45 protein-coding genes and 1 pseudogene (1 of these 46 running past the window's edge) are annotated in these 56,033 nt (G+C 73.9%); 22 read left to right on the top strand and 24 right to left on the bottom strand.

Going from position 1 to position 56,033, the window contains the following annotated elements:
• Window positions 1-701: 701 nt before the first annotated feature.
• Window positions 702-1,151 (top strand): PTS sugar transporter subunit IIA, encoded by a 450-nt coding sequence (locus ACZ60J_RS26665; protein ID WP_469685580.1) that lies wholly within the window; start codon window positions 702-704, stop codon window positions 1,149-1,151.
• Between the two features lie 74 nt (window positions 1,152-1,225).
• Complete coding sequence (ptsP, locus tag ACZ60J_RS26660; RefSeq protein WP_469685578.1) at window positions 1,226-2,896, top strand: phosphoenolpyruvate--protein phosphotransferase; 1,671 nt, start codon at window positions 1,226-1,228, stop codon at window positions 2,894-2,896.
• Between the two features lie 103 nt (window positions 2,897-2,999).
• On the opposite strand, the gene ACZ60J_RS26655 is transcribed toward ptsP, so the two are convergent.
• Window positions 3,000-3,923 carry a hypothetical protein gene (locus ACZ60J_RS26655; RefSeq protein WP_469685576.1) on the bottom strand — a complete coding sequence of 308 codons (924 nt, stop codon included), beginning with the start codon at window positions 3,921-3,923 and terminating at the stop codon, window positions 3,000-3,002.
• Window positions 3,924-3,993: 70 nt separating this feature from the next.
• Complete coding sequence (locus ACZ60J_RS26650) at window positions 3,994-5,973, bottom strand: acetoacetate--CoA ligase (RefSeq protein WP_469685574.1); 1,980 nt, start codon at window positions 5,971-5,973, stop codon at window positions 3,994-3,996.
• Between the two features lie 272 nt (window positions 5,974-6,245).
• On the opposite strand from ACZ60J_RS26650, the gene ACZ60J_RS26645 reads away from it, so the two are divergent.
• Window positions 6,246-8,747: a glycoside hydrolase family 31 protein gene (locus ACZ60J_RS26645; protein ID WP_469685572.1), complete on the top strand. Its 2,502-nt coding sequence runs from the start codon at window positions 6,246-6,248 to the stop codon at window positions 8,745-8,747.
• Window positions 8,748-8,809: 62 nt separating this feature from the next.
• Here ACZ60J_RS26645 and ACZ60J_RS26640 read toward each other — a convergent pair whose 3' ends face one another.
• Window positions 8,810-9,328, bottom strand: a complete 519-nt coding sequence (locus ACZ60J_RS26640) for an NUDIX domain-containing protein (RefSeq protein WP_469685570.1) — start codon at window positions 9,326-9,328, stop codon at window positions 8,810-8,812.
• Window positions 9,329-9,765: 437 nt separating this feature from the next.
• Here ACZ60J_RS26640 and ACZ60J_RS26635 point away from each other — a divergent pair, with 437 nt between their 5' ends.
• From ACZ60J_RS26635 to ACZ60J_RS26620, 4 genes are read left to right on the top strand one after another with little or no spacing between them, the layout of a single operon-like run.
• A complete protein-coding gene (locus ACZ60J_RS26635) occupies window positions 9,766-10,458 on the top strand; it encodes a M15 family metallopeptidase (RefSeq protein WP_469685615.1) in 693 nt (230 codons plus the stop codon).
• A gap of 13 nt (window positions 10,459-10,471) precedes the next feature.
• Window positions 10,472-10,852 carry an Mpo1-like protein gene (locus ACZ60J_RS26630; RefSeq protein WP_469685569.1) on the top strand — a complete coding sequence of 127 codons (381 nt, stop codon included), beginning with the start codon at window positions 10,472-10,474 and terminating at the stop codon, window positions 10,850-10,852.
• 43 nt (window positions 10,853-10,895) lie between these two features.
• Window positions 10,896-11,354: a Zn-ribbon domain-containing OB-fold protein gene (locus tag ACZ60J_RS26625; RefSeq protein ID WP_469685567.1), complete on the top strand. Its 459-nt coding sequence runs from the start codon at window positions 10,896-10,898 to the stop codon at window positions 11,352-11,354.
• On the top strand, window positions 11,351-12,541 hold the full coding sequence (locus ACZ60J_RS26620; protein ID WP_469685566.1) for a lipid-transfer protein: 1,191 nt from the start codon (window positions 11,351-11,353) through the stop codon (window positions 12,539-12,541). Before ACZ60J_RS26625 ends, ACZ60J_RS26620 begins: the two co-directional genes overlap by 4 nt.
• A gap of 220 nt (window positions 12,542-12,761) precedes the next feature.
• On the opposite strand, the gene ACZ60J_RS26615 is transcribed toward ACZ60J_RS26620, so the two are convergent.
• Genes ACZ60J_RS26615 through ACZ60J_RS26600 form a run of 4 tightly spaced genes read right to left on the bottom strand, consistent with a single transcriptional unit; the run spans window position 12,762 to window position 17,382 of the window.
• A complete protein-coding gene (locus tag ACZ60J_RS26615; RefSeq protein ID WP_469685564.1) occupies window positions 12,762-13,385 on the bottom strand; it encodes a GTP-binding protein in 624 nt (207 codons plus the stop codon).
• Window positions 13,366-13,800, bottom strand: a complete 435-nt coding sequence (locus ACZ60J_RS26610) for a DUF742 domain-containing protein (protein WP_469685562.1) — start codon at window positions 13,798-13,800, stop codon at window positions 13,366-13,368. The genes ACZ60J_RS26615 and ACZ60J_RS26610 overlap by 20 nt, the downstream gene beginning before the upstream one ends.
• Before the next feature lie 10 nt (window positions 13,801-13,810).
• Window positions 13,811-14,248, bottom strand: coding sequence for a roadblock/LC7 domain-containing protein (locus tag ACZ60J_RS26605; RefSeq protein WP_250751327.1), 438 nt, complete (start codon window positions 14,246-14,248; stop codon window positions 13,811-13,813).
• Window positions 14,245-17,382 carry a sensor histidine kinase gene (locus ACZ60J_RS26600; protein WP_469685560.1) on the bottom strand — a complete coding sequence of 1,046 codons (3,138 nt, stop codon included), beginning with the start codon at window positions 17,380-17,382 and terminating at the stop codon, window positions 14,245-14,247. The genes ACZ60J_RS26605 and ACZ60J_RS26600 overlap by 4 nt, the downstream gene beginning before the upstream one ends.
• A 359-nt stretch (window positions 17,383-17,741) precedes the next feature.
• Between ACZ60J_RS26600 and ACZ60J_RS26595 the strand changes: the two genes are divergently transcribed.
• Window positions 17,742-18,224 (top strand): hypothetical protein, encoded by a 483-nt coding sequence (locus ACZ60J_RS26595; RefSeq protein WP_469685559.1) that lies wholly within the window; start codon window positions 17,742-17,744, stop codon window positions 18,222-18,224.
• A 136-nt stretch (window positions 18,225-18,360) separates the two neighbouring features.
• Here the strand turns inward: ACZ60J_RS26595 and ACZ60J_RS26590 are convergent, their stop codons facing one another.
• The 3 genes from ACZ60J_RS26590 to ACZ60J_RS26580 all read right to left on the bottom strand — a co-directional run bounded on the left by ACZ60J_RS26590 (window position 18,361) and on the right by ACZ60J_RS26580 (window position 26,501).
• Entirely contained in the window at window positions 18,361-23,094 is a 4,734-nt protein-coding gene (locus tag ACZ60J_RS26590) for a hypothetical protein (protein ID WP_469685557.1), read from the bottom strand.
• 100 nt (window positions 23,095-23,194) lie between these two features.
• Entirely contained in the window at window positions 23,195-24,118 is a 924-nt protein-coding gene (locus ACZ60J_RS26585; protein ID WP_469685555.1) for a hypothetical protein, read from the bottom strand.
• A gap of 877 nt (window positions 24,119-24,995) precedes the next feature.
• Window positions 24,996-26,501 carry a hypothetical protein gene (locus ACZ60J_RS26580; protein WP_469685553.1) on the bottom strand — a complete coding sequence of 502 codons (1,506 nt, stop codon included), beginning with the start codon at window positions 26,499-26,501 and terminating at the stop codon, window positions 24,996-24,998.
• 108 nt (window positions 26,502-26,609) lie between these two features.
• On the opposite strand from ACZ60J_RS26580, the gene ACZ60J_RS26575 reads away from it, so the two are divergent.
• Genes ACZ60J_RS26575 through ACZ60J_RS26565 form a run of 3 tightly spaced genes read left to right on the top strand, consistent with a single transcriptional unit; the run spans window position 26,610 to window position 28,890 of the window.
• On the top strand, window positions 26,610-27,410 hold the full coding sequence (locus tag ACZ60J_RS26575; RefSeq protein WP_469685551.1) for a LamB/YcsF family protein: 801 nt from the start codon (window positions 26,610-26,612) through the stop codon (window positions 27,408-27,410).
• On the top strand, window positions 27,407-28,027 hold the full coding sequence (locus ACZ60J_RS26570) for a 5-oxoprolinase subunit B family protein (protein WP_469685549.1): 621 nt from the start codon (window positions 27,407-27,409) through the stop codon (window positions 28,025-28,027). Before ACZ60J_RS26575 ends, ACZ60J_RS26570 begins: the two co-directional genes overlap by 4 nt.
• On the top strand, window positions 28,024-28,890 hold the full coding sequence (locus ACZ60J_RS26565; protein WP_469685548.1) for a 5-oxoprolinase subunit C family protein: 867 nt from the start codon (window positions 28,024-28,026) through the stop codon (window positions 28,888-28,890). The genes ACZ60J_RS26570 and ACZ60J_RS26565 overlap by 4 nt, the downstream gene beginning before the upstream one ends.
• 623 nt (window positions 28,891-29,513) lie before the next feature.
• Here the strand turns inward: ACZ60J_RS26565 and ACZ60J_RS26560 are convergent.
• Together ACZ60J_RS26560 and ACZ60J_RS26555 are read right to left on the bottom strand one after the other, a co-directional pair.
• The gene (locus tag ACZ60J_RS26560) at window positions 29,514-30,911 is read right to left on the bottom strand and encodes a HEAT repeat domain-containing protein (RefSeq protein WP_469685546.1); all 1,398 of its coding nucleotides are present in this window, start codon (window positions 30,909-30,911) and stop codon (window positions 29,514-29,516) included.
• 344 nt (window positions 30,912-31,255) lie between these two features.
• A complete protein-coding gene (locus tag ACZ60J_RS26555; protein ID WP_469685545.1) occupies window positions 31,256-31,717 on the bottom strand; it encodes an ankyrin repeat domain-containing protein in 462 nt (153 codons plus the stop codon).
• 291 nt (window positions 31,718-32,008) lie between these two features.
• Between ACZ60J_RS26555 and ACZ60J_RS26550 the strand changes: the two genes are divergently transcribed.
• Together ACZ60J_RS26550 and ACZ60J_RS26545 are read left to right on the top strand one after the other, a co-directional pair.
• Window positions 32,009-32,203 (top strand): hypothetical protein, encoded by a 195-nt coding sequence (locus tag ACZ60J_RS26550; protein WP_007262923.1) that lies wholly within the window; start codon window positions 32,009-32,011, stop codon window positions 32,201-32,203.
• A 50-nt stretch (window positions 32,204-32,253) separates the two neighbouring features.
• Window positions 32,254-33,891 (top strand): P-loop NTPase family protein, encoded by a 1,638-nt coding sequence (locus ACZ60J_RS26545; protein ID WP_469685543.1) that lies wholly within the window; start codon window positions 32,254-32,256, stop codon window positions 33,889-33,891.
• Between the two features lie 87 nt (window positions 33,892-33,978).
• Here the strand turns inward: ACZ60J_RS26545 and ACZ60J_RS26540 are convergent, their stop codons facing one another.
• A complete protein-coding gene (locus tag ACZ60J_RS26540) occupies window positions 33,979-35,481 on the bottom strand; it encodes an SCO1417 family PLP biosynthesis transcription factor (protein WP_469685542.1) in 1,503 nt (500 codons plus the stop codon).
• A 301-nt stretch (window positions 35,482-35,782) separates the two neighbouring features.
• On the opposite strand from ACZ60J_RS26540, the gene ACZ60J_RS26535 reads away from it, so the two are divergent.
• From ACZ60J_RS26535 to ACZ60J_RS26525, 3 genes are all read left to right on the top strand, one after another.
• Window positions 35,783-36,553, top strand: a complete 771-nt coding sequence (locus ACZ60J_RS26535) for a glycerophosphodiester phosphodiesterase (protein ID WP_469685541.1) — start codon at window positions 35,783-35,785, stop codon at window positions 36,551-36,553.
• Between the two features lie 70 nt (window positions 36,554-36,623).
• Complete coding sequence (locus ACZ60J_RS26530; protein ID WP_469685540.1) at window positions 36,624-38,000, top strand: MFS transporter; 1,377 nt, start codon at window positions 36,624-36,626, stop codon at window positions 37,998-38,000.
• A 320-nt stretch (window positions 38,001-38,320) separates the two neighbouring features.
• A complete protein-coding gene (locus ACZ60J_RS26525) occupies window positions 38,321-38,695 on the top strand; it encodes an RNA polymerase-binding protein RbpA (RefSeq protein ID WP_007262928.1) in 375 nt (124 codons plus the stop codon).
• Between the two features lie 108 nt (window positions 38,696-38,803).
• On the opposite strand, the gene fxsA is transcribed toward ACZ60J_RS26525, so the two are convergent.
• From fxsA to ACZ60J_RS26505, 4 genes are all read right to left on the bottom strand, one after another.
• The gene (gene fxsA, locus ACZ60J_RS26520) at window positions 38,804-39,397 is read right to left on the bottom strand and encodes an FxsA family membrane protein (RefSeq protein ID WP_469685538.1); all 594 of its coding nucleotides are present in this window, start codon (window positions 39,395-39,397) and stop codon (window positions 38,804-38,806) included.
• 114 nt (window positions 39,398-39,511) lie between these two features.
• Complete coding sequence (locus ACZ60J_RS26515; protein ID WP_469685537.1) at window positions 39,512-40,306, bottom strand: polyprenol monophosphomannose synthase; 795 nt, start codon at window positions 40,304-40,306, stop codon at window positions 39,512-39,514.
• A 336-nt stretch (window positions 40,307-40,642) separates the two neighbouring features.
• Window positions 40,643-42,292: an amidohydrolase gene (locus ACZ60J_RS26510; RefSeq protein WP_469685536.1), complete on the bottom strand. Its 1,650-nt coding sequence runs from the start codon at window positions 42,290-42,292 to the stop codon at window positions 40,643-40,645.
• Between the two features lie 204 nt (window positions 42,293-42,496).
• Window positions 42,497-42,937, bottom strand: coding sequence for an Lrp/AsnC family transcriptional regulator (locus tag ACZ60J_RS26505; protein WP_030240692.1), 441 nt, complete (start codon window positions 42,935-42,937; stop codon window positions 42,497-42,499).
• A gap of 218 nt (window positions 42,938-43,155) precedes the next feature.
• Between ACZ60J_RS26505 and ACZ60J_RS26500 the strand changes: the two genes are divergently transcribed.
• A complete protein-coding gene (locus ACZ60J_RS26500; RefSeq protein ID WP_469685534.1) occupies window positions 43,156-43,605 on the top strand; it encodes a hypothetical protein in 450 nt (149 codons plus the stop codon).
• Window positions 43,606-43,632: 27 nt separating this feature from the next.
• Here the strand turns inward: ACZ60J_RS26500 and ACZ60J_RS26495 are convergent, their stop codons facing one another.
• The 3 genes from ACZ60J_RS26495 to ACZ60J_RS26485 all read right to left on the bottom strand — a co-directional run bounded on the left by ACZ60J_RS26495 (window position 43,633) and on the right by ACZ60J_RS26485 (window position 47,427).
• Window positions 43,633-44,736, bottom strand: a complete 1,104-nt coding sequence (locus tag ACZ60J_RS26495) for a phosphotransferase family protein (RefSeq protein ID WP_469685532.1) — start codon at window positions 44,734-44,736, stop codon at window positions 43,633-43,635.
• Window positions 44,737-44,816: 80 nt separating this feature from the next.
• Window positions 44,817-45,950: an Rv3169 family protein gene (locus tag ACZ60J_RS26490; protein ID WP_469685531.1), complete on the bottom strand. Its 1,134-nt coding sequence runs from the start codon at window positions 45,948-45,950 to the stop codon at window positions 44,817-44,819.
• 745 nt (window positions 45,951-46,695) lie between these two features.
• Window positions 46,696-47,427 (bottom strand): TetR/AcrR family transcriptional regulator C-terminal domain-containing protein, encoded by a 732-nt coding sequence (locus ACZ60J_RS26485; protein ID WP_469685530.1) that lies wholly within the window; start codon window positions 47,425-47,427, stop codon window positions 46,696-46,698.
• A gap of 92 nt (window positions 47,428-47,519) precedes the next feature.
• Here ACZ60J_RS26485 and ACZ60J_RS26480 point away from each other — a divergent pair, with 92 nt between their 5' ends.
• Window positions 47,520-49,226 carry a CocE/NonD family hydrolase gene (locus ACZ60J_RS26480; RefSeq protein ID WP_469685528.1) on the top strand — a complete coding sequence of 569 codons (1,707 nt, stop codon included), beginning with the start codon at window positions 47,520-47,522 and terminating at the stop codon, window positions 49,224-49,226.
• 117 nt (window positions 49,227-49,343) lie between these two features.
• Window positions 49,344-50,213, top strand: a complete 870-nt coding sequence (locus ACZ60J_RS26475; protein ID WP_469685527.1) for an AraC family transcriptional regulator — start codon at window positions 49,344-49,346, stop codon at window positions 50,211-50,213.
• A 358-nt stretch (window positions 50,214-50,571) separates the two neighbouring features.
• Here ACZ60J_RS26475 and ACZ60J_RS26470 read toward each other — a convergent pair whose 3' ends face one another.
• Window positions 50,572-51,741, bottom strand: coding sequence for an acyl-CoA dehydrogenase family protein (locus ACZ60J_RS26470; RefSeq protein ID WP_469685525.1), 1,170 nt, complete (start codon window positions 51,739-51,741; stop codon window positions 50,572-50,574).
• A 386-nt stretch (window positions 51,742-52,127) separates the two neighbouring features.
• Window positions 52,128-52,649 (bottom strand): annotated as a pseudogene (locus ACZ60J_RS26465) (TetR/AcrR family transcriptional regulator); the annotation flags it as partial.
• Window positions 52,650-52,759: 110 nt separating this feature from the next.
• Here ACZ60J_RS26465 and ACZ60J_RS26460 point away from each other — a divergent pair.
• Genes ACZ60J_RS26460 through ACZ60J_RS26450 form a run of 3 tightly spaced genes read left to right on the top strand, consistent with a single transcriptional unit; the run spans window position 52,760 to window position 55,268 of the window.
• The gene (locus tag ACZ60J_RS26460; protein WP_469685524.1) at window positions 52,760-53,398 is read left to right on the top strand and encodes a DUF6230 family protein; all 639 of its coding nucleotides are present in this window, start codon (window positions 52,760-52,762) and stop codon (window positions 53,396-53,398) included.
• Window positions 53,389-54,354, top strand: coding sequence for a DUF6114 domain-containing protein (locus ACZ60J_RS26455; protein WP_469685523.1), 966 nt, complete (start codon window positions 53,389-53,391; stop codon window positions 54,352-54,354). Before ACZ60J_RS26460 ends, ACZ60J_RS26455 begins: the two co-directional genes overlap by 10 nt.
• Window positions 54,351-55,268 (top strand): hypothetical protein, encoded by a 918-nt coding sequence (locus ACZ60J_RS26450; protein WP_469685522.1) that lies wholly within the window; start codon window positions 54,351-54,353, stop codon window positions 55,266-55,268. The genes ACZ60J_RS26455 and ACZ60J_RS26450 overlap by 4 nt, the downstream gene beginning before the upstream one ends.
• A 98-nt stretch (window positions 55,269-55,366) precedes the next feature.
• On the opposite strand, the gene ACZ60J_RS26445 is transcribed toward ACZ60J_RS26450, so the two are convergent.
• Window positions 55,367-55,525: an SCO1431 family membrane protein gene (locus ACZ60J_RS26445; RefSeq protein ID WP_469685520.1), complete on the bottom strand. Its 159-nt coding sequence runs from the start codon at window positions 55,523-55,525 to the stop codon at window positions 55,367-55,369.
• A 119-nt stretch (window positions 55,526-55,644) separates the two neighbouring features.
• Window positions 55,645-56,033, bottom strand: partial view of an SPW repeat protein gene (locus ACZ60J_RS26440; RefSeq protein ID WP_469685518.1) — the 3' portion only. It continues 37 nt past the right edge of the window; only the last 389 of its 426 coding nucleotides appear in the window; its start codon lies off the right edge, out of view; its stop codon occupies window positions 55,645-55,647.

The raw sequence follows: 56,033 nt of genomic DNA, 5'->3' as shown, positions 1-56,033 counted from the left end.
AGTCATGTCGGAATATGACCGACCGTCCACTGCGTCCTCGCTGTGTTGTCGCCTGCAAGCACCACAGCCGAAGCTGCGACCTCACAGGTCTTTTTTCAAAGGAACCTCATCCACCGAAGTGGACGGGGTATCAACTTTTTGGCGTTGATTTTTGGCACGCTGTTGAGTTCTCAAGGAACGGACGCTTCCTTTGTACTCACCCTCTCGGGCTTTCCTCCGGGCTTTCGTTCTGTTTTGTTCTTGCGTTTCAGACTCTATCAGAGTCCGTCTCGCTTGTTTCCCGCCTTCCAGGTCATCCGCGTTTCTGCGGTTTCCCTTTCCGGCGAGTCCGACTCTATCAGTCCTTTTCCGTCTCTCTGACCACTCACCGTTTTGCCGAATAGGCATGCGGAAAGGAGTAGAGATCAAGATCAGTACTGGAGAGGAGGAGTCCCGTCCATCAGCCGTTCGCGAAATGTTCACGCGGGGCTTCCTGGCGGGAGTCACGACAGTACAGGTCGGGCAGGGCCCAAGCAAATCGATTCAGGCGTATGGTCTAGTCCACCGGTCTAGTCCACTAGTCTCCGTGCCGAAGGACCAGTCCAGTTCGGGACCAACATCGGGCGAACCCGAACATCTTGTGACTTATCCTTCTGGAGAGTACGCCGTTCGCGACAGGTAGTGACGGCGACACGACGAAGCCCCACCCCTGGGAGGCCCCCATGACCAGCGTGACGTCCCCACTTGCCGGGACCGCCATCGGACTCGCGGCAGTGCCCGATCCGGTGTTCTCCGGCGCGATGGTGGGACCTGGTACCGCCATCGATCCCGTGCGCGAGCCTTCGGCGGCTGTGTCCCCCGTGGACGGTGTAGTGGTCTCCCTGCACCCGCACGCGTACGTGGTCGTCGACAGTGAAGGCCACGGTGTGCTCACGCACCTGGGCATCGACACCGTTCAGCTCAACGGCGAGGGCTTCGAGCTGCTCGTCAACAAGGGCGACAACGTGACCCGCGGCCAGGAGGTCATTCGCTGGAACCCCGCGGCCGTCGAGGCTGCCGGCAAGTCCCCCATCTGCCCCGTCGTGGCGCTGGAAGCGACTGCCGACTCCCTCACGGACGTCGTCGAGGCCGGAGACATGAAGGCCGGAGACGTTCTCTTCGGCTGGCAGTGACGTATCCGCCTGCTCGGGCGAACTGCACATCCAACGCGGCGGGTGGACCCGCCGCTCAATCGGAGACGGGTGAAATGGAGACAACGCTGCGAGGCGTCGGCGTGAGCCACGGTGTGGCGATCGGCGAGGTTCGGCACATGGGCACGGCGGTTCTCGAACCGCCGGCGAAGCAGATCACCGCGGACGAGGCGGAGCGCGAGCAGGGGCGCGCCCGTCAGGCCGTGGAAGCCGTGTCGGCCGACCTGATCGCCCGGGGCCAGCTGGCCGGTGGCGAGGCCCAGCACGTGCTCGAGGCCCAGGCGATGATCGCCACGGACCCCGAGCTCATGGCGGACGTCGACCGGCGCATCGCCGTCGGCAGCACCGCCGAGCGCGGTGTGTACGACGCGTTCGCCGCCTACCGCGACCTGCTCGCCGGTGCGGGCGAGTACATGGCCGGCCGCGTGGCCGACCTGGACGACGTGCGCAACCGCATCGTCGCGCGCCTGCTCGGCGTTCCGATGCCGGGTGTGCCCGACAGCGACGAGCCGTACGTGCTGATCGCGCGGGACCTGGCTCCCGCCGACACCGCTCTGCTCGACCCGGCGCTGGTCCTCGGTTTCGTGACCGAGGAAGGCGGCCCGACCAGCCACAGCGCGATCCTCGCGCGGGCGCTGGGTGTGCCGGCCATCGTGGCGCTGCCGGGTGCCGGTGAGATCGCCGAGGGCACGGTCATCGCCGTGGACGGCAGCACCGGCGACCTGTTCGTGGAGCCGAGCGCCGAGAAGCGGGCCGAGCTGGAGGCCGCGGCGGCCGAGCGCAAGGCCGCTCTCTCCGCTTCTTCCGGTCCGGGTGCGACCTCCGACGGTCACAAGGTTCCGCTGCTCGCCAACATCGGCGGTCCCGCGGACGTGCCGGCGGCCGTCGATGCCGGGGCCGAGGGTGTGGGCCTGTTCCGCACCGAGTTCCTCTTCCTGGACGACAGCAAGAAGGCGCCGACCGAGGAGAAGCAGGTCGAGTCGTACCGCAAGGTCCTCGAAGCCTTCCCCGAGGGTCGTGTCGTCGTACGCGTCCTGGATGCCGGCGCCGACAAGCCGCTGGACTTCCTGACCCCGGCCGACGAGCCGAACCCGGCTCTGGGTGTCCGTGGTCTGCGTTCGCTGCTGGACCACCCGGACGTGCTGCGTACGCAGCTGACCGCGCTGGCCAAGGCCTCCGAGGGGCTGCCGGTCTACCTCGAGGTCATGGCCCCGATGGTGGCCGACCGCACCGACGCCAAGGCGTTCGCGGACGCGTGCCGCGAGGCCGGTCTGAAGGCGAAGTTCGGTGCGATGGTGGAGATCCCCTCCGCCGCGCTGCGGGCGCGCTCGATCCTCCAGGAGGTCGAGTTCCTCTCGCTGGGCACCAACGACCTGGCCCAGTACGCCTTCGCCGCCGACCGTCAGGTCGGTGCCGTATCGCGGCTGCAGGACCCGTGGCAGCCCGCGCTGCTCGACCTGATCGCCATGTCGGCCGAAGCCGCCAAGGCCGAGGGCAAGAGCTGCGGCGTCTGTGGCGAGGCGGCCTCCGACCCGCTGCTGGCCTGTGTGCTGACGGGTCTGGGTGTCACCTCCCTTTCGATGGGTGCCGCTTCGATTCCCTACGTGCGGGCGACGCTGGCCAAGTACACCCTCGCCCAGTGCGAGCGTGCGGCTGCCGCCGCGCGTGCCTCGGACACCGCCGAGGAGGCCCGGGTGGCTGCCCAGGCAGTGCTGTCCGGCGAGTAGCAAGAGGAAGTACCGCGCCGGTTGGCGCGGAGTGACGTTCGAGGGGCCTTCGCCGGTGGCGGGGGCCCCTCGGCCGTTGCCGGGCGGCCGGAGTGCGTCCGGATCAGTGGTGCGGGCCCGGTTCGTCCACCTCGTAGCCGGGGCAGTACTCGACGCCGGGCTCGGGGCCCACGGGCTCCCCGGTGTCGGCGTCGGTGCAGTAGGCGTTGAAGACCGCCGCCGCCGAGAGGGGTACGAGGCGGCCGCGGTCCAGGCGCCAGCCGTGGACGCGGTCCCGGTCCCCCTCGGTGGTGGTGCGCAGGACCAGTCCCCCGGGTCCGCCGAGGGCCAGGCCCGCGGCGAGGACGGTCACGAAGTCGAGGCCGTCGCGACCGCCGACCCGGGGCCGGCCGGCGGGGCCGGTGTCGGTGTCGGCGTGCAGGACCGCCACGAGCTGTTCCGCCGGGGCCGGGACGCTGCACACCAGGTGGTGGTGGCCCGGACCGGCCCGGTCCACGAGGCGCCGGAGCGCCTCGGCGGCGCGCTCGAAGGAGGCGGTCCCGATGTCCTCCCCGCAGTCGGCGCAGCGGCCCACCTCGGCCAGGAGCGAGCTCGCGTACTCCCAGGTGGCCTGCCGGACGGCCGAATCCACGAGGAGCGGGACCAGCTCGTCGATGGGCTGGCCGGCATAGGGGATGCCGCCGGTGGCGCCGCCCAGTTCGGCGGTGAAGCGGGTGCGGGAGCCGGGGGTGTCCGGGTCCAGTCCGTGGTCCGCGCAGAAGTCGGCGTATTCCACGGGGTCGAACAGGGCGACCGTGGTGTGGATGCCCTGGGCCGCGAGGGAGCGGAGCAGCCGGTCCACGTGGTCCAGGTAGTCGCGGTGGTCGTCGAAGGCGAAGCTTCGGTACCCCCGCATGGCCGCGAAGTCCCCGGGGTCGGCCAGGAGGCCGACCGTGCTGGGGACTTCGCGGCGCAGGGTGCGGTACCTGCCGGTGCGGGCGGGGCGCGGTGTGGTGGTGCCGGTTCCGGTGTCGTTCGAGCGGCGCATGGTTCCCCCTGAGTGGCGCGATCACTTGCTCACTCAGAGTAATCACGGCCACTGACAGTGGCCGCCGCCGTCAGCCGCGGGTGCGGGCGAGGGCCTCGTAGAAGTGCAGGAGGTCGAGGTTGTCGACCGAGCCGGGGTTGACCGCCTTGGCCATGGGGGCGCCCTGGAGGAGGCGCTTGACCGGGACCTCGATGCGCTTGCCGGTGAGGGTGTGGGGGATGCCGGGGACCTCGATAATCTCGTCGGGGACGTGGCGCGGGGAGAGTTCCTCCCGGATCGTGGCCTTGATCCGGGAACGGAGGGCGTCGTCGAGGACGGCGCCTGGCACGAGGTGGACGAACAGCGGCATCCAGTACCCGCCGTTCGGCTCCTCCAGGCCGATGACCAGGGATTCCTTGATCTCGGGCAGGCGCTCCACGGCCTCGTAGATGTCGGCGGAGCCCATCCGGACGCCCTGCCGGTTCAGGGTGGAGTCGGAGCGGCCGTGGATGACGACGGAGCCGTGGTCGGTGATCGTGATCCAGTCCCCGTGACGCCAGGTGCCGGGGAACATCTCGAAGTAGCTGTCGCGGTAGCGGCTGCCGTCCGGGTCGTTCCAGAAGCGGATCGGCATGGACGGCATGGGGTTGGTGACGACGAGCTCCCCGACCTCCCCGACGACGGGCTTGCCGGAGGGGTCCCAGGCCTGGAGGTCCGTGCCCAGGCAGGCGGCCTGGAGCTCGCCGATGTGGACGGGGAGGGTGGGGACGGCGCCGGCGAAGCAGCTGCAGACGTCGGTGCCGCCGCTGACTGAGGCGATCCAGAGGTCCTCGGCCACCTCGTCGTGGAGCCAGCGGAAGCCGTCGGGCGGCAGCGGGGATCCGGTGGTGGCCACGCACTTGACCGCGGAGAGGTCGAAGTCGCGGGAGGGGTGGACCTCCGCCTTGCGGCAGGCCATCACGTAGGCGGCGGAGGTCCCGTAGAGCGTGGCACCGGTCCGCTCCGCGATGCGCCACTGGGCACCGGTGTCGGGGAAGCCCGGGCTGCCGTCGTAGAGCACGACGGTGGTTCCGGTGAGCAGGCCGGAGACGAGGAAGTTCCACATCATCCAGCCGGTGGAGGTGTACCAGAAGAAGCGGTCCTCGGGGCCCAGGTCACAGTGGAGGCCGAGCTGCTTGAGGTGTTCGAGGAGGATGCCGCCCTGCGACTGGACGATGGCCTTGGGCAGGCCGGTGGTGCCCGAGGAGTAGAGGACCCAGAGCGGGTGGTCGAAGGGGACCGGTTCGAAGACCGGCTCGGTGTCGGCTGCGGTGAGCGCCGACCATGCGAGGGCGCCCTCGGGGGCCGGCGTACCGAGGAGCGGGATGTGGACGACGGCGCGCAGCGAGGGGAGCTCGGCGCGCAGTTCGGCGACGGTGTCGCGGCGGTCGTGTTCCTTGCCGCCGTAGCGGTAGCCGTCGACGGTGAAGAGGACCACCGGCTCCACCTGCTGGAAGCGGTCCAGGACGCTACGCGCGCCGAAATCGGGGGCGCAGGAGGTCCAGACGGCGCCTACGGCGGCGGTGGCGAGGAGTGCGGTGACGGCCTCGGGGATGTTGGGGAGGTAGCCGCTGACCCGGTCGCCGGGGCGCACGCCGAGGGCGCGCAGTTCGGCGGCGAGCGAGCCGACCTGGCGGCGGAGCTCGGCCCAGGTGACGGGGGTGGGCTCGTGGGTCTCGTCCACGTGGAGCAGCGCGGCGTCGGCGGCGCGGGCCGGGTCCTCGGCGGCGCGCAGGGCGTGCTCGGCGTAGTTGAGGGTGGCGCCCTTGAACCAGACGGCGCCCGGCATGGAGCGGTCCGCGAGGACGGACTCGTACGGGGTGGTGAACCGTACGTCGAACCACTCGGCGACGGCCTGCCAGAAGGTGTCCAGCGCGTCGACGGACCAGCTGTGCAGGGCCGGGTAGCCGCCGTCCGCGGGGGCGCCGTGGTGTTCGGCGGCCCAGGACTGGAAGGCGGTGATCCGGGCCGCGGCGATCCGGTCGGGGCCCGGGGACCAGAGGGGCTCGGAGGAGGTGGCTGCTGCGGTCATGCGTCGGCTCCCGGTCACGTCTGCGGTTCGCGCTTCGTGGGCGTGTCGTGGTCTGGCGTGTGGTCTGACATGTGCGGTGACATGTGCAGTGACAGTGGTGTTCGTACGGTGCCATCGCGCGCGGGGTGTGCGCACGGGGGCTCACAGGGACGATGCCATGTGATCGACATCCGCACCAGAGCCGTCATCGGCGGTCGGCCGTGATCCTTTTGCGGGTGAACGGCAGTTGAACGGCGCCTTCTGGGCCGGGTCCCGGTGGCAGGGTGGGCGCCATGGACGGTCGTGGGCTGGTGCGTGCGGTGAAGGACCTCGGCGGCGAGCGGGGGCGACGCGCGTGGCGCTCCGCGTGGCGCAACCGGCGCGTGGATGCGGCGGGGCTCGCGCCCCGGGGTGCGGAGCGGGCGCGGGTGCCGGGTCTGCTGACCGGTACCGAGGCCCGGCCGGGCGGCGGAGTGCTCCGGTTCACCCGTTCGGAGCTGCTGATCCGGGTCACCGTGGGCGGGGCGGTGTTCTGGGGCTGGGACGGTGCCGTGCCGGCGCCCTCGTACGCGGTGGTGGGCAGCGGTCCGGAGCCGGATCCGCGCGCCGAGCTGGAGCCGGACACCGACGGCGGCTGGCGGGTGGTGTCCGAGCGCGTGACGGTGGCGGTGTCCCGGCACGGGGCGGTGGAGGTGCGCACCCCCGGCGGGACGGTGCTGCGGCGGGATCTGCCGCCGCGGTGGTGGGACCCGGTACCGGGGGGCTCCGCCGGGTCCGAGGGTGGTGCGATGGGCTCCGCAACCGGCGGTGGCGGGGCGGGCGGCAGCGGCGACGGGGTTGGCGGTGGCGGGGGAACCGGCAGCGAAGCCGGTGCCGGCGGAGACGGGGGGACGGACAGTGGCGTAGGGGTGGGCGCGCGGGGTGGGCGGTGGCTGTTGCGGAGCGAGGTGGCGGCGGACGCGCGGGTGTTCGGGCTGGGCGGGCGGGCGGTGGGGCCGCGGCTCAGGGACGGGAGCTACCGGCTGTGGAACACCGATCCCGAGGGCGGGTTCGGGTCCGGGCCCGGCGACGACGCCCTGTACATCACGATGCCGGTGCAGCTGGTGGTCGCGGACGCGGGTACGCACCTGGTGTTCCACGACAACTCCTGGGACGGGCGGGTGGTGTTGCGGGAGGGCGAGGAGGGCGCAGGCTCGGGGGCGGACCGGCCCGGCTCCTGTGAACTGCGCATGGAAGGCGGCCCCTTGCGGTGCTGGGTGCTGGTGGGGCCGCCCGGGCGCGTGTTGCAGGGCTGGTCCGGACTGACGGGCGGGGCCGCCGTGCCTCCGGACTGGGCGCTCGGATACCAGCACTCCCGCTGGGGGTTCGGGAGCGCCGCCGAGGTCCGCCGGGTCGTGGCGGGGTACGCCGAGCGGGGGCTGCCGTTGTCGGCCCTCCATCTGGACATCGACCACTACGACGGCCATCGGGCCTTCACCGTGGACCGCGAACGGTTCCCCGATCTGCCGGGGCTGGCAAAGGAGTTGGCGGACGGCGGCGTCCGGCTGGTCTCCATCGTCGACCCGGCGGTGAAGGCCGGCGATCCGGTGCACACCGCGGGGCTCGCGGTCGGCGCGCACGGGGCCTTCGTACGGGACGGGGCGGGCCGGGAGGTCAGGGGCGAGGTGTGGCCGGGCGAGTGCGCGTACCCGGACTTCACGGATCCGGCGGTGCGGCGGTGGTGGGGCGGACTGTACGAGGAGCGGCTCGCGCAGGGCTTCGCGGGGGTCTGGCACGACATGAACGAGCCGGTCTCCTTCGCCCCCTTCGGGGAGCGGACGCTCCCCCGGTCGGCCCGGCACGCGCTGGAGGGGGCCGGCGGGGACCACCGCGAGGCGCACAACGTGTACGCCCTCGCGATGGCGCGCGCCGGCTGGGAGGGACTCGTACGGCTGCGGCCGGCCGAGCGGCCGTTCCTCTTCTCCCGGTCGGGGTGGGCGGGGATGCAGCGGTACGGGGGCACGTGGTCGGGTGACGTGGCGAGCAGCTGGGACGGGCTGCGGGCCTCGCTGGCCCTGGTGCTGGGCCTCGGACTGTGCGGGGTGCCGTACTCGGGGCCGGACGTCGGCGGCTTCTGGGGTTCGCCCTCGCCCGAGTTGTACCTGCGGTGGCTGCAACTGGGCTCGTACCTGCCGCTGTTCCGTACCCACTCGGCGATCTTCGCCGGCCGTCGGGAGCCGTGGGAGTTCGGGGAGGAGACCACCCGGGCCGCGCGGGCCGTCCTGGCGGAACGGGAGCGGTTGCGGCCGTACTTCGTGACGCTGGCCCATTTGGCGCGGCGGACCGGGGCGCCGTACGTGCGGCCGTTGTGGTGGGGGGCGCCGGAGGACCGGGCGCTGCGGGACTGCGAGGACGCGTTCCTGCTCGGCGACGCCCTGCTGGTGGCTCCGGTGCTGGAGTGCGGGTCGGACCGGCGGGCGGTGCGGTTGCCGCGCGGGCGCTGGTACGACACGGCGACGGGCCGGGCGTACGAGGGGCCGGGCCAGATCCTGCTGGACGCCCCGGCGGACCGGATCCCGGTGTTGGCGCGGGCGGGCGCGCTGCTGCCGGTGCGGGCGGCCGACGGGTCGGTGGCCCTGGAGGCGTGGGCTCCGGCGCGGGGGCGCACGGGCGGCGGGGTGGTGATCCGGGACCCGGGGCCGGGCTTCGAGCCGGGCGAGGTGGAACGGTACGTGGTCCGGTGGTCCGGGGACGCGGTGGTCGTGGAGGACGAGGCCGGGGAACGGGTGGACGGGGTGGTGCTGCGGGGGCTTTGAGGGGGCGGGTGGGTGGGGTGGCCGGGGTCGTGGCCACCCCCCTTGCATGCCCTGTCTGGCTGCTATGCCTTGTCCGCGTACCGGCCCTCGAACCAGGCTCCGGCGGCCTGCGTGTGGAGCGGGAACGCCAGCTGCTCCGGGGCGCGCAGGATGTGCCAGCCGGTGGTTTCGTCCGTCGGGGCCGACGCCGGGAGGGAGGCGGCCGGGCGGACGGGCAGGAGGCCGAAGACCAGCAGGTGGCCCGCCGGGGAGCTGTGGGTGTCGGCGAGGGCGACCTCGGAGGCGGGGGCGTGGATGCCGGTCTCCTCGCGGAGTTCGCGGACGACCGACTCGCGCCAGTCCTCGCCGAAGTCCATGAACCCGCCGGGCAGGGCGGTGCCGCCGCGGGCGGGCTCGATGGTGCGGGTGATGACCACCAGGCCGGTACCGAGCTCGTCCTCGACGGGGAGCAGGGCGACGGCTACCGGGAGGGGATTGCGGTAGGCGACGGAGCCGCACGAGGGGCAGGTACGGGGCCAGTCGGCCGAGTCGAACAGGGCTCCGCAGGCGGAGCAGTGCGAGTCCTTCAGGTGCGCCGGCATGCGGCGATGGTATGCCAAGGGGCATGCGGATGGCTGTCGTTGCGGGATGGACGGGTGTGCTGGGGCTGCTGGCGGCGGTCACACCGGGCGCGGTGGCTGCGCCGGGAGCGGAGGCTGCGCCGGGAACGGTGATCCGGCCTGGAGCACACGTGCCCGGAACGGGGTCCGGGGCGATGGCTGCGGTGGGTCCGGCCGACAGGCCGGGCAGGGTGCGTACGCCGAAGGCGGTGGCTGTGCCGGGCACGCCCGTGGTGCCGGGCATGACGGGAGTCGCGGTCCCGGGCGGGGCCGTGGGCACGGCTCGGGCCGGCTCGGGCGTCGCGCCCGGCACGGCAGGCGCGGCGGGAGTCACGGCCCCGGACGGACTGGCGGACACGGGGCGAGGCGCCGGGAAGGGTCTCGGCCTCGCGCCCGGCACCGCAGGGGGATCAGGCGCGGTGGGTGCGGCTCGGGCGGGCTCGGGGGGTGTGCCCGGTGCAGCGGGAGCCGGGGTCCCGGGCGGAGCTGCGGGGGTGGGGTTCGTCGTTGTCGGGGAGGTGGATGCGAGTATCGGGCAGGACATGCGGTATGCCTCGGTGCGGAACTTCACCGGTGCGGTCGTGGACGGCTACGACGAGCCCGTCTGTCTGCTCGCCCGGCCCGCCGCCGAGGCGTTGCGGCGGGCGCAGCGGGAGGTGTTGCGGCGGGGGTACTCGCTGCTGGTGTACGACTGCTACCGGCCGCAGCGGGCCGTCGACCGGTTCGTGCGCTGGGCCCGGGACGGGGCGGACCAGCGGACCAAGGCGGAGTTCTATCCGGAGGTGGCCAAGGACCGGCTGATCCCGGAGGGGTACATCGCCGAGAAGTCCGGGCACAGCCGTGGCAGCACCGTCGACGTGACCTTGGCGGAGCCGGGCCGGGGGCCCCTGGACATGGGGACGCCCTTCGACTTCTTCGATCCGCTCGCGCACACCGACAGCCCGCGGGTGACGGGTCCGGCCCGGGAGAACCGGGACCTCCTCAGGCGGGTGCTCGGCCGACAGGGGTTCGTGAACCTGCCCCAGGAGTGGTGGCACTTCACCTACCGGCCGGAGGCGTTCCCGGACGCGTACTTCGATTTTCCCGTCTCTGTCGCCTCCGTGCACCGCTGAGTACCGTGCCCGCATGACATTCAGTTCGTACGAGGAGTTCTGGCCCTACTACGTCGCCATGCACTCCCGCGCCGCCACCCGCTGGATCCACCTCACCGGCACCCTCTCCGGCCTCGCCCTCACCGTCTACGGGCTGGCCCGCGGCCGGAAGCGGTACCTCGCCGCGCTCCCCCTGATCGGGTACGGGACGGCGTGGCCGGCGCACTTCCTGATCGAGCGGAACAACCCGGCCACCTTCGGCAATCCGGGGTGGTCGCTGCGCGGTGACGCGCAGATGATCCGGATGATGCTGGCCGGGCGGGACGCGGAGCTCGGCGAGATCGCGCGGAAGTGGCTCGCCGAGAACCCGTGCGGGGACTGCGCTCCCGGGGATGCGCTCCCGCTCGTTCCCTGACAGACTTCTGACGGTTCGTCAGATGTCGGTCTCGGGAGGGGTCTTGGAACGCACACGCACACCCGTGGTCAGCGGGTGGTTCACCGGGGATGCCGCGGACGGCGGGTTCCGGCTGCTCGGCACCCGCTGCTCCGCCTGCGCCGCCGTGTTCTTCCCGCGCGAGGACGCGTACTGCCGCAATCCGCGCTGCCCGGGCGGCGGCGAGCTCGCCGAGACCCCGCTCTCCCCGCGCGGCCGGGTCTGGTCCTACACCGACGGGCGGTACCGGCCGCCGGCCCCGTACGTGTCCGACCCGGACGCGCCCTGGACCCCGTACACCCTGGTCGCCGTGGAGCTGGAGGCCGAGGGGATGGTCGTGCTCGGGCAGGCTGCGCCCGGGGTGGGCGTCGGTGACCTGGCGGTCGGGATGGAGGTCGAGGTGGTCGGCGGCGTGCTGAACGAGGACGCCGACGGCACCGCCTGGACCACGTGGAACTTCCGCCCCGTGGGGGTGGCACGGTGAGCGCCGACATCGCCGTCCTCGGGGCCGGCATGCACCCGTGGGGCAAGTGGGGCCGCAGCTTCGTCGAGTACGGGCGGGCCGCCGCGCGGGCCGCGCTCGCCGACGCCGGGCTGGACTGGACCGACGTGCAGTCCATCGTGGGGGCCGACACCGTGCGCTCGGGCTATCCGGGCTACGTGGCCGGAGCCACCTTCGCGCAGGCACTCGGCTGGCAGGGCGCACGCGTGACCAGCGTGTACGCGGCCTGCGCGTCCGGCGCCCAGGCCATCGGTGCGGCCCGGGCGCAGATCCTGGCCGGGCTCGCCGACGTGGTGCTGGTGGTCGGGGCGGACGCCGCCCCGAAGGGGTTCTTCGCGCCCGCGGGCGGGGACCGTCCCGACGACCCCGACTGGTTGCGCTTCCGGGTCCTGGGGGCCACGAACCCGGCGTACTTCGCGCTGTACGCCCGGCGCCGGATGGCCCTGTACGGGGACACCGGTGAGGACTTCGCGCAGGTCAAGGTGAAGAACGCGGCGGCCGGGCTGCTGAATCCGAACGCCCGCTACCGCAAGGCCGTCACCGCCGAGGAGGTGGCCGCCTCGGCGATCGTCGCCGATCCGCTGCGGCTGCTCGACATCTGCGCCACCTCCGACGGGGGTGCGGCGCTCGTGCTGAGCAGCATGGACTTCGCGCGCTCGCGCGGGGTCGCGGACCCGGTGCGGATCCGGGCCGTGTCCACGGTGACGCCCACGTATCCCCGTACCGTCCTGGACCTGCCGGACATCGCCACCGACTCGGTGACGGCCGGGGTGGCGGGGGCCGGGTCCTTCCGGGCCTCCATCGCGCGGGCCGCGTACGAGGAGGCGGGGCTCGGGCCGGACGACCTCTCGCTCGCCGAGGTCTACGACCTGTCCACCGCACTGGAGTTGGAGTGGTACGAGGACATCGGCCTGTGCGGCGAGGGCGAGGGGGCCAAGCTCGTGCGGGAGGGCGCGACCGCGCTGGGCGGGCGGATCCCGGTCAACACCAGTGGTGGACTGGCGTCGTTCGGGGAGGCCGTGCCGGCGCAGGCCATCGCCCAGGTGTGCGAGCTGACCTGGCAGCTCCGGGGCACGGCCGGCGAGCGGCAGGTGGCGGGGGCGCGGGCCGGAATCACCGCGAACCAGGGCCTGTTCGGACACGGATCAGCGGTCGTGGCCGTGCGCTGAGCGGGGGCGGGGCCGCTGAACTGCGGCTGCTGTCCGAACGCTTGACGGCCTCCGGTGGCGGGTTCACACTCTCTCCACGGTCCCGCGCCGCGAGCGGGATCCCCTGATCCCCCCATGAGAGCTGCGGCCCGTACCCCAGTCGGCGGGGGTACGGGCCGCCTCCATGTCGCGGCCCTCTCCGGGGCGCTCCAGAGGACGCCAGGAGACGCCAGGAGCCCGGCTAGGACGTCGCCAGGCTCTGGCGGCGGGCCCTGGCCAGGGTCATCGCGTGTTCCACGACCCCCACCAGGACGTCCTTCACCGACTCCCGGTCCCGTGCGTCGCACAGCAGCACCGGTACCTCGGGAACGAGGTCCAGGGCTTCCCGTACGGTCACCACGGGGTACTGCTCCGCTCCGTCGAAGCAGTTCACGGCGACCACGAAGGGGATCTCGCGGCGCTCGAAGTAGTCGATGGCGGCGAAGCAGTCGGAGAGCCGCCGGGTGTCCGCGAGGACGACGGCGCCGAGCGAGCCCTGGGCCAGCTCGTCCCACAGGAACCAGAAGCGGTCCTGTCCGGGGGTGCCGAACAGGTACAGCACCAGGTCCTCGCGCAGGGTGATGCGCCCGAAGTCCATGGCCACCGTGGTGGTGCTCTTGCCCTCCACTCCCCCGGTGTCGTCGATCATGCGGCCCGGCTCGGAGAGGCGTTCCTCCGTCCGGAGCGGTCTGATCTCGCTCACCGCACCGACCAGGGTGGTCTTGCCCACCCCGAAACCGCCCGCGACCAGGATCTTCAGGGTCAGCGGCTCGACCGGCGTCACGGCATGCATGGCGCCGGTGCGGCTAGAGCGCCCGAAGGCCATCGATCACCTCACGCAGAATGGATTCGTCGGGCAGTTCGGCCGGGGGGACCGGCCGGGTCACGTGCACCAGTTCGTCGTCGACGAGATCGCCGATCAGGACGCGTACGACCCCGACCGCGAGGTCGAGTTCGGCCGCGAGTTCCGCGACGGACTGCGGGCGGAGCAGGCAGAGCCCGAGGATGTCTGCGTGCTCCGGGGACAGCGTCGTGTCCCAGACCGGGTCGTCGGCCGCGGACTCGGCGACGACCAGCGCGATCAGGTCGAGGCGGTGCTGCCCGGCGTGGCTGGTCCGGCCGCGGGTCATCGCGTACGGACGCACCACCGGACCCGCGTCGTCGTCGAACCACTGCTCGGCGGCGGCGTCGGCCGCGGTGCCGGGCGGGTGGGCGGGGTGGTCCTGGCCAGGATCGCTCATGCCGTCCGACTCACCCTCCGGCGGGCAGCCCGGTGCGCGGGGCGGTCGCCAGGTGGTCACCGACCCGCTTGACCATGAGGGTCATCTCGTACGCGACCTGGCCGACATCGGAGTCGGAGTCCGCGAGCACGGCCAGGCAGCTTCCGTCGCCGGCCGCCATGACGAACAGGAACGCCTCGTCCAGCTCGACCACGGTCTGGCGGACCCGGCCGGAGTCGAAGTGGCGGCCGACGCCCTTGGCCAGGCTGTGGAAGCCGGAGGCCACGGCGGCCAGGTGCTCGCTGTCCTCCCGGGTGAGGTCCTTGGAGCTGCCGGTGGGCAGGCCGTCGCCCGAGAGGACCACGGCCTTGCGGATGCTGGCGACCCGGTCCACGAGCTCGTCGAGGAGCCAGTTGAGGGGGCCGGAGCCACGGCCCCTGGTGTCGTTGCCGGACTGCGGTGCGGTCATCGACCGTCCCCTTCGTTCTCGCTACCGGGACCGGTGGCGGCAGGAGTGCCGGCCCCGGTCACGGGCTGGTGTGGTGCGTGCTGCTGCGCTTGGCGTGTCGGTCGGGCCTGCTGGGTGTGCGGGGCCTGCTGGGTATGCGGGGCCTGCTGCGCGTACGGGGCCTGCCCGGTCTGCTGCGCCTCTGCGGCGTGCCCCGCCGGTGCGGCCTGCTCCGCCCGCTGCCGCGCGTGGTGGTCGCGGCCCGCGGTCCAGCCGCGCTGGAGCGAGGACATGCGACGGCGCACCTCCTCGGCGTCGCGGTCGGCCATCGGCTCGGCGGCGGCCGGGGCAGGGGCCGGGCCGTCCTTGAGCTGGGGCGCGAGGCTGGCCTGGCGGATCCGCCGGGGCAGGGTCGCGCCGGCGGGCGCCGCCGCGGGGCGTGCCGGGCCGTTCGGGGCCCGCACCTCCTGCGCGGGGTCGGGGACCGCCGACACGGAGCGGGGCTCGACGCGGCGGCCGTGCTCGGCCACCAGGGTCGGGGCGGGGCGGCGGCGCGGGAGCGGGACGGCGCCGGGCGAGCGGGCGCCGTCGGGGCGGACGGACTCCGCGCGCGCCGGCTCCAGGCGGACCGGGCCGGTGGGCGGCAGGGGCTCCCGCTCGCGGTCGCGGTGGTCGCGGTCCCGGTGGTCGCGGTCGCGGCGGTCACGGCTGCGGTCGCGGAAGCCCTCGCCGAGCCGGGCACCGCCGCCCCGCTCGGCGGGAGCTTCGGCGGACCGGTCGCCCTTCCAGAGGCCCGTACGGTCGCCGGAGCCGTCCGCGGCCCGCTCGCCCATGCGGTCCGCGCCGCGGTCGCCCTTGCGGGGACCTCCGCGGTCGGCGTGCCGGTCCGCGTGCGAGCGGGTGGCCTGGCGCAGGCCGAGCAGGGAGTTGCGCGAGATGCCGTTCGGCGGGGTCTCGTCGTCGAGGGTGGCCATGGCGGGCCTGCCCGTGGCCCCGGAGACCCCTGGGACCCCGGTGAGCCCGATGGTTCCGACGGAGCCCGCGCGGCCGGTGGCGGTGTCCTCCGGGGCCGGGACGGGCTCGTCCAGCCCCAGCATGCCGATCGGGGCCTCCAGCTCGACGGGGCCGCGCAGTTCGACGCCGGCCGGGAGCCGGCGGTCGGTGCCGTTGCCCTCGGCGACGGACTTCGGACGGGCGGAGCCGACCGCGCCTCCGGACACCCTGCCGCCGGCCAGCCGGATGCCGGTGCCGTTGGTCTCGGGAGCTTCCGTCAGCAGGGCCACCGGGAGGAAGACCACCGCGGTGGTGCCTCCGTAGGGGCTGATCTGGAGCCTGACCTTGACCTCGTGACGGTGCGCGAGCCGGCTGACGACGAACAGGCCGAGCCGGTCGGTGTCGGAGAGCTCGAAGTCGGAGGTGTCACTGAGTCGGAGGTTCGCGTCGAAGAGCGCCTCGGGGGTCATGCCGAGGCCGCGGTCGTGGATCTCCAGGGTGAAGCCGTTGGCCACGCGCTCGCCGAGCACCTGGACCGCCGTGTGCGGCGGGGAGAACACGGTGGCGTTCTCCAGGAGTTCGGCGATGAGGTGGGTGACGTCGGCCACGGCCGGGCCGGCGATGCCCAGGCGCGGCAGGCGGCGCACCTCGACGCGCTCGTAGTCCTCCACCTCGGCGACGGCGGCCCGTACGACGTCCATCAGCTGGATGGGCTTGCGCCACTGGCGGGAGGGCGCGGCGCCGGAGAGGATCACCAGGCCCTCGGCGTGGCGGCGCATGCGGGTGGTCATGTGGTCGAGGCGGAAGAGGTCGGCGAGCTCCTCGGTGTCCTCGGTGCGCCGCTCCATGGTGTCGAGCAGGGTGAGCTGGCGGTGCAGCAGCACCTGGTTGCGGCGGGCCAGGTTGACGAACACCTCGGACACGCCGCGCCGGAGCTCCGCCTGCTTGACGGCGGCCTCGATGGCCGCGCGCTGGAGGGAGTTGAGGGCCTGGCCGACCTGGCCGACCTCGTCCTTCTCGTACTCCAGACGCGGGGCCTCGGTCTCCACGTCCACGTGCTCGCCCGCGGCGAGGCGGCGCATCACGCCGGGGAGGCGGATGCCGGAGACCTCGTGGGCCTCCTTGCGGAGCCGGGACAGGTCGCGGATCAGGTCCCGGCCGACGCGCACGGACAGGACGAGGGAGACGACGAGGGCGATGAAGCCGAGCACCCCGGCGAGGGCGGCCTGGACCAGGACGTCCATGGCGACGGGCTCGACGCGCTTCTGGTAGCGGTCGCCGGCGGCGGTGCCCATGACGGCGAGGTCCTGGAGCACCTTGGAGGTGGCCTCGTCCCACTGGGCGGCGGTCACGTTGCGCGGGCTGTGGGTGGCGCCCTGGACGAGGAACCGTTCCTCCGCCTCGCGCAGGGCGCGGCTCTCCGGGCTGGTCCAGTACTGCTCGAACTGCTCCCGGTCGGCGGCGGGGAGGATCGCCAGGTTGAACTCGTAGAGCAGCTTGCGGTTGGCCACGAAGTCGGAGACGTGCCGGACGTCCGCCTGGCTGACGTTGCGGGCGGCGAGGGCTCCGGCGACGAGGGCGTCCTCGCGGGAGAGCGTTTCGCGGGCGCGGGTGATGCCGACGAGGGCGCGGCCCTGCTTGTCCATCTCCACGTCCTCGAGGGCGTGGAGGTTCATGAGGAAGTCGTAGCAGGGGTCCACGAGCCGGCTGTAGAGCTCCAGCGCCTGGTTGGTGTCGACGGAGCCCCCGTCCACCGCGCTGCGCAGGGCTCCGATGCTGCGGAAGGCTTCGAGGACGGAGTTCAGCTGCCGGGCGTTGGACGGGTCGAGTTCGTCGACGACGTCGGGGTCCCTGGCGTCGGCGGAGATCCTCTCCACCGCCTCGTCGGTGGCCGCGCGGCTCTTGGCCAGCTCCGTGGTGGCGTTGGAGGCGCGCGGGTCGCCGATGACCACGAGGGTCTGGCGGCGCTCCTTCTGGATGACGCGGACGACGTCCTCCACCGGGTAGCCGACCTTGTCGATGACGTAGGCGACACCGAGCAGTTGGACGGCCTGGCGGCCGGTGATCACCGTTGCGAAGCCCCAGAGGGCGGTCAGGGAGACGAGCGGCACAAGGAGCAACGCCACGATCTTCCGGCGGATGGACTTCCCGCGAAAGCGCATGGCCTCCCCAGCCTCCCCCAGCTCAACCCCGTTACCGGTGGTTGCTGTTCCGTCATTTAAACGGCGTGAGCCTACTACTGCCACAGCGAACCTTCGAAGGCCTGTCCGGACGTTTTCGGCCTGACCCCCGGGCGAAGATCACGAGTTGTCCGGAAGATCCGGTGAAGTGCAGCCCGATATGTGGCAGATGACACTTGGTGGGGCCTCGGTCCCCGACGCAGAATGGATGGCTGGAATTCTTCGTTCCGCGATACTTCCGGGCGTCCCGCACGTCCGGGATCCGGGAATCTCTCGGCCTCTTCGTGCGTCTACCTGTTCGGGGCGGGCATGAGCGGCCGCGAGGAGGGCAGGGAGCGACCATGGCGAAGACGTACGAGGACGGCGGCAAGGGCGCCGACGGCACGGACCGCGCGGGGGCCGGGGCGCGGCGGGGGCGGGTCCTGTGGGTGGACCAGCCGACGGGACGACGGCGCATGCCGGATCCGGTGCGGACGTCCGCCGTGCGGGCGGTGCTGATCGTCGCCGTGACGCTGACGGACGCCACGGTCGCCTTCTTCCTGACGGTCACCGGCTCCTGGCTGGCCCTTCCGCTGTCGCTGTGCGCGATAGCGGGGGTGGTCGTCGCCACGTGGGGCGTGCTCGACGTACTGATCACCCGGCAGGCGTGGAACCAGCGCCACGGGGTGCTCTCGGAGCCCAGCAGCACGGCGCGGGACCGGCGGCGCGAGCGCCGCCGGGCGCGCCGGGAAGCCCGCTCGGCGCCCCCGCTGCCGCCCCGCACCCCCGTGCGCGGCGAGGCGACCGGCATCTGGCCGCCGCCGACGGGTACCCGGCGGGGCTGAAGCGCCCTCCCAGGCACCGGGAGCGGATGCCCGGCACCCGGGCCCGCCGGACGGAGTCCGGCGCAGCGCCGCGAAGCCGGGGAGGCCCACCAGGGCCGAGCAGCGCAAGCGGCGCGTCAGGGAGGACGGCGGCGCCTCAGGAAGGAGACGGGCTCCGGCGGTACATGCGGGTCGCCGTGATCTCGCCGTGGATGGTCTCCCCCTCCGCGAACTGCTGGGGCAGGCCCGGGCGCAGGTGTTCCTCGACGCTGATGTACTTGAGTCCCGCGCGCAGGTCGGCGTCGTTGCGGAGCCGGATGACCAGCGGGAACTCGGCGAGGGCCGTGGTGTCGAACAGGCCCGTGGTGTACAGCAGCTGGACGCCGAGGGCGTCCGAGACGGCCCGCTGGAGTTCCAGCAGGTACGTGGCGTTCGCGCGCCCGATCGGGTTGTCGAGGAAGAGCGTGCCCGCGTGCCGGTGCTTGTCGCGGCCCCGGTCGTTGCTGCGCAGCGCCGCCATCGTGCAGTACAGCGCGATCGCCGCGGTGAGCAGCTGGCCGCCGGAGAACACGTCGCCCATCTGGCCCACCGGGACCCGCTCGGCGCGGAGCACCGCGTCGGGCTTGAGGATCTCCACCGCGATGCCCTTGGGCTCCAGCGCCGCCTGGACCCCGTGCAGCAGCAGCGACATGCCGTCGCGGCGGCCCTCGCCGAAGGAGGCGGTGCTGTTCTTCTTCACTGCGGCGCGGGTCGCCTCGTCGATGACCTCGCCGAGCCGCTCGGTGAGGGTGGCCTGGTCGGGCTCCTCGAAGCGGATGCGCAGGAACTCCTGGCCCGACCACTCCCCCAGGCCCTCGGGGAGCTGGGAGAGCCGCTGGGCGGAGCGCAGGGTGGCCAGGGCGGACTCCACGAGGCCGCGCAGCCGGTCCACGATGCTGTCCCGGTTGCGCTCCAGCTGCGCCAGCTCGTCGGTGAGGACGCGCAGCCGGGGGGCGAAGGCCACGGCCCAGGCCGCCGCGTGCTCGGGCAGGGCGGAGGCGGGCAGTTCGCGGATCTGCTGGCGCGCGGGGGTGCGCACCTGCTCGTAGCGGTTGGCGTTGGCGTGCCGGACCAGGATGTCGCTCGCCTCGCGGACGGCGGCCTCGGCGGCCGACAGGTCGGTGGCGCAGCCCCGTAGCGAACGGCGGGCCTCGGTGGCCGACTGGCGGGCCTCCTCCAGGCTGCCGGGGTGGGCCACCGGCTCCTGCTCGTCCTCCGGGTGGGTGTGGTCGCGCAGGAGGTCGCGGAGCATGGCCGCGGTCTCGTCGAAGCCGCCCGCGCCTTCCTCGGCGGTGCGGTGGGCGCGCAGCAGGTCGGCGTGGGCCGCGCGGGCGGACTCCACGGCTGCGGTGTGCGCGGCGAGTTGGGCGGTGGCGGTACGGAGCCTGGCCTGGGCCTCCTCGACGTTGTCGGGGATCAGCTCCTCGGGCAGCTCGGTGTGTGCCTCGCCCTCGGCGGGGGCGTGCCGTTCGGCCTCGCCGCGCAGCCGGCCGAGCTGCTCGCTGGCGGTGGAGGCGCGGGTCTCCAGCATCTGCACGAGGGCCTCGGCGCGGGCGGCGGCGGCCTGCCGGGAGGGGCCGTCGGCTCCGTCGGTGCCTTCGAGGAGCTGGGCGGCGCGGGTACGGACCTTGTTGGTGAGGCGGTCGAGTTCGGCGAGGGCCACGCTCTCGTCGCTCTCGGCGCGGGCCTGTTCGGAGCGCAGGTCGGCGCCGACGCCGACCTTCTCGTAGAGCTGGGAGGCGGCGCGGTAGGCCTCGCGGAGGGCGGGGAGCGGCGCCTTGGGCGTGGCGCCGTTCCCTGCGGGCGCCTCGGGCAGCGGATCGGGGGCTCCGGCGATCTCGGCGCGCTCGGCGCGCAGGGCGCGGGCGGTGCGGCGGGCGTCGTCGGCGGCGCGCTGGGCGGCGCGGCGGTCCTCGTCGGCGGCCCGGGCCCGGTCTAGGCAGGCCTCGGCGCGGGCCTCGGACTCGGCGGCTTCGTCGGCGAGTTCGCGCAGCCTGGTCTGCCAGCCGGCGCGTTCGCGGAGCCGGTAGGCGAGGCCCGCGAGGGCGTCGGCGACCCGGCGGGCGCGCTGGGCGGCGTCCTGGCGCTCGTCACGGACGCGGGCGGCGTCGGCGGCGGCCTCGTCGGCCTCGGCGCGTACGGTACGGGCCTCCGCGAGCTCCGCGTCCGTCTCCTCGGCGAAGCCGCGGGCGGCGGCGGCCTGCTCCGCGAGCTCGGCGAGGCGGCCGGGCGGGCAGCCGGTGCGCCAGGACAGCAGCCGGGCGGCGAGCTCGCGGTCCCCGGACAGGCGGGCGGCGAGCTCGCGGATCTCGGTGTCGCGGGCGGTGGCCCGGGCGCGCAGCGCCTGGCGCTCCTCGTCGGCGGCGTGCTCGTCGTGCATGGCGGGGTTCGGCGGCACGATGAAGATGCCGGAGCTGCCGGAGCCCTCGGTGTCCCCGGCCGGGGGGACCGGCGCCAGCAGGGCCGCGGCGGTGCCGACGGCGACGGTGGAGCGGGGCAGCAGGGCGGCGCCGGAGAGGACCTCGCGGGCCCGGGCGTGGGTGTCGGGGTCGGTGATGACCACGCCGTCGACGAGTTCGGGGCGGGCACCGAGGACCGCGGCGTGGTCGGCCGGGTCCACGGACTGGGCGAGGTAGCGCCAGCCGGGGAGGGCCGGGATGCCGTGCTCGCCGAGGAACTCCACGGTCGCGAGCACGTCGGGGCCGGGCGGCAGCAGGCCGCCGTCGCCGAGGGCGCCGAGGATGCGGGAGTCGTCGGCGGCGGCGGTGCGCAGGTCGAAGAGCTGGCGTTCGGCGGAGGCGACTCCGTCGGTGAGCAGGGTGCGCAGGTCGTCGGCGTTCCGGTCGAGGTCCGCGACGGTGAGCCAGCCGGCGGGGCCGCCGTCCGGGGCTTCCCCGCGGCCGGTGCCGGGGGCGGGGTCGGCAGCGGTGGCGGCACCGGTGCCGGATCCGGCGGGTGTCCTGCCGCCGCCTGAGCCGGGGTGCGGGGCCGCCGATCCGGACGGGGCCGACGGGGCGCCCAGCAGGGCCGCCAGGCGCGGGGCTGCGGCGAGGGCTTCGGCCGCCCGGTACTCCGCGTCGTGGGCGGCCTCGGCCGCGTCGGCGGCGTCCGCCGCACGGGCGGCGGTGAGTTCCGCGCGGGATTCCGCCGCGGCGGCCTCGCGGGCCGCCTCGGCGGCCGCGCGGGAGGCTTCGCGGGACTCGTCCCAGGCGGCGACGGCCGTCTTCTCCGCGTCGGCGGCGGCCAGCGCGGCCCGCGCCGGGTCGGCGTCGGGGGCGGAGTCGTCGAGCCAGCCGGCCCGGACGGCCTCGGCGGTCTCCTGCTGGACCTCGGCGAGGCGGGCGCGCAGGTGCTCGGCCTCGCTGCGGGCCCGCTGGTTGGCCGTCGCGGCGGCGGTGGCGGCGCGGTGGGAGGACTCTCCGGTCTGCTGGAGGACGGCGGACCGCTCCTCCTCCTCGTTGGCGGCCCGTTCGCCCTGCTCGGCGGCGGCGTGCAGGGCCCGTACGAGCTCGGTGGCGGCGGTGGCCCGGGCGGCGAGCGCCGGGGCGGCGTCCCGTTCGGCCTCCAGGATCGCGGAGGCGACCCGGGCGGAGCGGTCGGCGGCGGAGCGGTGGCGCAGGACGTGCTCGGCGGCCTGCCAGGCGGAGTGCAGGGTGCGGGCTTCGAGGAGTTCGCGGCGCTGCGCGGCGGCGGCCTTGTCGGCGACGGTCAGGGCCAGCGAGGCGTGCCGGTAGGCGAGTTCGGCCGAGACGGCGGCGCTGCGGGCGCGCGCGGACTCGGCGGCGGTGACCTGGTGGGCGGCGCCGGTGACGCGCTGGGCCAGGTCGGCCGCGCGGCCGCGCTCCTCACCGGCGCGGGCGGACAGCCGCCGGGCGAGGGTGCGCGTACGGCGCTCGGCACCCGCGTGGACGTCGCGCAGCCGGGAACGGGCCGCGGCCGCCTCGACGATCTTGGTCAGGAGCTCCACCGAGCCCGCGGTGAAGTCGCGTTCGGCCATCAGCTCGGCCCGGCGGCCGAGCTTGTTGCCGAAGCCGTGGACGAGGTCGGCGAGGCCGTCGGTGTCCCGGGTGTCGGTGACGGCGCGCAGCAGCAGGTCGGTGAAGTCGGAGTCCTTCTTGACCGCGAAGAGGCCGGCGGCCTCGCCCTCGTCGGCGTTCATCTCGCGCTGGTAGCGGAAGAGTTCGGGGTCGAGGCCGAGCTCGGTGAGGTGCTCGTTCCAGCGGTCGTGGATCTCCTCGAAGTACACCTCGAGGTGCGGGTACGCCTTGCCGGCCTCGGTCAGGGCGTCACGGAAGCCCTTCATGGTGCGGCGCCGGCCCTGGGCGCCGGAGGCGCCCTCCACGGGCGGACGGACCGAAGTGGCCTCGGCCACCGGGAGGTTGTCCAGGCTGAGGCCCGGGCCGGGGCGGAAGGAGTACCAGGCCTCGGCGAACTTGCGCGGGTCGTTGGAGACTTGCCGGCCGCGCCATTCGCTGACCTTGCCGACGACCACGCACTCGCCGGTCTGGGTGTGCTGCCATTCCAGTGCCACGTGGCCGCAGTCGTCGGCCAGCAGGAACTTGCGCAGGACGCCGGAGCTGGCGCCGCCGAGGGTGTTGCGGTGGCCGGGCAGCATCACCGAGAAGATCAGCTTGAGCAGGACCGACTTGCCGCCGCCGTTCTCCAGGAAGAGCACGCCGGCGGGCGCGGGGCGGCGCGGCGGGCCGGTGGGCTCGTCCTCGAAGAACTCCGCCTGGGTGGGCGCCGGGTGGGGCACCGGCGCGCCGACTCCGCGCAGGTCGAGCACGGTGTCGGCGTAGCGCGCGCCGGCGGGCCCGATGGAGTAGAGGCGGATCCGGGACAGCTCGTACATGGCGGCGGACTCTCGTCGTTCTTCGTAGGTCGTACGTGGGCCGTACGGGTACGGGTGGCGGGTGGCGGCGGTAGCGGTGGCCCGGGGCGGGGCGGGCGGCTCAGGCGTGGAAGGGCAGGCCCGCGTCGGCGGCGAGTTCGAGGTCGTCGCCCTCGGGCGGCGGCAGCAGGCTGGCTGAGCCGTCGCTGACGGGGACCACGCCCAGGTCGAGGAGCTCGGCCATGGCCGCGCTGCCGGCCATGTCGCGGACCTGGAGCTGGTAGCGGGGGGTGGTGCGGTACGTGCCCCCGGCCTCGTCGCCGGTGCGCTGGAGGAAGCCGGAGTCGGTGAGGAAGGCGGCGGCCTTGCCGACGATGCCGGTGGTGGAACCGGCCAGGCGGCGGGCGTCCTTGGTGGCGCCGGTCGCACTGCGGCGGGCGTAGACCCGCCAGGCGGCCTCCAGGCCGGGGGCGTCGGAGGCCGGGTCGGTGTTCTCGCCGAGTTCCTCGGCGCGCTCCTCCAGGCGGCGGCAGGACTGCCGGACGAAGGCGTCGACGCCGTTGACGGTGATCCGGCCGATGTAGCCGTCGTCGGCGAGGTCCTCGGGGCGGGGGAAGGCCAGGGCGGCGACGGCGAGGTGCGCGAGGCCGTGCAGGAAGCGGTCCGCGGAGTCGGCGGTGGTGCGGCGGGCGTAGTCGCCCATGCGGACGGCGAAGACGGAGTCCTCGCCGGCGGCCACGGCCATGCCGGCGCGGGAGGACACCTCCAGGACGACCAGGCCGAGGCCGGTGGCGACGGCGTCGGCGAGCCGGGCGAAGGCGGGGTCCTCGCGGTAGCGGCGCAGCAGTTCGGCGTACTCGGCATCGCGGGCAGGGAGCAGCTTGGGCTGAAGCCCGAAGGCCACGAGGCGGGCCGCGTCCGCGGCGTCCGCCGGGGTGACGCCTCCCTGCGGGGCGGTTCCCTGCGCGGCCTGGACCGGAGCCGGGGCCTCGTGGGCGTCGGGCTCGCTCCACGCGGGGTGCTGCTCGGCGTGGTGGTCGCTCACGGGTGGGTCTCCTCGGTGGTGCGGGTGGGGCTCACGCGGGTGGGGCGATGGCCGGCGGCGCTCGACTGGGCCGGCTTCGGGCCGGTGGGGCTCGGCTGGGCTTGGCCCGGGCCGGTGGGGCCCGGGCCGGTGGGGCTCGGCTGGGCTCGGCTCGGGCCGACCGCGCCCAGGCCCGTGGGGCTCGGCTGGGTTTGGCTCGGACAGGTGGTGCCCGGGCCGGTGGTGCCCGGCTGGGCTTGCCTCAGGCCGACCGCGCCCAGGCCCGTGGGGCTCGGCTGGGCTTGGGTCGGGCCGGTGGCGTAGTGCGGCGCGGTGGCTTCGGCGGTGGGAGGTGTTCCCCCGCCCCGCCCCTTCCCGAAATCGGAGGCAAGCCCCCGCGCCCCCGGGTGGGGTCGCGTCGCCAGGGCCTCCGCCCCGGTGACGGGGGGCGTCACCCCCATCGGGGACATGACGCCCGGGTACTGGTCGACGTCCGGGCCCGGGGTCCCGCAGGGTCCGGGGCGACGGCTCTCAGGGGTGGTATCGACCACGGCCGCGGCCGCGCGCGTGGTGTCAACCGCAGCCGCGGGAGCACGCGTGGTATCGACCACGGCCCCGGCCGCGCGTGTGGTGTCGGCCATGGCCCCGGCCGCGCGCGTGGTATCGACCACGGCCCCGGCCGCGCGCGTGGTGTCGTCCATGGCTGCGGGCGCGCGGCGGGCCTCCCGGGGAACGTCCCGGTCCCGACCGGCCGGGATCGTACGGTCGGCGCCCCGCGCGACGGGGCCGCCGGGCGTGGCCGTGGAGCGGGGCGCGCGCGTGCGGCCCGCGTCGAGGGGGGCCGGTGCGCGGCGGGCAGGCTTGCAGGGGCTCGGTGCAGTTCCCGGCCGGGGCGGGGTCATGCCGCCTCCGTGCGGTCTGCCGTCATGGCTGCCGCGTCCAGGAGGGCGGTGCCGACGATGAGGTCCGCGCCGCCGAATTCGGGGTCGTCCAGTTCCGTGCCGTCGTCGACCGCGAAGAGGAGCCGCTCCTCGCCCTGGCGGTACGCCGTGCCCACCGCCGGGCTCGCCGCGTGGACGGCCAGCAGGGCGACCAGGTACGGCAGGTCGGGGTCGGAGCGGCGGGCCTCCGCCAGGAGGCCGGACAGGCGGCGCGGGGCGTCGTGCGGGAGTTCGAGGAGTTGCATCGCGGCGGCGAGCTGCTCCTCGCTGAAGCGGCTGTCGTCGGGGGTGGCGATCAGGTCCGGCTCCGGCATCTCCAGACCCAGGTGCTCGCGCTCCACGGGCGGGGTGAGGAGGATCTCCACCAGGTCCGCGACGCGGACCGAGACGGGGGTGCGCAGCCCGACGCCCGACGCGAAGAAGGCGTCGGTGACCCGGATGGCCTGGGCGACGGGGAGCGGGAGGGAGGGAGCCACGAGCTGTCCGTACAGGTCGATCCCGGAGCGCGGCGCGGGGGCCGCGAAGGCCTGGCGGTCCTGTTCGGCGCGGAAGAGCGGGCCCGCGTCCAGCAGTCGGGACTGGAGCTGGGTGTGGCGGCGGATGCAGTCCTTGACGATGTCGACCAGTTCGGCGGCGCGGCGCTTGTTGTCCGGCTCCTCCGCCTCGTCGCGGGCCTTGCGGATGTTGGTCAGGATCGCGTTCTCGTGGCGGTAGCGGTCGGCGACGTGGTCGAGGGCCTCCGCGATCATGTCGGGGACCGTGACCAGCCAGTCCACCGCCCGCACGTTGCGCCGGGTCGCGTCCAGCGTGCGGCGCAGGGTCTCGGCGTACTGGACGGTGCGGTAGCGGGCCTGCTCGGCGGCGAGTTGGGCGTCGGCGAGCCGGCCCCGGCTGATCAGGACCTCCAGCTTGACCTCGGCGGCGATCTGCGCGCTGGTGACGTCCGTGTCGAGCGCGCCGACCAGGACGTTGACGGCCTCGTCCGTCGTGCGCAGGTACACCGCACCGCCGTAGCCCGGGACTTCCTCGATCAGCTTGAAGTCGTAGTCGCGGCGGACGTACACCCCGTCCGGGCCGAACGTGCCGTAGATCGCGCGGAATCCGCGGTCGACGCTGCCGACGTTGATCAGGTTCTCCAGCACCCAGCGGGCCACCCGCTCGTGCTCGGCCGCCGGGCGCGCCGGTGCCTGGGCGGCGACGCGCGGCAGCAGGCGGGCCACTATCTGCTCGTGGTCCGCGCCGGTGTCGAAGTCCATGTTGAGCGTGACCAGGTCGATCGCGGCGAGCGCGACCTCCGCCATCGCGTAGACCCCGTACTCGCCGGCCAGGTTGGCCTTGCGCACGTCGAGGTCGTGGAGCGGGGCGGTGCAGGCGAGCGCGCGCAGCCGCCGGGCCAGGCCCTCGTCGGCGGCCGGGCCCGGCGCCGGGGAGGGAAGGGTCTTCGCCGGGGCAGGGAAAGTCACGGGCAAAGACTAGGCGCTGACCCTGACAACATCCCAAACGGGATGGTTCGCCCGATCCTCTCGACCGGCCGCCCGCGGCGGGCCCGCGCCCTGTTCTACGCTCACCGCATGGCTTCCATGATCACGCCGGACACCCCGGCGGCCGCCCCCGTGATCGATCTCAACGCCGACCTCGGCGAAGGCTTCGGGCGGTGGACGCTGACCGACGACGAGGCCCTGCTGTCCGTCGTCACGAGCGCCAACGTGGCCTGCGGCTTCCACGCCGGCGACCCGTCCATCATGCGCCGCGTCTGCGAGCTGGCGGCCGCGCGCGGGGTGCGGATCGGCGCGCAGGTCTCGTACCGGGACCTGGCGGGCTTCGGCCGCCGCTCCATGGACGTGCCGGCCGGTGAGCTGGCCGACGAGGTGGCCTACCAGATCGGGGCGCTGGAGGTCTTCGCGCGGGCGGCCGGCTCCCGGGTCTCGTACGTGAAACCGCACGGTGCGCTGTACAACCGCACCGTGCATGACGGGGACCAGGCCGGGGCGGTGGTGGCCGGTGTGCTGCTCGCGGCCGGTCCCGCCGGGCTCCCGGTGCTCGGGCTGCCCGGTTCCCTGCTGCTCGCCGCCGCAGGGCGGGCCGGGCTGCCGACCGTCCCGGAGGCCTTCGCCGACCGCGCCTACACCCCCGCGGGCACCCTCGTGCCGCGCGGCGAGCCGGGCGCCGTGGTCCACGACCCGGACGCGGTGGTGGCCCGCGCGGTGGACATGGCCGCCGGGCAGTCGGTGACGGCCGCCGACGGCTCCCGGATCCCGGTGGCCGCCCGCTCCCTGTGCCTGCACGGCGACACCCCCGGCGCCGCGGACCTGGCCCTGCGCGTGCGCGGGGCGCTCGGCGGGGCCGGGGTCCGGGTGGAGGCCTTCGCGTGAGGGCGCTGGAGGCCGGCGCCGGGGCGCTGCTGCTGGAGCTGGACTCCGCCGAGGAGGTGGCCGCGCTCCACGCGGAGCTGCTGCGCCGCCGGGACGCCGGTGACGAGCTGGGCGGCGTACGGGAGATCGTGCCGGCGGCCCGGACCGTCCTGCTGGACGGGGTGCGGGAGCCGCGCGCCCTCGCGGCCCGGATCGCCCGCTGGCGGGTCCCCCCGCTGGCGCCTGCCGACGGGCCGCCCCCGGTGACGGTGGCGGTGCGCTACGACGGCCCGGACCTCGCGGAGGTGGCCGCGCTGTGGGAGGTGCCGCCCGAGGAGGTGCCCGGCATCGTCGGCGCGGTCACCTTCCGGGTGGCCTTCTGCGGGTTCGCCCCGGGCTTCGGCTACCTGACGGGCCTGCCCGCCCGCCTCCACCTGCCCCGGCGCGCGACGCCCCGTACGGCGGTACCGGCGGGCTCGCTGGCCCTCGCGGGCGAGTACGCGGGGGTCTACCCGCGCTCCTCCCCCGGCGGCTGGCAGCTGATCGGGTCCACCGACGCGGTGCTGTGGGACCCGGCGCGCGAGCCGGCGGCGCTGTTCGCGCCCGGGGTGCGCGTGCGGTTCGAGGAGGCCTCGTGAAGGCGCTGGAGGTCGTACGGGCGGGCGCGCTGACCACCGTCCAGGACCTGGGGCGGCCCGGGTACGCCCACCTCGGCGTACCCCGGTCCGGGGCCCTCGACACGGGGGCGCGGGCGCTGGCCAACCGGCTGCTGGGCAACCCGCCCGGGGCGGCCGTCCTGGAGACGACCCTGGACGGCGTGGGCCTGCGGGCGGTGGGCGGCCCGGTGACGGTGGCCGTGACCGGGGCGCCCTGTTCGGTACGGGTCTGCGGGCGCGCGGCGGCCTGGGGAGCCCCGGTCCTGCTGCGCGCCGGGGCGGAGCTGGAGGTGGGCCGGGCGGAGTCGGGGGTGCGCGGCTACGTCGCGGTGCGGGGAGGGTTCGCGGTCGAGCCGGTGCTGGGCAGTCGCTCGACCGATCTGCTGTCGGGCCTCGGGCCACCGGTCCTGGCGGTGGGGGCGCTGCTGCCGGTGGGCGCGCCGGGTCCGGATCCGGTGGCCGGGGTGGACGCTCCGGCGGCGCCGGGGCCGCCCTCGGAACTGGTGCTTCCGCTGCGGCTGGGGCCGCGGGCCGACTGGTTCGACGCGGAGTCGGTGACGGGGCGGCTGCTGCGGGCGACCTACCGGGTCTCGGCCGCTTCGAACCGCATCGGGCTGCGGACGGAAGGGCCGCCGCTGGTTCGGGGGCGGGGTGGTGAGCTGCCGAGTGAGGGGATGGTGCTGGGGGCGGTGCAGGTGCCGCCGGATGGGCAGCCGGTGGTGTTCCTGGCCGACCATCCCGTGACCGGGGGGTATCCCGTCGTCGGGGTCGTGCCGCCGGGGCTCGCGCTCGACGCGGCCGCCCAGGCGGGGCCGGGGGTTCCGATCCGCTTCGTACGCCTCTGACCAACCCGGCCCCACCGGGGCTCCCCGGCTCCCCCACGCCCACCCCGGGCCCTGATGTGCCGCCGGGGCCCGGGCGGGCACCATACATCCCGCTTCGAGGCCCGGCCGGACACCGTATGTGCCGCTGCGCGGGGCAAAGTCCCCTACCCACCCTTCCACCGTTCCCCGGGCCAGCCCGGACCCGCGCCTCAAACGCCGGCGGGGCTGGAGGAGGCCCCGGGCTCTGCCCGGACCCGCGCCTCAAACGCCGGCGAGGCTGGGTGGGTACCCCCGGCCGGGGCCGGGAAGAGGCCCCGGGCTGCGCCCGGCCCCCTGGGGCTCCGCCCCAGACCCCGGTCCTCAAACGCCGGACGGCTGAGAGGAACACACCCCGGCCGGGGCGGGGAAGCGACCCCAACCGGGGCAGAGAACCCGCGGAGTTACGAGGATGCGTCCCGGGGTGGGGACGGGGGTGGGGTGGGGTGTTGGTCTGGACGTAAAACGTGATTTGTGGCGCGAAAACAGCCCGCCACCCTGTCGAAGCCGATGTCAGGGCGCCTAAATCATGAGTCCAGACCAACACCCCACCCCACCCCCGGCCCCGCCCCACCCGCAGCCGGCCGACCGACCGACAGAGCGACCGACTACATCGCCGACTCCGGGGTGATGCGGCTGCGGACCGCCGACTGGACTTCTTCTTCCTCCGCCGGGTCCGCCGCCAGCCGCCGCAGCCGCGGCGCCACTCGGGCGTCGGCCGTTTCCGCGTGGCGGGCGGCCACCTCGCGGGTGGTCTCCTCGCAGTCCCACAGGCACTCGACGGCGAAGCCCGCCGCGAAGGAGGGGTCCGTCGCCGCCAGGGCCCGCGCGGCGCGGCCGCGCAGGGCGGAGGAGGCCGTCTCGCGGTAGACGTGGCGCAGGACGGGGGCCGCACAGGCGATGCGGAGCCGCCCGGCTCCGTCGACCAGGGTGAACAGCGGCGCCGAGTCCGGGCCCGAGCCACGGACGGTGGAGCGCAGGGCGCCGAGGACGAGGGGGGCGTCTTCGGTTCCGCCGCGGGCGGCCAGGAGGGTCGCTGCGGCCGTTCCGAGGGCGTCGGGGCGCTGGACCCAGCGCCGGGCCCGCTCGACGGCGGCGGGGCCGCACATGCGCTCGTAGGCGGCTACGGCCGGCTCGTCGCCGGCGGCTTCGATGAGGTCCAGTACGGCCGGGTTCTCCGGCTCGGCGAGGACCAGGTGGTGCAGCGCGGTGGCGCGTGCGGCCTCTCCGGATGCCCCGGCGGCGGCCGCCAGGATCGCGGAGCGGTCTTCGGGGGTGGCGACGGCGGCCAGGCAGCGGGCGGCCGGGACGTGCAGGGGGGTGCCCCGGCGCAGTCCGTCGGCGGCCCAGTCGAAGACGGCCTGGACGCCCCAGCCGGGCTGGGGGCCGCGCGGGGTGAGCTGGCGCTGCCAGCGGTCGAAGGAGCCCTGCTGGCGGGCGGCGCGCAGCCGCTCCGCGTACGCGGGGTCCTCCTCCCACAGGCACCAGGGCCTGGGCTCGTAGGCGTCGCGGACGGCGGCGGCGAGCAGCGCCTCGCCCTCGGGGGTGGCGGGGAAGCGGGCGAGGACGGAGGCGGCCAGCGACCGCAGCCCCTCGTCGTCGTCGCGCAGGGCGAGCTCATCGAGGGCCCAGGCCCAGTTGGCGCCCGTGGCGGCGTAACGGCGCAGCAGCATGAGCGCGTCGTCGCGGCCGTACGAGGCCAGGTGGCCCAGGACGGACAGGGCGAGGCCCGTGCGGGGGTCGTCCTCGTCGAGGAGGTCGTCGACGCCGAAGAGGTGGGCCTCGATCTCACCCAGGGGGCCGTCGAGATCCAGGTACAGGCGTGCGTAGTACAGGGAGCGGTTCTCGACCTGCCAGTCCTGGCGCGGATCGCCGGCCACGCAGTGGTTGAGCGCCGCGAGGGCTTCGGCCCTGGGCGCCGCGAGTGCGTGCAGCGTGCCGTCGCCGCGGCCGCGCTGGAGGAGACCGAGCAGGGTACCGCTCGGCGCTATGACTGGTTCGAACATGGGAATGGCCTCAAATCAAGCTGGGGACGCAACCGGGAATCGGAGTTCACACGGCCGCGTAACAGCTTGCGAGGACGTCCGCCGTCAGGTTCCGCTCGATGTAGACCATTGCCTTCTCACTCTCGTCGGTGCTTCACGGCCAGGGCGGCGGTCCCCCGGCAGGAGTGGGGGACGGACACCCGTTGTGTCCTGCCCGCTCCTGCCCGTCCGCCCTGTCCGCGAATCGAATCCGACGCCATGATGACCCAGGCGGTTTGTGCGCCGCGACCACATTTAAGGCCGCCGTGACCAACCCGTGAGGTCTGGACCAGCACAGAACCGGCCAGGGAGCGGCAAAAACCGGACTACTTGGCTCCGAAAAGCTCCAGCAGGTCGGCCTTGGCGAACATGCGGGCCGTGTCCACGGCGGAGGGCGTTCCGGCGTTCGGGTCGGCGCCGCCGGCGAGCAGTGCGCGGATGACGGCCTCCTCGCCCTTGAAGACCGCTCCGGCGAGCGGGGTCTGGCCGCGGTCGTTCGCACGGTCGGCCTCGGCTCCGCGGGCCAGCAGGGCCGTGACGGCTTCGGCGTGGCCGTGGTAGGCGGCGAGCATGACGAGGGTGTCGCCGCGGTCGTTGGTGAGGTTCGCAGGGACGCCCGCGTCCACGTACGCGGCCAGGGTCTCGGTCTCGCCCCGGCGGGCGAGGTCGAAGATCTTGGTGGCCAGCTCGACGACGTCCTCGTCGGGAACGTCCGGGGAGCCCTGGGAAGCCTGGGAGTCCTGGGATTCCAGGGAGTCCTGGGAGCCGTTCTCGACGTGCTCACTCATCGGTCGTACCGCCTTTCACGGGCAGGGCTGCGCACGGCACTGCGTCCGTACGGGTGAAGCGTCAGAGTAGCGCCCGGACCTGCACATGAGAGGCGCGGGCCGAGGCAATGATCACCTTGCGGCCACCCCGAGGCCGCCGTGCCCCCAACCCGCCGGGCCCGCCAGCCGGGATGGGCCGGTCAAGTGAAAAATTGCCGCATTCACCCGTATGCACCTTTTATCGCATTGATACTTCCTGTGAGCCTGGAAGAACTGATGGTGACTGTCCCCACCCACCAGGAGAACTGACTCATGGTCCTGTCCATCTCAGGTGTCGTCCTGCTCGGCATCATCTGCTTCCTGTTCTTCAAGAAGGACGGCATGAAGCTCACGCACGCGTTCGTGTGCGCGCTCTTCGGCTTCTTCCTCGCCGGCTCCGCCATCGCCCCCAGCATCACGGCGAGCACGGCGAGCCTCGCGAGCCTGCTCGGCGGGATCAAGCTCTAGCGGCCGGCCCCGGCACCCACCCGAAGCTTCCACAACTCCAGGAGACGCCCGTGGCCCGGCGCCCACTTCCCCGCATCCTCAGCAGCGGCAGCATGTCGCTCACCCGGGGCCGCGACTTCGCTCGCACGGCCGCCGACAGCGCCACGGACGTCCTCCATCCGCTCCTCACCATCGGACGCGGCCTGCGCGTCCTGGCCTCGGCCGGACGCCGCAAATGGTGCGACACCCCCAAGGACAAGCGGGGTCCCGCGCTGTTCCTGGGCGCCGCCTGCGTCCTCGTGGTCGCACTCGTCCCCTACGGACCGCTCGTCGCCCTGATCACCCTCATGGCGGCGGCGGCCTGGCAGGGACGCGACCGCACCCCGGTGAAGACCGGGCCCAGCGATGCCGAGACCGAACGGCTCGGCTCCCTCTACGAAGCCCTCGTGCCGTACTTCTCCATTCCGGAGGACCCGAGCCCCCTCTTCGCCCACGGCGGCGAGTGGGACAAGGCCTTCAGCGGCTACGAGTTCGACGAGGCGGGCCGCGTCACCCGGCTCCACATCCGCTACCCGGCCTACTTCACCGATGGCGAGGCCGCGTCACGGGCCCGGATCGAGGCACTGCTGCACGCCAAGTCCGGGCGCGGACGGGAGTATCTCTTCGACTGGGACGAGGAGGGCAACCAGCTCGACCTGAGCGTGCTGGCGGCGCTGCCCACAGGCATCGCCGCCCAGCCTTTCGTCACCTCCCCCGGTGAGACCGTGCTCGGCTTCACCGACCCCGGCAGCGTGCAGCGCACCTTGCCCGTCCTGGACGGCGACGAGCCCCGGGACGTGCCTCCGGTCATCTGGCGCACCGGCTCCCGTTCCGCCGAACCCCATCTGCTGGCCGTGGGCCAGCCCGGCAGCGGTACGTCCACGCTGCTGCGCTCCATCGCCCTGCAGGCCCTGCGGCACGGGGGCGAGGTGCTGATCGTGGAGGGCGGCGGCACCGGCGAGTACTCCTGCCTCTCCGGCCGCGCCGGCGTCCTGGCCGTGGAGTGCGGGCCGAGCGGGGCGCTGGCCACCCTGGAATGGGCCGCCCGCGAGACCGAGCGGCGCCTGATCGCCGCCCACCGGGCCCGCGAAGCCGGACGGCCCGCCCCCGAGGACACCCGGCGCCCGCTGTGGATCCTGCTCGACCGGCCCAGCGTGCTGGCCCACCTGGCCACCGCCGAGGGCGCCCCCGACCCGATCGCGCAGCTCCAGGTGCCGCTGCGGCACGGGCGCGCCGCGCACGTCACCGTGGTGGTGGCCGAGCAGTTCGACCACCTGGAGCTGCTCAACGACTCCGTCTGGCAGCACACGAGGGCCCGGGTGGTGCTCGGAGCGGCCACGATCCAGCAGATCGCCGACGTGCTGGGGCTGCCCCCGCACACCACTCCGACGGCCGTACTGCCGCCGGGGCGCGGGTACGCCCGGCTCGGCGCCGGTCCCGTGCACCGGCTCCAGGTGCCGGCCACCCCGGACCCGTACGACGAGGCCACCCACCCGGGACACCGCCAGGCGGTACTGGACCTGCTGCCCGAGCGGCAGGCGCCGACCAAGCCCGTCCCGGACCACGTCACCCTGAGCAAGCCGCTGCACATCGTGCAGCCGCCGGCCCAGGCGCAGGGCCCGGCGATCGACGCCTCGGACATCCCCGAGGTCCCGGCGGACGCCCCCTAGGCCGTCTCTTTCGGATCTTGCCGGGCCCGCGGCGCCCGGCACCGCGAGCTCGGCAGACAAGATCCGAAAGAGACGGCCCAACCCCTCCTACGCGACGAAGGTGCGCGGCGGCTCCGCCCCGCCGCCGCCCGCTCCGGTGGCGACCAGCCGGGCCGCGGCGGCCAGCCGGGCGGCCGCTTCCTCGGCCACCGGGCCGCCGACGGTGAACGGGAGCCTGACGTATCCCTCGAAGGCCCCGTCGACACCGAACCGGGGCCCCGAGGGGACCCGTACCCCCACCCGTTCCCCCACCTCGGCCAGCCGGGAGCCGGAGAGCCCGCCCGCGCGGGCCCACAGGGTCAGGCCGCCGAGCGGGACCCGGAACTCCCAGTCGGGCAGCTCCCGGCGTACGGCCGCCACCAGGGCGTCCCGGTTCTCCCGGGCCTGGCCGCGGCGGACCTCCACGGCCTGCTCCCAGCCTCCGGTGCGCATCAGCCAGTCCACGGCGAGCTGTTCCAGCACGGGCGTGCCCAGGTCGGCGTAGGCGCGGGCGGCCACGAGGCTGCGGATGACGTCGGGGGCCGCACGGACCCACCCGATGCGCATGCCGGCCCAGAAGGCCTTGCTGGCGGAGCCGACCGTGATGACGGTGGAGCCGGCCGGGTCGAAGGAACAGACGGGGCGGGGCATCTCCAGTGCCGGGTCGAGCTGGAGCTCGACCATGGTCTCGTCGGCGACGAGGACGGTGCCGGCCGAGCGGGCCGCGTCCACCATCGCGCGGCGCTGTTCGTCGGAGGCCAGGGCCCCGGTCGGATTGTGGAAGTCGGCGACCACGTAAGCAAGTCGGGGGGCGGAGTCGCGCAGCACCTGGCGCCAGACGTCCATGTCCCAGCCGGTCAGGCCCTCCCCCATGGCGACGGGCACGAGGCGCACGCCGGCGGCGCGCATGAGCTGGAGGATGTTGGCGTAGGACGGGGATTCGACGGCGATGCGTTCTCCGCGCCCCGCGAAGAGGCTGCAGATGGCGTCGATGGCGCCCATCGCGCCCGTGGTGACCATGATCTGCTCGGGCATGGTCGGGATGCCGCGCTCGGTGTAGCGGTCGGCGAGCATGCGGCGCAGCGCGGGCAGCCCGGCCGGGTAGTCCCCGTGGGTGTGGGCGTACGGCGGGAGTTCCTCCAGGGCGCCCTGGACGGCTTTGGTGAGCCAGGGCTCGGGGGCCGGGAGGGCGGCGCAGCCGAGGTCGATCATCGAGCCGAGGGACTCGGGGGGCAGGGGCTCCAGGCCGCGGGCCGGCATGGGGTTGCCGGCGGGCACCGAGGTCCAGCTGCCCGCGCCCCGCCGGGATTCGAGGAAACCCTCGCCGCGCAGGGCCTCGTAGGCGGCGGCGACGGTGGTGCGGCTGACGGAGAGCGCCACGGCCAGCTCCCGCTCGGCGGGGAGCCGGGCGGCGACCGGGATGCGGCCTTCGAGGACGAGCAGGCGGATGCCGTCGGCGAGCGAGCGGTACGCGGGCAGCTTGCGCCCGCCGGGCGCGGCGGCCCGGCCCTGCTGGGAGGTGATGAGCCGGCCGAGCTGTGCGGCACCGACGGCCGAGGTCCACTGCGCCATGGGTTCGGGTCCACCTTCACGAAATTGGCCCCTGCCGGCCCCTCGGGAACGGCATTGGATCGATCCTTGGGGTCCAGAGTGCCACGGGGCGACCGGAGGCCGGGGCTCAGGGGTGCCACCGAGGGAGCGGGGCGGGGCGAAGGAGGCCAGTGCCGGGCGGGGCGGGGCGGAGGAAGCCGGGGCGGGGCGGGGCGGAGGAGGCCAGGCGGTCGGGGCGCCGGCGGCCAGGGCTGGGCGGGCGTTCACCGGCCGGACACGGGGGCGGTCCCGGCCCGGCGCGGGCAGGGGGCATACTGCCGCGGTGACGCACGTACGCCTACCCCACCCTTATCTCGACCACCCGGGTCCGATCCCCTTCGCGCATCGCGGCGGGGCCGCGGACGGGCTGGAGAACACCGCCGCCGCCTTCCGGGCGGCGGCGGCCGCGGGCTACCGGTACTTCGAGACCGATGTGCACGCCAGCGCCGACGGGAAACTGGTCGCCTTCCACGACGCCACCCTGGACCGGGTCACCGACGGGCAGGGGCGCATCCGCGAGCAGCCGTGGAGCCGGCTCCGCGAGGTCCGGGCTGGCGGCAGCGAGCCCCTCGCGCTCTTCGAGGACCTGCTGGAGGAGTTCCCCGAGGCACGATGGAACGTGGACATCAAGGACGAGTCCGCCGTGCACCCGCTGATCGGCCTGATCGCGCGGGCCGGGGTCTGGGACCGGGTCTGCGTGGGCTCCTTCTCTGAGCGCCGGGTCGCCCGGGCCCAGAAGATCGCCGGCCCGCGGCTGGCGACCTCGTACGGCGTGGCGGGGGTGCTCGGGCTGCGGCTGCGGTCGTACGCGATCCCGGCCGCGCTGCGCGCGGGCGCGGTGGCGGCGCAGGTGCCGGAGACCCAGGCGGGCATCCGCGTGGTGGACCGCAGGTTCGTGCGGACGGCCCATGAGCGGGGGCTCCAGGTGCACGTGTGGACCGTGAACGAACCGGAACGCATGGAGGCTCTCCTGGACCTGGGAGTCGATGGCATCATGACCGACCGGATCGACATCTTGCGCACGGTGCTGGACCGGCGCGGAGCCTGGGCCTGACCGGCCCGTTTCGGGCTGCGCGCCCGGTGCCGGCGGCCGCGGCGGTACGGGGACCAGCGAGGGGGCACCAATGAGTGCGCAGACGACGGAAGACGCGGAACCGGGGGCCGAGGACGGCAGAGCCGCCGCCACGGCCGCGCGCAAGCGCGAGCAGCGGGGCTGGTACTTCTACGACTTCGCGGTGTCCGTCTACTCGGCGAGCGTGCTCACCGTGTTCCTCGGGCCGTACCTCACCTCGATCGCCAAGGCCGCGGCGGACGCCGAGGGCTTCGTGCATCCGCTGGGGATCCCGGTGCGGGCCGGTTCCTACTTCGCCTACGCGGTCTCCGCCTCGGTGATCCTGGCCGTGCTGCTCATGCCGCTGGCGGGGGCGGTCGCCGACCGGACCGGCCGCAAGAAGCCGCTGCTGGCCGTGGCCGCGTACACGGGGGCAGCGGCGACGGCCGGCATGTTCTTCCTGGCCGGCGAGCGCTACCTGCTCGGCGGGCTGCTCCTGATCGTCGCGAACGCCTCGCTGTCGGTCTCGATGGTGCTGTACAACGCCTATCTGCCGCAGATCTCCACGCCGGACGAGCGGGACACGGTCTCCTCGCGCGGCTGGGCCTTCGGCTACACCTCGGGCTCGCTGATGCTCGTGATGAACCTGGCGCTCTACATGGGCCACGACTCCTTCGGGCTCACCGAAGGCATGGCGATCCGCATCTGCCTGGCCTCCGCGGGCCTGTGGTGGGGGGCCTTCGCGCTGATCCCGCTGCGCCGGCTGCGGGACCGCGCCGTGGTCCGGGAGCCGGGTGCGGCCCCGGCCGTCAGCGGCTGGAAGCAGCTCGTCGCCACCCTGAAGGACATGCGGCGCTACCCGCTGACCCTGTCGTTCCTGCTGGCGTACCTGATCTACAACGACGGCGTGCAGACGGTGATCTCCCAGGCCTCGATCTACGGGTCGGAGGAGCTGAAGCTGGAGCAGTCCACCCTCATCGGGGCGATCCTGCTCGTCCAGGTCCTCGCGGTGGCCGGTGCGCTGGGGATGGGCCGGCTGGCCCTCCGGTACGGCGCCAAGCGGACGATTCTCGGCTCGTTGGCGGCCTGGGGGCTGACGCTGGCCGCCGGATACTTCCTGCCGGCCCGGACCCCGGTGTGGTTCTTCGCACTCGCCGCGATGATCGGACTGGTGCTCGGCGGCAGTCAGGCGCTCTCGCGCTCGCTGTTCTCGCACCTGGTCCCGGCGGGCAAGGAGGCCGAGTACTTCTCGGCGTACGAGATGAGCGACCGGGGGCTGAGCTGGGTGGGCCCGCTGGTTTTCGGGCTCACGTACCAGGTCACGGGCAGCTACCGGGACGCGATCATCTCGTTGGTGGTCTTCTTCGCACTGGGTTTCGTGCTCCTCGCCCGAGTGCCGGTGCGGCGCGCGGTGGAGGCGGCGGGCAATCCTGTACCCGAGCGGATCTGACCGGGGATCCGCCGCATCCGACGGATCCGAGGGGTCACAGGCACGCGAATTCGGAACGAATTTCGACGTTCAAGCTAAGGGCCGGTAGTGTACGCCTTTGGCCTGCCAGGCGGACCGTTACTGCGCGCTTGTGAAGTGAAGACGTTGGGTGACATCTGCTGCCAGATGTGACAAAACGGGCATTGGTGGGTACAACAAGGGGCGGTACGACGGGCGACGCATGACCCGGAGCGGGAATCTATACCGCCGACCGGACGTTGACCGGATGACGACGACAGCGACACCTGTCCTGTGGGCGACAAGCCCGGGAGGCACGATTCATGAGTGAGCGAGCTCTCCGCGGTACGCGGCTCGTGGTTACCAGCTACGAGACGGACCGCGGCATCGATCTGGCCCCGCGCCAGGCGGTGGAGTACGCATGCCAGAACGGACATCGATTTGAGATGCCGTTCTCGGTTGAGGCAGAAATTCCGCCGGAGTGGGAGTGCAAGGCGTGTGGCGCCATGGCACTCCTGGTGGACGGGGATGGGCCCGAAGAGAAGAAGGGCAAGCCTGCGCGAACGCACTGGGACATGCTCATGGAGCGGCGCACCCGCGAGGAGCTGGAGGAAGTGCTGGCCGAGAGGCTCGCGGTCCTTCGCTCCGGCGCCATGAACATTGCCGTGCATCCGCGCGACAGCCGCAAGTCCGCCTGACAGCCGGACGCCACCAGCGGCAAGCAGCACCGTAAGACAGCACCAAGCCGAGGGGCCCCACCGCACAGTGTGCGGTGGGGCCCCTCGGCTTTCGTCGTGCACGGCCCCTCAGGGGGTCAGCGGCGGGCGGTGGCCGTTGTCGGGCCGCTGCGGGCCGTCCTCGCGGATGACCTCGCCGTGGATGACCTCACCCGGGACGATCTTGCCGTCCGGGTAGTGGATCCGGGCCTGCTGGTAGGCGTCGCCGAAGGAGCCGGCCGGGGCGGAGGCCATCTTCCGCTCCAGGGAGCGGGCGGCCCGGCGGCCGACCAGAGCGCGGACGGGCGGGAGCAGGAGCAGAAGCCCGGCCGCGTCCGAGATCAGGCCGGGCATCATCAGGAGCAGGCCGGCCAGCATGGTCAGGCCGTTGCCCGTGCCGGGCTTGCCGGGCTGCGGCGGGGTCGGCTGACGGCCCTCCTGCGCCTGCTGGAAGGTGTCCGTCAGGTTCTTGAAGGCGCGTCGCCCGGCCCGCTTGATGACCACCGCACCCAGCACCAGGCCGCCCGCGAGCAGCAGGGCGACACCACCGCCGCCGATCAGTCCGGCGACCTGGCCGAGCAGCCAGATCTCCAGGATCAGCCAGGCCGCGATGGCCAGGGGAAGGTACGTACGGGCGGGCGAACGCCGCCGGGGGGCCGTAGAGGTCGGAACTCCGGTCGTCATACCCCCAGTGTGCCCGGGTCGGGGTAAAGACGTCCTCAGCCGGAGGTACCGGACATCCCCTAGGGGTGCCGGAGCCCGGCGAGGGCTCGCACCTCCCGGCCCGGGGGGGGCGGGCTACTTGTCCCGGGCCTTGCCCGACACCTTGTCCGCGACCTTGTCCGAGAGTTTGCCCGCATGCTCCTTGAGACCCCACTGGGTGACCCGCCAGAGGGCCTCCACCACGATGTCCTTGCTCATCTTGCTGTCGCCGAACTCGCGCTCGACGAAGGTGATGGGCACCTCGACCACGCGGAAGCCCTTCTGCACCGCGCGGCGGGCCAGGTCGACCTGGAAGCAGTAGCCGGCGGAGGCCACGTCGGCCAGGCCCAGCCCTTCGAGGGTCTCGCGGCGGAAGGCGCGGTAGCCGCCGGTGACGTCGCGGATCGGGACGCCCAGCATCAGGCGGGAGTAGGTCGACCCGCCCCGGGAGAGGAACTCGCGGCTCTTCGGCCAGTTGACGACCCGGCCGCCCGGCACCCAGCGGGAGCCCAGCACCAGGTCGGCGCCCTCCAGGGCGGTGAGCAGCCTGGGCAGCTCCTCGGGCTGGTGGGAGCCGTCGGCGTCCATCTCGATGATGACGCCGTAGCCGTTCTCCAGGCCCCACCCGAAGCCGGCCAGGTAGGCGGCCCCGAGGCCTTCCTTGCCCTTGCGGTGCAGGACGTGGACCTGGTCGTCCGCGGCCGCCAGCTCGTCGGCGAGCTTTCCGGTGCCGTCCGGGCTGTTGTCGTCGGCGACCAGGACGTGGGCCCCGGGTACAGCCGCGCGGACGCGGCCGACGATCAGCCCGATGTTCTCCGCCTCGTTGTAGGTCGGAATGATCACCAAGGCCGTGCCGAGCGGTCCGTAGCTTCGCTGTCCGCCGTCGCTCACTGATTCCCCTTTTGCGTTCTCGTACATCCTGTACGTCGTGTCGCAGAGGATGATTTTAGAACAGCGATCGGGGCCCGCGGTCCTTCGGGCCGGACCGGCTCCCGCTGGCTGCGGGCCGCCTGACCGTTGTCTACTGGACCGCGGGGCCCCGATCCGAGGCCACCGCCCCCGAGTCTCCTGCGGAGCAGGGGGGACACCCTTGCGGCGAAACCTTCCCTCGCCCCCGAGGCGCGGGCGCGGCTGAGCGATCGGCTCCGTCCGGTTCGGACGTCCGGTGGTGGACCCGGCCGAACCTATCCGGGTCCGGCCGCCCTCACCGAACCAGGGCCACCCGGATCACCCCTGTGGCCGTACGAATACCTCCCGGCCGCCGACCACGGTGGCGAGGCAGACCGGCAGTTCGCCGCCGGGGGTCAGGTCCGGCAGTCCAGGGGTGCCCGAACGGGGGTCCGTGGACCAGCGGGCGACCCGGTCGTCGGGGGCCTGGACGACCAGTTCGGCGGTGTCCCAGACCGCGTAGTCGGCCGGGGCGCCGGGGACGAGGATGCCCGCGTCGTCGCGGCCCAGGGCCCGCCAGCCGCCGCGGGTGTGGGCGGCGAAGGCCGCCCGGGCGGAGATCCGGTGTGCGGGGGTGTGGTGGAAGGCGGCCGCGCGGACGCTGCCCCAGGGGTCGAGGGGGGTGACCGGGGCGTCGGAGCCGAAGGCGAGGGGGACGCCGGCCTTGAGCATGGCCGCGTAGGGGTTGAGGGTGCGGGCCCGCTCGGCGCCGAGCCGGTCGGCGTACATGCCCTCCTCGCCGCCCCACAGCGCGTCGAAGGCGGGCTGCACGGAGGCCGTGAGGCCGAGTTCCGCGAAGGCGGCGATGGTGGCCGGGGTCATCATCTCGGCGTGCTCGACGCGGTGCCGGGCCGCGCGGACCCGGTCCAGGCCGACCTTGTCGGCGGCGGCCCGGACCCCGGTGACCACGGCGGTGATCGCGGCGTCGCCGATGGCGTGGAAGCCCGCCTGGAGGCCCGCCTCGGTGCAGGCGGCCACGTGGTCGGCGACGGCCCGCGCGTCGAGGTAGTCGGTGCCGGTGTGGTCCGCGTCGGCGTACGGGGCGTGCAGGCAGGCGGTGTGCGAGCCGAGGGCTCCGTCGACGAAGAGGTCGCCGGCCGCCCCGACGGCGCCGAGTTCCCTGACCCGGGCGAGGTCCCGGTCGGCCCAGTAGCCGAAGACCCGCGGGCCGGGGTGGGTCCGCGCCAGCTCCAGGAGGCCGCTGAAGTCCTCCGGGGAGGAGATCTCCGGGCCGCCGCACTCGTGGACGGAGCCGATCCCGAGGGAAGCGGCCCGGTCGAGGGCGGCGCGCTGGGCCTCGGCGCGCTGGGCCGGGGTGAGGGCGCCGAGCGCGGCCCGGCGTACGGCGTGGTGGGCGTCGCGGGTCAGCGGCTCGTCGGCGGCCGCGCGCACCTCGGGCACGAGCCGGAGCAGGGCCGTGGTGACCACGGCGGAGTGCGCGTCGATGCGGCTGAGGTAGAGCGGGCGGCCGCCTGCGGCCTCGTCGAGCTCCTGCCTGCGGGGGGCGCGGCGTTCGGGCCACCGGGCGGCGTCCCAGCCGTGGCCGAGCAGCACCCGGTCGGCGGGGCGGGCGTCCGCGTACGCGCGCACGCGCAGGAGGGCTTCGGCGAGGGAGGCTGCCGTGGACAGGTCCAGGCCGGTCAGGGCGAGGCCCGCGGAGGTGGTGTGCACGTGAGCGTCGGTGAAGGCGGGGGTGACGAGCGCCCCTCCGAGGTCGACGACCTCGTCCACGCCCTGCGCGAAGGCGTCGGCGGCGCCCTCGGAGCCGACCCAGGCGATGTGGCCGTGCTCGACGACCATCGCGGTGGCGAAGGGGTCGGCGGGGCTGTGGACCTCTCCGCCGCGGAGGAGGACCGTACGGGGGCCTCCGGCGGTGGGGGCGGGGGCTCCGGCGGCGGTGGCGGAGTCGGCGGTGGTGCGGTCTGTCATGCCGACAGTCTGGCGGGTGCGGGGCGGGCCTCGGACCGCGGCCCCTCCGGGGGTGGTCCCCTACCCGCCCTTCCACCGTTCCCCGGGCTGCGCCCGGACCCCGTCGCCGTGTGCGGCGCCGTTGCCGGGGGCCGGCCCCCGGACCCCCGCTCCTCAAACGCCGGAGAGGCTGGATTTCGCCCAGCGGGGCCGGAGGGGACGGAATCACACCCGGGGTGGGCGGGCCTCGTACGGAGTGGAGAGGACCACCGTCGTGCGGGTGGAGACGTGGGCCAGGGCGCGGAGGCGGCCCAAGAGGTCCTCCAGCTCCAGCGGGGTGGCCACGCGGACCTTGAGGATGTAGTTCTCGTCGCCCGCGACGCTGTGGCAGGCCTCGATCTCGGGAACCCCGGCCAGCCGCTCCGCGATGTCGTCCGGCGCGCTCGGGTCGAAGGGCTTGACCGAGATGAAGGCCGTCAGGGGAAGGCCGACGGCCTCGGGGTCGACGACCGCCGCGTAACCGCGGATGACCCCGCGCTGCTCCAGGCGGCGTACTCGCTGATGGACGGCCGACGTGGACAGTCCGGTGGCCTTGCCCAGGTCCGTGTAGCTCATCCGCCCGTCCCGCACGAGCAGATCCACGATCTGGCGGTCCAGCTCCTCCATTGCGCTCATAGCCGCACAACTTACGGCCCCGAGCCGTTTAGGCCCACCCGTGTCCACGGATTGAGGTGGCACCTGCGGCGGGCATGTGACCAAGGCCACAGGGGTAAGCGGGCGTACCGCGGCCGGAAGTGGTTACTCGTGCCGCGCGACGGGAAGTGCTTGGGGTGGCCGTGGCCGAAGAACCTGCCCGCCCGGCCCACCCAAGGGGGAGTACATCCATGCTGAACACCAAGCGCACCGGTCGCATCGAACCGGAGCCCCTGGAAATCGTCGATAGCGGTTACGCCGACGACGACGAGTACCTCGAATACGACGCCGAGGGCTTCGAGATCCATCACGCGACCTGCCCCGACTGCGGCCAGTCGATCGCCCTCGTCGCGGACGAGGAGTTCCTGCCGGAGCACGCCCTCTGCCTGACCCCGTGGAACCCTTTCGGGCTCACGGTGTGCGCGGGCACGGGGCGGCCCGCCTCCGACGCGCTGCCCACCCTCGGCTTCGGCGACGACGGGGCCCCTGACCTGGAGCCCGTCGTCCACCTGGCGCTTCCGCAGGGTCTGGACTGGCGGACGCAGCCCTTCTCGCACGTCGGCGGCCCCGGCTCGCGTCCGCTGCGGATGCCGGCGCCCGCGGTGATGCCGCAGAGGCGCCAGCACGCGCAGGCCGCCTGAGCCCGGGCCCGGCGGCCTCCAGGCCGCCTACCAGTACGTTCCCTGCACCATGGCGGTGAGACTGGCATGGTGCAGGATCAGGCTGTCGGGATCCGCCGGGACCTCGACCTCGCCGAAGTGCGCCTGCCGGTAGGCGATGCGCAGCATCACGATCCCGTGCCGCAGGGCGGCGTAGAGCGTGTGGAACTCCATGTCCCGCGGTGTGTGCCCGGTGAGTTCGGCGTACCGGCGCTCGATGTCCTCGCGGCGCAGGAAGCCCGGCAGGCCCGGCTGGCCGAAACTGACCGTCAGATCCTGGAAGAACCGGTGCAGGTAGACGGTCCAGCCCAGGTCCACTTCGCGCGGGGCGCAGGCCGCCATCTCCCAGTCGAGGACGGCCACCGGTGCGAAACCGTCCGTCTCGTAGATGACGTTGCCGATGCGGGCGTCGCCCCAGTTGAGGACGGCCGGGCCGCCCTCGTCCGCGGGCCAGAGCTCTTCGAGCCGATCGAACGCCCGCTCCAGCAGAGGTGACCGGGACTTCCCCGCCACCACCCAGTCGTAGTAGGCCCGTTGGGCCTCCACGTGGCGGCGCAGCGGGCTCCCGTCACCCTCCGGGAGGAGGAACCGCGCCTCCTCGGGCGGAAACTGGTCGTGCAGCCGGGCGAGCAGCGCGATGCTCGCCTCCTGGAGCGCGGCGCGCTGGGCGTCGGTCGCCGCGTGCAGCCAGTTCCCCTCGTAGGTGTAGGGCATCACGTCGGGCGGTACGCGGCCTTCGGCGCGGGCCATCACGAAGAACGGCGCCCCCAGCGGGCCGGGGTCTTCTTCCAGCCACTGCACGCGCGGGACCGGCAGGTCGGTGTGGGTGGCGACCAGGCTCATCACCCGGTGCTGGCGGGGCATGTCGTAGGTGGGGAACACCGTGTAGGCGGCCGGGTCGGCGGCGAGGCGCAGTGCGCAGGCGTGGATCGGGGCGTCGGGGTGCTCTATGTCGAAGAGCAGGGTCTCGCTGGACATTCCGTTGGACCCGGGGACGGAGATGTTGGTGACCTTCGCGCCGGGAAGCTCGGTGTCGAGCCAGGCGGCGAGGCGCCGGCCCAGCTCCTCGGGTTCGCGGGTGGAGGTACGGGGGCGCGGTGCCGGTCCTGCCATGGGAAACCCCTTCTCTGGCTTGGCTGTTGAGGCTTGAGGCGGGTGGGTGGTGCCGGCCCTCCCGTGCGGGAGGGCCGGGGTTACGGGGCCACCGAGCTGTAGTCGGCGAAGCCGCTGGGGTCGTGGCGGCCGAAGCTGCCGTGCTCGAAGATGCCGTAGCCGGTGCGGCCTTCGAGGGTGAAGCGGGCCGAGTGGTCGGTGACACCGAAGGCGGCCATGGGGTGGGCCGCGGGGTCGGAGAGGTCGTAGGTGCGGCGGTCGGTCCAGCCGCGGCCCTGCCAGGTGCCGTGCTGCCAGTCGGAGGCGGGCGGGTAGCCGGCCCCGACGGCGAGCGGGGAGGAGGCCAGGATCTCCACGCCGAGTTCCAGGGGTTTGCGGCCGGCGGGGTCGGTGAGGTGGACGACGGCGTTTTCGGGGTGGCGGCTGCCCGGGCGGTAGCGGATGTCGGTGTGCGGCCAGCCGAGCTGTACGTCGTGGCGGCCGCTGCCTTCGGGGAAGACCTGCACGGCTTCGCTGAGGGCCCGGTGGCCGTCGGCGTCCTCCTGCGTGATGACCATCAGGAAGCGGTCCTCGAACCGGACGGGGATCCAGAGCCAGTGGAAGCCCTCGGGCCGGTGCTCCTCGGCCGCCCGGCCGCCCTCCTCGCCGGGGATCGGGCGCACCCCCCAGCTCCGGTCGCGGGTGCCGGTCCAGTCGGCGTCGAGGGTGAACTCCTCGCCCTTGGCGCGGATGGTGCCGGTGACGCCGCCCGCCTGGACGAAGCGGCGGCCTTCGAGGATGAGGCGGTCGCCCCGGCGCTGGGTGTGGTGCGGCTCCCAGACGGCGGGGAACTCGGCGGTCCAGGTGATGTCGTAGGAGAGCCCGTCGGGGTCCTCGGGGTCGGCGGCGCAGGTGAGGGTGATCCGCCGGAGGGGTTCGTCGACGGTGATGCGGAGCGGGCCGACGGAGAGGTTCATCCGGTCGTCGGTGAGGGCGTCGGAGGCGCGGACCGCGAGCAGTTCGTCACCGATGCGGAGGGTGGCGTAGGCGTCGATGACACCGGCGTTGGGGTAGACGCCGAGGCCGAGGATCAGGACGGCGCGGCCCGCGTGGTCGAAGACGTGGAAGATGCAGCGGTCGTAGGCGTTGCGGTCGCCCGTGACGAGGTGCTTCATCGACAACGGGGCCTGGTGGATGGGGTATTCGTCGAGCGGTACGGGCCGGTCGGCGGGCATGGCGAACCTCCGGGAACGGGTGCGGGGGGTGACACCTGGGCGGAAATGACGGTACGTCAGATGACGGGCCGGGGAACAGGGTTGTGGCACGAACTGGCAGGGAGACACATCGTGCGGGGGCCCGGCTGGTCCGGGCCATTGACCGGGGGGGGTCGGCTGCGCCGGGGCGGAGTGACTGGCCCGCCGGGCCGGGGGTGGGGGCCGCCGGGCCGGCGAGCAGGGCCCTGCGGGCCGCGGGGGCAAGGCCGCTGGGCCGACCAGGCCGGGGAGGGCAGGCGCCGAGCCGGGGAGGCGTGGGCGGCCAGGCCGGGAGGCGCGGGGCCCACTGGGCCAGGACGGGACCAGGCGGGCCGGGTGGGCCGGGGCCGGATCGCGTCGGCGGGGAACGGTGGGACCAGGCGGGAGCGGCGAGACCGGGCCGGGGAAGAAGGGACCACCCGAGGGCAGGCGGGGGGCGTCGGGAGTGGTGGGGCCGGCGCCAGGAGGGACCACCCAGGGCAGGCGGGAGCGGTGGGACCGAGCCCGGGAGAGAGGGGCCACACACGGGCAGGCGGGGGGCGGCCGGGAGCGGTGGGACCGGGCCGGGAAGCAGGGGCCGCGCGGGGGCGGGCCGAGGGGCGGCCCGGAGCGGTGGGGTCGGGGCGGGCAGCAGGGGCCACTCGGGGGCGGGCGGGAGCCGTGGGGCCGGGGTGGGGAGGTGGAGTCCCGGGCGGGTGGCGGGGGGAGGAGGGTTTGTTGGTGGGGGTTACGTGGTGGTCAGGCCGTCGATTAGGCGGTTGAGGAAGCGGGTGAAGGTGGCTTCGGGGGTCAGGGGGTTGCCGGGGGCGGAGAGGGCTTCGGCCAGTTCCGGGTGGTGGCCGTCCGCGGCCACGGCCATGAGGTAGCGGGCTTCGGCCGCCAGCCGGTCGGGGGACCGCAGGGCCGCGGCGCCCGCGAGCTCGTGGGCGACGTGCCCGGCCACGAAGGAGGTGAGCTGCGCGAAGACCTCCAGCCTCGCCGCACCGTCCAGCCCGCTGGGCCGCAGGGCGGCGAGCGCCCGTTCCAGGAAGGCCAGGGTGTGGGGGCCGGGGACGCGACGGCCGACCAGGGCGGCGGGGAGCCAGGGGTGGCGCAGCATGTGGGCGCGCTGGAGGTGGGCGATGGCCTTCAGCTCGGCGCGCCAGTCACCGGCGGGTGCGCTCGCGGGCGTCGCCGACAGTTCGCCGGTGACGTGATCGACCATCAGCTCCAGCAGCGTCTCCTTGTCGGGGGCGTAGCTGTAGAGCGACATGGCGCCCGCCCCGACCTCCGCGGCGACCCTCCGGATGGTCACCGCCTCGAGCCCCTCCGCGTCCGCGAGGGCCACGGCCGCGGCCGTGATGGCCTCCCGGCTGAAGGAGGGCTTGCGCCCCCTGCGGGGCTTGGCGGACCCCAGCCAGAGCTGCTCGGGGTCGACACCCGGAGTGCTTGCACGTTCAGTGCGGGACGTGCGGGACATGGTCCGCAACCCCTCTTCCGATCGGCCGGCCTGTGCAGCCATCCAAGCATGCACTATTCTCGTACAGTGTACGGATAGCGAGGAGGGGAACGATGTCAGCAACCACGCACGCCGGTCCTGCGACGGGGACGACCTGGACCGCACCTTCCGGCAGGCCGCCACTGGCCTCACGGATCATGAGGGCGACCTGGCGCGGTCTCCCCGCCAAGCGGCACGACGTCGGCTGGGAGCCGGGGCTGCGGGTGCCGGCCGCCGACGGCAGTCCGCTGATCACGGACCACTACTTCCCGCGTGCCGAGGGCGACTTCCCCACCCTCCTGGTCCGCTCGCCGTACGGCAGGGGCGTGCCGTGGTCCCCCATGTACGGCGTGCTCTTCGCCGAACAGGGCTTCCACGTGGTGGTGCAGAGCTGCCGCGGCACCGGCGGCTCCGGCGGCACGTTCGACCTGTGGCGCAACGAGGCCGCCGACGGCCGGGCCACGGTGTCCTGGCTGCGCGAGCAGCCCTGGTTCAACGGCACGCTGGGGACCGTCGGCCCCAGCTACCTGGGGTACGTACAGTGGGCCCTCGCCTCGGACCCGCCGCCGGAGCTGAGGGCGATGGTGGTGCAGGTCGGGCTGCACGACCCGCACGCCCTGTTCCACGCGGACGGTGCGCTCCGATTGGAGAACGCCCTCGCCGTCGGTGCCGGCATGACGTACCAGCACCAGGGCATGGTGCCGTTCGTCAAGGCGACCCTGCGTCTGCAGCGGCGCCTGGGCGAAGCCACCTCCGCGCAGCCGCTGCGCGGGGCGCACGTCTCCGCCCTCGGGGGCGAGGTGCCCTGGCTGGACGACGTGATGTCGCACCCGGACCCCGAGGACGCGTACTGGGACGGTGCTTCGACGGCGTCGGTCGCGGAGCGGCTGCGCGTGCCGACCGCTCTGATCACCGGATGGCACGACGTGCTGGGTGACCAGACCTTCGCCCAGTACCGCCGGCTCCGCGAGTCCGGGTGCGAGACCTCCCTCCTCGTCGGCCCCTGGACCCACACCTCCGCGCTCCAGCAGGGGTGGCCTGAGGTGTTCGCCGAGAGCCTCGCCTGGCTGCGCGCGCACCTGTGCGGCGATCCCTCGGGTCTGCGGCCCACGCGGGTGCGCGTCCACGTCGGCGGCGCGGACGACTGGAGCGACCTGGAGGACTGGCCGGCGTCCGCGGCCGTCAGCACCTGGTTCCCCACCGAGCAGGAGCACCTGATCCAGGAGGCGCCCGCGCACTCCACTCCCCTGGTGTCGTTCCGCTATGACCCGGCCGACCCCACCCCCTCCGTCGGTGGCCCGCTGCTCTCCCGTACGGCCGGTCCTCGCGACAACGGCACCCTGGAGGCCCGGGACGACGTACTGACCTTCACCGGCCCGCCGCTGACCGAGCCCCTGGACGTCCTCGGCCCGGTCTCGGCCCGGCTGAGCGTCTCCACCGACACCGGCCACGCCGACGTCTTCGCCCGCCTGTGCGACGTGGACCCCCAGGGCCGCTCCGTCAACGTCTGCGACGGGCTGGGGCAGGTGCGGACCGACGGGCAGGAGCCGTCGCGGATCACCGTGCCGATGAGCTCCGCAGCCCACCGGTTCGCCGCCGGGCACCGCGTACGCTGGCAGATCAGCGGAGGCGCCCACCCGCGCTACGCCCGCAATCCCGGCACCGGCCGGTCCCGGGTGGACGCCACCACCTTCACGCCGGTGCGCATCACGCTCCATGCGGACTCGGCGCTGACGCTCCCCACGCCCTCCCCCGGTTCCGGCCCGGCCGAGAACGGCTGACGTTCAGGCCGGCGCGGGACCGCGGCGATCGGACCCGGCACGGCGATCGGATCGGATCGCTGCGGTCGGGTCCCGGCGGGGTGCGACCGGGCAGGGTGGACCTCGAAAGGAGGCCTCGTGATCTCGGCACTCAACCAGCTCGTCGATCTCGTCGAGGAGCACCTCGCCCGGGAGCTCGACGTGCGCGCACTGGCCGCGGAGCTCGGTACGACCGAGTACCACCTGCGGCGGATGTTCTCGTCGCTGGCCGGCATGCCGTTGTCGGAGTACGTGCGCCGGCGGCGGATGACCGTCGCCGCCGGCGAGGTGGTCCGCGGCGAGGACGATCTGCTGGGCATCGCGGTCCGGTACGGGTACGGCTCGACCGAGGCGTTCGGACGCGCGTTCCGGGCGGTCCACGGCGCCGGCCCCCGTGACGTGCGCCGCGACGGAGGCCCCCTGCGCACACAACCACGGCTCAGGATCCGCCTGACCGTCGAAGGGAGCATCCCCATGGACACCCGCCTCGTCGACCGCCCCGCGTTCCGGCTGGTCGGGCACGCCGCCCGCGTCCCGCTCGTCCACCAGGGCGTCAACCCGCACATCCAGCGGCACATCACCTCGCTTCCGCAGGAGGAGCACCTGCGGCTGAAGGCACTCGGCGACACCGAGCCCGCCGGCCTGCTGCAGGTGTCCGACGGCGTCGACCCCGACGGCACGGAGGGCAGCGAGCTGACCTACCTGCACGGGGTCGCCGTGTCCGGGGCGGCCGCGGCCCCCGAAGACCTGGACGCCATCGAGGTGCCGGCCGGCACGTGGGCGGTCTTCCGGACCGCCGGACCGCATCCGCAGGCCCTCCAGACGGCCTGGGCCGCGACGGCGACCGACTGGTTCCCCTCCAACCCGTGGCGCCTGCGGCCCGGTCCCTCGATCGTCGCGGTGCTGGACCGCGCGGCCGACTTCTCCTCCGCGACCTGCGAGCTGTGGCTGCCCGTGGAACCGGCCTGACGGAGCGCCGGGGCGGGGAACCACCAGGGAAAGGCCGGGGCAGGCCGGGGAAGGGTCGAACGGATGGGCGGGGTTACCCGTGGGTCCGGTGGCGCGTTGGCCCGGTATGACCACGATGGATACTTCCACGCCGAGGGTGGGGCGCCGACGGCGAATGCCCGCCGCAGGGCACGAAGAATCGGTTCGGCAGGTCCCCGACCCGCCCATCTACCACGCGTTGCGGACCCGGTGGGAGGAGGCCGGGCGGGCCGTGCCGGGGCAGCGCGATCCCGAGTGGTCCAGGATCGCCTCCTCCCCCATCTGGCCGACCGGCCCCCTCTTCGGCGGCTGACCCCTCATCCGGCCCCGGGCCGACCGGTCAGCGGGATTCCGGGCCCGCCAGGTGTCGGGCGATCACCATGCGCTGGATCTGGTTCGTGCCCTCCACGATCTGGAGGACCTTCGCCTCGCGCATGAGCCGCTCGACCGGGAAGTCCGCCGTGTAGCCGTAGCCGCCCAGGACCTGGACCGCGTCCGTCGTGACGGCCATCGCCGCGTCGGTGCAGAAGAGCTTCGCCATCGCCGCCTGGCGGGAGAACGGCTTGCCGGCGTCCCGCAGCCGCGCCGCCGCGAGGTAGAGGGAGCGGCCGGCCTCGATCTTCGTGGCCATGTCGGCCAGCATGAACCGCAGGCCCTGGAAGTCGGCGATGGGGTGCCCGAACTGCTTGCGGTCCAGGGCGTAGGCCAGGGCCTCGTCGAGCGCGGCCTGGGCCACGCCGATCGCGCAGGCGGCGATGCCGAGGCGGCCCGCGTCCAGGGCGGCCAGGGCGATGGTGAAGCCCTGGCCCTCCTCGCCGATGCGGCGCGTGTCGGGGACCCGTACGCCGTCGAAGTGCAGCTGGGCGGTGGGCGATCCCTTCATGCCCATCTTCTTCTCGGGGACCGCCGCCGTGAGGCCTTCCGCGTCGCCCGGGACCAGGAAGGCGGTGATGCCCTTCGGACCGTCCACGCCCGTGCGGGCCAGCACCGTGTAGAAGTCGGCGACCCCGCCGTGGGTGATCCAGGCCTTCGTGCCGCTGATCAGCCAGTCGTCGCCGTCCCGGACCGCCTTGGTGGTCAGGGAGGCCGCGTCCGAGCCGGAGGACGGCTCGGAGAGGCAGTACGCGCCGAGCAGCCCGCCGCCGAGCATGGCGGGCAGGTGGGCGCCCTGCTGCTCCTTGGTTCCGTAGCCGGCCAGGCCGTGGCAGGCCAGCGAGTGCACGCTGACGCCGAGCCCGACCGTCAGGCGGGCCGCGGCCAGCTCCTCCAGCACCTGGAGGTAGACCTCGTACGGCTGGTCGCCGCCGCCGAACTCGCCGGCGTACGGGAGCCCCAGCAGACCGGACTCGGACAGGAGCGCGAAGACCTCCCGGGGGAAACGGCCGGCGTCCTCCTCCTCGGCGGCCCGGGGGCGGATCTCCCGCTGCGCGATCTCGCGTACGAGCGCGAGCAGGTCTCGGGACTCCTCGGTGGGCAGCGATCGGTCCACCTGCGGCGCGCGGTCGGTCATGGCGGCGCTCTCCTCACGTTCAAGCACGGGGCGGCGCGTGAGGGTGGTACGCGTCGCCGGGTCTCGGGGCTCACAACCGATGGTGCCCTCCCGGATCGCGGGAAGGTCCAGTTCAAGGGGCTGCGGCGGTTGAGTATGCCCGATCAGGGGCTTCCCGTCACGGGTACGAGATCCTCCTCGGGGACGGGCGGGGCCGGGCACTCGGGGACGAACTCCTCGATCACCGTCAGGGTCGCGCGCAGCGTGCGCACCAGCAGGGCGCCGAACTCGACCCGGTCGGGGTGGCCGGGGCGGTCGGCGGGGGCGGGGCGGTCGGCGGGGGCGGGAGCGTCCGCCGCGTCCGCCTGGGCCTGCGCCGGGACCTGCGCCGGGACCGGCGCCGGGGCCTCCGCCGGGCCGATCCAGTCGAGGGTGCTGCCCTCGACGCCCGCCAGCCAGCCGACCAGGGCCAGCCGGGCCATCGGCGGGATCTCGCGGCGGCCGTACGCGCCTTCCGCGATGGTCGCGATGAGTTCCTCGCGGACGGCGTCGCGGATGGCGAGGACCTCGGAGTCCGAGCCGACGCCTCCGGTGACGATGGTGCGGTAGGCGGCCTGGTGGTGCTCGGCGTAGTGCAGGTAGCCGTCGATGGTGGTGCGCACGCGCTGCGCGTTGGGGCGTTCGCTCTGGCCCGCGGCCCGGGCCACGAGCTCGGCCACCGAGTCCTCGACGATGGCCAGGTAATAGCCGCGCTTGCTCTTGAAGTAGTAGTAGATGAGCCCCTTGGCCACGCCCGCGTGCTTGGCGATGTCGTCCATGGAGAGCGCGTCGTACGAGATGTCGGCGAACAACTTCCGCCCGATCGCTATCAGTTCGGCCCGCCGAACCTGCGAACGTCCGGTCGTTCCGCGCTGTTGACTATTATTCAAATTCAGCCCTAGCCTCGAACTGCCACAGGAAGCCCGCAGTATGGCAGACCCCTGTGCACCCCCCTTTGCACTCCCCCTGCGCACCGGACGACGTACGGGAGGAACACATCATGGGCAACGACAGGACGAGCACGGCGAGAAGCACGGAGCCAAGGGCGCCCGAGGGACGGGTCCGCTGGAAGAAGACGGCCGCCGTCGCGATGCCCGCGATCGTCGCGGTCGGCGCGATGGCGATGGTCATGGCCCAGGGCGCGCTCGCCGCCTCCTTCGCCGTCTCGGGGACCAGCTTCCAGGTCTCCTCCTCCAAACTGAGCAGCAAGGGACTGTCCTCCTACGTGCAGACGGACCGCTCCGTCGACGGCAAGGGCCATCCCGTCGCGCTGCTCGGCATCGGCGAGGCCACCCTCACGGACATCTGCCAGGCCGCCGAGGTGGACACCCCGGTGGGCACGGTGGTCTTCAAACTGACCGCGGGCGGCCCGGCCGGCACCGTCACGGCCAGCAACCTCGTCATCGACGGCGAGGACCTGGCCGGCGACGCCGTCTTCGGGACGGCCCAGATCGGCCGCGACGCCTCCACCCTCGACCAGGTCGGCGGGATCAAGGGCGAGGCCGGCAAGTTCGGCCTCCAGGCCGGGGACATCGAGGTCGTGGACGTGAAGTCGCACGCCTGGTCGGCGACCGGCGGCAACTTCCGCCTCAAGGGCCTGAAGCTGAACGTCAGCCTGGACGGCAAGAAGTGCTTCTAGGCCTGCGCGGGCCCGCCGGGCCGGGCAGCGGGTGGCTGGAGCGTCGGCTCCCGCTGCCCGGCCCCCGGCGGCGGCTGCGCGCCTGGCGCCGCACCCGCCCCTTCTGGGGCGGACTGCTCGTGGTCCTGGGCGGGATCGAGCTGCTGCTGGTCCCGCTCTCCCCGCTGACCGTGCTGGTCAGCCTGGGGCTCGGCGGGATCGCGGCCATCGGGATCGGACTCGCGCTGATCGCCGCGGGCCTGTTCCTGTGGCTGCTGCCCCAGACCCGGACCTACGTATCGATCCACGCGCTGCTGCTCTCGGTGCTGTCCTTCGTGGCGACCAACCTCGGGGGCTTCCTCGTCGGGATGCTGCTCGGCATCGCGGGCAGCGCGCTGGCCTTCGGCTGGACCCCGGTACCCGATCCGGAGGCCGGCGAGGAGGGCCCGTACGTCCCGAGCCTGGACGGCAGCGGGCCGCGCACGCTGGCCGCCGCGCTGCCGGTGCTGCTGCTCGCCTCGCTGGTGGCGGGCACCGGGGAGGCGAGGGCCGCCGCCCCGGCCGGTCCGCCGATGGCCGCGCGCACTCCCCCGACCGTGACCACCGCGCTCTTCGCCCCGCAGGGGTTCGCCTTCGCCGGGGTCACCCACGTGCCCACGGTGGACGGTCCGCTGAAGGTGCTGGTGCTGCGGATGCGGGCGGCCACGCTGACCGACTACGAGCTGCACAGCCGCGACGGCCGCGAGGAGTACGGGCTCGCCGCGAAGAGGCTGGACCTGAGCGGCGACGTGACCTTGTACCTGACGCGGTTCAGCGGGTGCATCGAGGGGCTGCTGTGCGTGACCTTCAGCCCAGACGGGCTGCCCGCTCCCCCGGTCATCCCGCCGTTCGTCTTCATGACGCGGGTGAGCGCGGAGCAGGCGCTGGTCACCTCCGACGTGATCAAGACCGACGACCTGAGGCTGGTGGCCTCGTGATCCCCGTCCAGGCCGCGCCGCTGTGGGCGTACGGCATCGGCGCCACCTTCGCGGTGGCCGCCGGGCGCCAGCTCCAGTGGTGGGAGCGGTCGGTCCGGGGCGAGGGGGTCCGTACGAGGAGCCGCGCGGCCAATCCGTACCTGGCGCTCACCCTGCTCTACGCGGCCCTGCTGCCCGCCCCCACGGGGGCGTACCTGCTCTGGCAGAACCCCGCCTGGGCGACGATGCACGCCGCCCGCGACCACGACGGGGTGTGGGCCGGCTTCGCGCTCTTCTACGGGGCCTCGGTGGTGGTCGGCGCGCTGCTCGGGTTCCTGGCGGCGCGGCTGTTCGTCCTGGTCGGGGCCGGGTACTGGGGGTACCTCCAGGCGGTGGCCGGGTACTTCCTGCTGTTCTTCACCCTGATCCACGGGTGGGACGGCCGGGGGTACGAGCGGCTGCTGAGCGCCGACCCGCAGGCACTGGCCGACTGGTCCGCGCAGGGGGTCGTGAACGGCGCGCTGGCCTTCGCGACCTCGGGCACGTTCCTGGCCGTGCTGATCTTCGGGACGGCCGTCATCGGCACGATGCTGCTGGCCGAGATCGGCTGGCTGGTGGAGGGCTGGCGGCTGCCGGGCGCCGCGGCGGACCTCAAGGTGCCCAGGGTGATCGCGGTGGCGATCGCCGGGGCGGGGGTCTACGGGCTGCCGTTCGCGGGGGCGGTGGGCGCGAGCGTCCTCGTCCGGCTGCTGGGGTGGTGGGCCGGAATCGGGCTGTTCGCCCTGCTGGCCGGGGCGGTGCTGCTGCCTGCACGCTCGCCCGTGCGGATGCTCTACGGGCTGGTGGGCATTCCGGACGGACACTGGCGGGTGGAGCCGGAGGCCGGAGCGGGAGGCGGAAGCCGGCGCCTAGACGTGGATGAGGATCTGCCGTAGGGGATGTCCGAGCACATCCATGAGGGAGGCCATTTTCCCGTCGGTCAGCCATGCCCGGTTCGGGTACAGGACCTCGATCCTGAACCGCATCCCGGACATCAGAAGAACCAGCCGACCTGGGTGACGAACATGGCCACGACCACGACCAGGGTCCAGCCGAGCACGTGCTCCAGCCAGCGGGGGGACTCGTCGTCGGGGCCGCCGGTGCGGACCAGGTTGCGGGCGCGGGCGGTCGGGGCGGCGCTGTGTGCGGTCATGCCCCCCAATGTGACAGCGGGGGCGGCCCTCGCGGTAGAGACGATGGTCACGGGTGGCATGTCTCACGCCCCCGGCCGCGTGGTGCGGACCGGGGGCGCGAGGGGTCGTGCGTACCGGATCAGGTGGTGCGGTCGCGGCCCGCCATGCCCGCCATGGCCAGGGCCAGGCACAGGGCGATACCGCCGGCGAGGACGTTGCTCCACACCGTGCGGGTGGTGCTGACGTCGCCGGAGATGACGAAGGGCGCGACGATCGTCCAGGCGGCGAGACCGACCGCGGTCCAGGCCATGGCGTGCGTGCGTTCGTAGGCGGAGCCGAGTCCGCTCATGCACAGACAGTAGGCCAGGCCCGCGATCAGGTTGTTGATCGCCAGCGAGCTGAGCCCGCTGAATCCGGCGATCCACGGCGAGGCGGCGATGTACAGGCCCGTCATCAGGGCCAGCGCCTCGACGATCTGGGCACTCGGGGTGCTGGTGACCCGCTCGAACCGCGAGCGCATCTCAGCGA

The sequence above is a fragment of the Streptomyces sp. NPDC104226 genome (genome assembly GCF_055584085.1).
Note: the sequence above shows the minus strand (reverse complement) of the source record. Positions and strands in the feature narration are given on the sequence as shown.

Bases quoted from the DNA above. Each gene is read 5' to 3' on its own strand.
- ACZ60J_RS26665 (WP_469685580.1), top strand. From the start codon at position 702: ATGACCAGCGTGACGTCCCCACTTGCCGGGACCGCCATCGGACTCGCG.
- ptsP (WP_469685578.1), top strand. From the start codon at position 1,226: ATGGAGACAACGCTGCGAGGCGTCGGCGTGAGCCACGGTGTGGCGATC.
- ACZ60J_RS26655 (WP_469685576.1), bottom strand. From the start codon at position 3,923: ATGCGCCGCTCGAACGACACCGGAACCGGCACCACCACACCGCGCCCC.
- ACZ60J_RS26650 (WP_469685574.1), bottom strand. From the start codon at position 5,973: ATGACCGCAGCAGCCACCTCCTCCGAGCCCCTCTGGTCCCCGGGCCCC.
- ACZ60J_RS26645 (WP_469685572.1), top strand. From the start codon at position 6,246: ATGGACGGTCGTGGGCTGGTGCGTGCGGTGAAGGACCTCGGCGGCGAG.
- ACZ60J_RS26640 (WP_469685570.1), bottom strand. From the start codon at position 9,328: ATGCCGGCGCACCTGAAGGACTCGCACTGCTCCGCCTGCGGAGCCCTG.
- ACZ60J_RS26630 (WP_469685569.1), top strand. From the start codon at position 10,472: ATGACATTCAGTTCGTACGAGGAGTTCTGGCCCTACTACGTCGCCATG.
- ACZ60J_RS26615 (WP_469685564.1), bottom strand. From the start codon at position 13,385: ATGGCCTTCGGGCGCTCTAGCCGCACCGGCGCCATGCATGCCGTGACG.
- ACZ60J_RS26610 (WP_469685562.1), bottom strand. From the start codon at position 13,800: ATGAGCGATCCTGGCCAGGACCACCCCGCCCACCCGCCCGGCACCGCG.
- ACZ60J_RS26605 (WP_250751327.1), bottom strand. From the start codon at position 14,248: ATGACCGCACCGCAGTCCGGCAACGACACCAGGGGCCGTGGCTCCGGC.
- ACZ60J_RS26600 (WP_469685560.1), bottom strand. From the start codon at position 17,382: ATGCGCTTTCGCGGGAAGTCCATCCGCCGGAAGATCGTGGCGTTGCTC.
- ACZ60J_RS26595 (WP_469685559.1), top strand. From the start codon at position 17,742: ATGGCGAAGACGTACGAGGACGGCGGCAAGGGCGCCGACGGCACGGAC.
- ACZ60J_RS26590 (WP_469685557.1), bottom strand. From the start codon at position 23,094: ATGTACGAGCTGTCCCGGATCCGCCTCTACTCCATCGGGCCCGCCGGC.
- ACZ60J_RS26575 (WP_469685551.1), top strand. From the start codon at position 26,610: ATGGCTTCCATGATCACGCCGGACACCCCGGCGGCCGCCCCCGTGATC.
- ACZ60J_RS26560 (WP_469685546.1), bottom strand. From the start codon at position 30,911: ATGTTCGAACCAGTCATAGCGCCGAGCGGTACCCTGCTCGGTCTCCTC.
- ACZ60J_RS26555 (WP_469685545.1), bottom strand. From the start codon at position 31,717: ATGAGTGAGCACGTCGAGAACGGCTCCCAGGACTCCCTGGAATCCCAG.
- ACZ60J_RS26550 (WP_007262923.1), top strand. From the start codon at position 32,009: ATGGTCCTGTCCATCTCAGGTGTCGTCCTGCTCGGCATCATCTGCTTC.
- ACZ60J_RS26540 (WP_469685542.1), bottom strand. From the start codon at position 35,481: ATGGCGCAGTGGACCTCGGCCGTCGGTGCCGCACAGCTCGGCCGGCTC.
- ACZ60J_RS26530 (WP_469685540.1), top strand. From the start codon at position 36,624: ATGAGTGCGCAGACGACGGAAGACGCGGAACCGGGGGCCGAGGACGGC.
- ACZ60J_RS26525 (WP_007262928.1), top strand. From the start codon at position 38,321: ATGAGTGAGCGAGCTCTCCGCGGTACGCGGCTCGTGGTTACCAGCTAC.
- fxsA (WP_469685538.1), bottom strand. From the start codon at position 39,397: ATGACGACCGGAGTTCCGACCTCTACGGCCCCCCGGCGGCGTTCGCCC.
- ACZ60J_RS26510 (WP_469685536.1), bottom strand. From the start codon at position 42,292: ATGACAGACCGCACCACCGCCGACTCCGCCACCGCCGCCGGAGCCCCC.
- ACZ60J_RS26505 (WP_030240692.1), bottom strand. From the start codon at position 42,937: ATGGAGGAGCTGGACCGCCAGATCGTGGATCTGCTCGTGCGGGACGGG.
- ACZ60J_RS26500 (WP_469685534.1), top strand. From the start codon at position 43,156: ATGCTGAACACCAAGCGCACCGGTCGCATCGAACCGGAGCCCCTGGAA.
- ACZ60J_RS26495 (WP_469685532.1), bottom strand. From the start codon at position 44,736: ATGGCAGGACCGGCACCGCGCCCCCGTACCTCCACCCGCGAACCCGAG.
- ACZ60J_RS26490 (WP_469685531.1), bottom strand. From the start codon at position 45,950: ATGCCCGCCGACCGGCCCGTACCGCTCGACGAATACCCCATCCACCAG.
- ACZ60J_RS26485 (WP_469685530.1), bottom strand. From the start codon at position 47,427: ATGTCCCGCACGTCCCGCACTGAACGTGCAAGCACTCCGGGTGTCGAC.
- ACZ60J_RS26480 (WP_469685528.1), top strand. From the start codon at position 47,520: ATGTCAGCAACCACGCACGCCGGTCCTGCGACGGGGACGACCTGGACC.
- ACZ60J_RS26470 (WP_469685525.1), bottom strand. From the start codon at position 51,741: ATGACCGACCGCGCGCCGCAGGTGGACCGATCGCTGCCCACCGAGGAG.
- ACZ60J_RS26460 (WP_469685524.1), top strand. From the start codon at position 52,760: ATGGGCAACGACAGGACGAGCACGGCGAGAAGCACGGAGCCAAGGGCG.
- ACZ60J_RS26445 (WP_469685520.1), bottom strand. From the start codon at position 55,525: ATGACCGCACACAGCGCCGCCCCGACCGCCCGCGCCCGCAACCTGGTC.